Annotated in this window: 36 protein-coding genes, 3 pseudogenes and 1 riboswitch (1 of these 40 running past the window's edge); of the genes and pseudogenes, 29 read left to right on the forward strand and 10 right to left on the reverse strand. The window is 72.3% G+C overall.

What is annotated here, in order from left to right; all coding sequences use genetic code 11:
• The 11 genes and pseudogenes from ACFY2L_RS34670 to ACFY2L_RS34720 all read left to right on the forward strand — a co-directional run.
• A protein-coding gene (locus tag ACFY2L_RS34670) for an SCO3242 family prenyltransferase (protein ID WP_390824314.1) crosses the window boundary here: on the forward strand, positions 1-432 show its final stretch. 513 nt of this gene lie to the left of the window's left edge; 432 of the gene's 945 nt are visible here — the last part of the coding sequence; its start codon lies beyond the left edge, outside the window; its stop codon occupies positions 430-432.
• A gap of 31 nt (positions 433-463) precedes the next feature.
• The gene (locus ACFY2L_RS34675) at positions 464-1,309 is read left to right on the forward strand and encodes a sugar phosphate isomerase/epimerase family protein (RefSeq protein WP_390661830.1); all 846 of its coding nucleotides are present in this window, start codon (positions 464-466) and stop codon (positions 1,307-1,309) included.
• A 49-nt stretch (positions 1,310-1,358) separates the two neighbouring features.
• Positions 1,359-2,051 (forward strand): EboA domain-containing protein, encoded by a 693-nt coding sequence (locus tag ACFY2L_RS34680; RefSeq protein ID WP_390824315.1) that lies wholly within the window; start codon positions 1,359-1,361, stop codon positions 2,049-2,051.
• A 2-nt stretch (positions 2,052-2,053) separates the two neighbouring features.
• Positions 2,054-2,920, forward strand: coding sequence for a TatD family hydrolase (locus ACFY2L_RS34685; RefSeq protein WP_390661828.1), 867 nt, complete (start codon positions 2,054-2,056; stop codon positions 2,918-2,920).
• A 7-nt stretch (positions 2,921-2,927) separates the two neighbouring features.
• Positions 2,928-4,085, forward strand: coding sequence for a metabolite traffic protein EboE (gene eboE / locus ACFY2L_RS34690; RefSeq protein ID WP_390824316.1), 1,158 nt, complete (start codon positions 2,928-2,930; stop codon positions 4,083-4,085).
• Positions 4,082-5,554 (forward strand): alkaline phosphatase family protein, encoded by a 1,473-nt coding sequence (locus ACFY2L_RS34695; protein WP_390824317.1) that lies wholly within the window; start codon positions 4,082-4,084, stop codon positions 5,552-5,554. The genes eboE and ACFY2L_RS34695 overlap by 4 nt, the downstream gene beginning before the upstream one ends.
• A complete protein-coding gene (locus tag ACFY2L_RS34700; RefSeq protein ID WP_390824318.1) occupies positions 5,551-6,738 on the forward strand; it encodes a cytochrome P450 in 1,188 nt (395 codons plus the stop codon). Before ACFY2L_RS34695 ends, ACFY2L_RS34700 begins: the two co-directional genes overlap by 4 nt.
• A gap of 202 nt (positions 6,739-6,940) precedes the next feature.
• Positions 6,941-7,858 (forward strand): annotated as a pseudogene (locus tag ACFY2L_RS34705) (glutamate synthase-related protein); the annotation flags it as partial.
• Positions 7,767-8,225, forward strand: a pseudogene (locus ACFY2L_RS34710) (thiamine pyrophosphate-dependent enzyme); the annotation flags it as partial. The pseudogenes ACFY2L_RS34705 and ACFY2L_RS34710, both read left to right, overlap by 92 nt.
• 96 nt (positions 8,226-8,321) lie before the next feature.
• Positions 8,322-9,164: a SigB/SigF/SigG family RNA polymerase sigma factor gene (locus ACFY2L_RS34715; RefSeq protein WP_390661824.1), complete on the forward strand. Its 843-nt coding sequence runs from the start codon at positions 8,322-8,324 to the stop codon at positions 9,162-9,164.
• A 200-nt stretch (positions 9,165-9,364) separates the two neighbouring features.
• Complete coding sequence (locus ACFY2L_RS34720) at positions 9,365-9,535, forward strand: hydrophobic protein (RefSeq protein ID WP_390824319.1); 171 nt, start codon at positions 9,365-9,367, stop codon at positions 9,533-9,535.
• 100 nt (positions 9,536-9,635) lie between these two features.
• Here the strand turns inward: ACFY2L_RS34720 and ACFY2L_RS34725 are convergent, their stop codons facing one another.
• Positions 9,636-10,880 carry a phosphatidylserine/phosphatidylglycerophosphate/cardiolipin synthase family protein gene (locus tag ACFY2L_RS34725; protein ID WP_390824320.1) on the reverse strand — a complete coding sequence of 415 codons (1,245 nt, stop codon included), beginning with the start codon at positions 10,878-10,880 and terminating at the stop codon, positions 9,636-9,638.
• A gap of 140 nt (positions 10,881-11,020) precedes the next feature.
• Between ACFY2L_RS34725 and ACFY2L_RS34730 the strand changes: the two genes are divergently transcribed.
• The 4 genes from ACFY2L_RS34730 (at position 11,021) to ACFY2L_RS34745 (ending at position 13,262) form a co-directional block, all read left to right on the forward strand.
• Complete coding sequence (locus ACFY2L_RS34730; protein ID WP_390661821.1) at positions 11,021-11,302, forward strand: hypothetical protein; 282 nt, start codon at positions 11,021-11,023, stop codon at positions 11,300-11,302.
• A gap of 63 nt (positions 11,303-11,365) precedes the next feature.
• Positions 11,366-12,013, forward strand: coding sequence for a hypothetical protein (locus ACFY2L_RS34735; protein ID WP_390824321.1), 648 nt, complete (start codon positions 11,366-11,368; stop codon positions 12,011-12,013).
• A 113-nt stretch (positions 12,014-12,126) separates the two neighbouring features.
• A riboswitch (cobalamin riboswitch) is annotated at positions 12,127-12,201 on the forward strand.
• 61 nt (positions 12,202-12,262) lie between these two features.
• Positions 12,263-12,484, forward strand: a complete 222-nt coding sequence (locus ACFY2L_RS34740) for a CbtB-domain containing protein (protein ID WP_390661819.1) — start codon at positions 12,263-12,265, stop codon at positions 12,482-12,484.
• A 19-nt stretch (positions 12,485-12,503) separates the two neighbouring features.
• A complete protein-coding gene (locus ACFY2L_RS34745) occupies positions 12,504-13,262 on the forward strand; it encodes a CbtA family protein (protein ID WP_390824322.1) in 759 nt (252 codons plus the stop codon).
• A gap of 69 nt (positions 13,263-13,331) precedes the next feature.
• Here ACFY2L_RS34745 and ACFY2L_RS34750 read toward each other — a convergent pair whose 3' ends face one another.
• The 3 genes from ACFY2L_RS34750 to ACFY2L_RS34760 form a co-directional block, all read right to left on the reverse strand.
• Positions 13,332-13,925, reverse strand: a complete 594-nt coding sequence (locus ACFY2L_RS34750; RefSeq protein ID WP_390824323.1) for a histidine phosphatase family protein — start codon at positions 13,923-13,925, stop codon at positions 13,332-13,334.
• Between the two features lie 506 nt (positions 13,926-14,431).
• The gene (gene katG / locus ACFY2L_RS34755; protein ID WP_390824324.1) at positions 14,432-16,621 is read right to left on the reverse strand and encodes a catalase/peroxidase HPI; all 2,190 of its coding nucleotides are present in this window, start codon (positions 16,619-16,621) and stop codon (positions 14,432-14,434) included.
• 23 nt (positions 16,622-16,644) lie between these two features.
• Positions 16,645-17,088 carry a Fur family transcriptional regulator gene (locus ACFY2L_RS34760; RefSeq protein WP_390661815.1) on the reverse strand — a complete coding sequence of 148 codons (444 nt, stop codon included), beginning with the start codon at positions 17,086-17,088 and terminating at the stop codon, positions 16,645-16,647.
• A 213-nt stretch (positions 17,089-17,301) separates the two neighbouring features.
• Between ACFY2L_RS34760 and ACFY2L_RS34765 the strand changes: the two genes are divergently transcribed.
• Together ACFY2L_RS34765 and ACFY2L_RS34770 are read left to right on the forward strand one after the other, a co-directional pair.
• Entirely contained in the window at positions 17,302-17,961 is a 660-nt protein-coding gene (locus tag ACFY2L_RS34765) for a TetR/AcrR family transcriptional regulator (RefSeq protein WP_390824325.1), read from the forward strand.
• Positions 17,962-18,119: 158 nt separating this feature from the next.
• Positions 18,120-19,736, forward strand: a complete 1,617-nt coding sequence (locus ACFY2L_RS34770) for an MFS transporter (RefSeq protein WP_390824326.1) — start codon at positions 18,120-18,122, stop codon at positions 19,734-19,736.
• Between the two features lie 562 nt (positions 19,737-20,298).
• Here ACFY2L_RS34770 and ACFY2L_RS34775 read toward each other — a convergent pair.
• Positions 20,299-20,829, reverse strand: coding sequence for a MarR family winged helix-turn-helix transcriptional regulator (locus ACFY2L_RS34775; RefSeq protein WP_390661812.1), 531 nt, complete (start codon positions 20,827-20,829; stop codon positions 20,299-20,301).
• Positions 20,830-20,935: 106 nt separating this feature from the next.
• Here ACFY2L_RS34775 and ACFY2L_RS34780 point away from each other — a divergent pair, with 106 nt between their 5' ends.
• The 8 genes from ACFY2L_RS34780 (at position 20,936) to ACFY2L_RS34815 (ending at position 29,900) form a co-directional block, all read left to right on the forward strand.
• A complete protein-coding gene (locus ACFY2L_RS34780; RefSeq protein ID WP_390661811.1) occupies positions 20,936-21,454 on the forward strand; it encodes a YceI family protein in 519 nt (172 codons plus the stop codon).
• 455 nt (positions 21,455-21,909) lie between these two features.
• The gene (locus ACFY2L_RS34785; RefSeq protein WP_390661810.1) at positions 21,910-22,299 is read left to right on the forward strand and encodes a cell division protein SepF; all 390 of its coding nucleotides are present in this window, start codon (positions 21,910-21,912) and stop codon (positions 22,297-22,299) included.
• 108 nt (positions 22,300-22,407) lie between these two features.
• Positions 22,408-23,583: an ATP-binding protein gene (locus ACFY2L_RS34790; protein WP_390824327.1), complete on the forward strand. Its 1,176-nt coding sequence runs from the start codon at positions 22,408-22,410 to the stop codon at positions 23,581-23,583.
• Positions 23,580-23,915 carry a nucleotide pyrophosphohydrolase gene (locus ACFY2L_RS34795; protein ID WP_390661808.1) on the forward strand — a complete coding sequence of 112 codons (336 nt, stop codon included), beginning with the start codon at positions 23,580-23,582 and terminating at the stop codon, positions 23,913-23,915. Before ACFY2L_RS34790 ends, ACFY2L_RS34795 begins: the two co-directional genes overlap by 4 nt.
• 210 nt (positions 23,916-24,125) lie before the next feature.
• On the forward strand, positions 24,126-24,608 hold the full coding sequence (locus ACFY2L_RS34800; protein WP_390661963.1) for a DUF6099 family protein: 483 nt from the start codon (positions 24,126-24,128) through the stop codon (positions 24,606-24,608).
• Between the two features lie 48 nt (positions 24,609-24,656).
• Entirely contained in the window at positions 24,657-25,580 is a 924-nt protein-coding gene (locus ACFY2L_RS34805; protein WP_390661807.1) for an LLM class F420-dependent oxidoreductase, read from the forward strand.
• A 271-nt stretch (positions 25,581-25,851) separates the two neighbouring features.
• On the forward strand, positions 25,852-27,336 hold the full coding sequence (locus tag ACFY2L_RS34810; protein ID WP_390824328.1) for a 3' terminal RNA ribose 2'-O-methyltransferase Hen1: 1,485 nt from the start codon (positions 25,852-25,854) through the stop codon (positions 27,334-27,336).
• A complete protein-coding gene (locus ACFY2L_RS34815; protein ID WP_390824329.1) occupies positions 27,333-29,900 on the forward strand; it encodes a polynucleotide kinase-phosphatase in 2,568 nt (855 codons plus the stop codon). Before ACFY2L_RS34810 ends, ACFY2L_RS34815 begins: the two co-directional genes overlap by 4 nt.
• Before the next feature lie 441 nt (positions 29,901-30,341).
• On the opposite strand, the gene ACFY2L_RS34820 is transcribed toward ACFY2L_RS34815, so the two are convergent.
• Together ACFY2L_RS34820 and ACFY2L_RS34825 are read right to left on the reverse strand one after the other, a co-directional pair.
• The gene (locus ACFY2L_RS34820) at positions 30,342-31,241 is read right to left on the reverse strand and encodes a hypothetical protein (RefSeq protein ID WP_390661804.1); all 900 of its coding nucleotides are present in this window, start codon (positions 31,239-31,241) and stop codon (positions 30,342-30,344) included.
• Entirely contained in the window at positions 31,238-32,434 is a 1,197-nt protein-coding gene (locus tag ACFY2L_RS34825) for an SPFH domain-containing protein (RefSeq protein ID WP_390661803.1), read from the reverse strand. Before ACFY2L_RS34825 ends, ACFY2L_RS34820 begins: the two co-directional genes overlap by 4 nt.
• Before the next feature lie 140 nt (positions 32,435-32,574).
• Between ACFY2L_RS34825 and ACFY2L_RS34830 the strand changes: the two genes are divergently transcribed.
• Entirely contained in the window at positions 32,575-33,798 is a 1,224-nt protein-coding gene (locus ACFY2L_RS34830) for an arginine deiminase (RefSeq protein WP_390824330.1), read from the forward strand.
• Between the two features lie 94 nt (positions 33,799-33,892).
• Positions 33,893-34,900: an ornithine carbamoyltransferase gene (argF, locus tag ACFY2L_RS34835; protein ID WP_390824331.1), complete on the forward strand. Its 1,008-nt coding sequence runs from the start codon at positions 33,893-33,895 to the stop codon at positions 34,898-34,900.
• Positions 34,901-34,918: 18 nt separating this feature from the next.
• Here argF and ACFY2L_RS34840 read toward each other — a convergent pair whose 3' ends face one another.
• The gene (locus tag ACFY2L_RS34840; protein ID WP_390661962.1) at positions 34,919-35,383 is read right to left on the reverse strand and encodes an ATP-binding protein; all 465 of its coding nucleotides are present in this window, start codon (positions 35,381-35,383) and stop codon (positions 34,919-34,921) included.
• Between the two features lie 290 nt (positions 35,384-35,673).
• Between ACFY2L_RS34840 and ACFY2L_RS34845 the strand changes: the two genes are divergently transcribed.
• Together ACFY2L_RS34845 and ACFY2L_RS34850 are read left to right on the forward strand one after the other, a co-directional pair.
• A complete protein-coding gene (locus ACFY2L_RS34845; protein WP_390824336.1) occupies positions 35,674-36,501 on the forward strand; it encodes an enoyl-CoA hydratase family protein in 828 nt (275 codons plus the stop codon).
• Positions 36,498-38,939, forward strand: coding sequence for a bifunctional salicylyl-CoA 5-hydroxylase/oxidoreductase (locus ACFY2L_RS34850; RefSeq protein WP_390824337.1), 2,442 nt, complete (start codon positions 36,498-36,500; stop codon positions 38,937-38,939). Before ACFY2L_RS34845 ends, ACFY2L_RS34850 begins: the two co-directional genes overlap by 4 nt.
• Here the strand turns inward: ACFY2L_RS34850 and ACFY2L_RS34855 are convergent.
• Positions 38,929-40,134, reverse strand: coding sequence for a sulfate adenylyltransferase subunit 1 (locus tag ACFY2L_RS34855; protein WP_390824332.1), 1,206 nt, complete (start codon positions 40,132-40,134; stop codon positions 38,929-38,931). The genes ACFY2L_RS34850 and ACFY2L_RS34855 overlap by 11 nt on opposite strands.
• 2 nt (positions 40,135-40,136) lie before the next feature.
• A pseudogene (locus ACFY2L_RS34860) lies at positions 40,137-40,416 on the reverse strand (sulfate adenylyltransferase small subunit); the annotation flags it as partial.

The raw sequence follows: 40,416 nt of genomic DNA on the forward strand, positions 1-40,416 counted from the left end.
GAGGCGCTGCGCCGCGGTGCCGTGCCCGCCGCGCTGGTCGGCATCCACACCGGCACGCTGATGGCCCTCAGCCGCCACGAGATCTCGGGCGCCCCGCCGAACGTGCCGGCCGCGACGCTGGCCGTCTCGACGGCCATGGCACTGGCCACGGCGCTCCCGCCCAGGGCCCGCTCCACGAACGCGAAGGCGCGCGCCGGCCTCGCCGCCGCCGGCGCCCTCGCCTACCTCGCCACCTACGGAACCGCCCAGGTCCGCGCCGTACAGGAGCCCTCGGGGGAGAACGTACGGCGGGCCGTGGGCGCCGGGGTCCTCGCCCTGATGCCCCTGCAGGCGGCACTGACCGCACGGGGCGGGGCGCCCGCCCTCGCCGCGGCGCTCGGCGTCGTCCACCCTCTCGCGCGGCGGCTGGCCCGCCGCATGTCCCCCACCTGAGACCCACCATCTCCCCGTGAGGAAACGGCAGATGAGACCTCCCCCCACCCCGCTCAGATTCGGCTACGGCACCAACGGCTTCACCCAGCACCGGCTGGCCGACGCCCTCGCCGTCCTCGCCGACCTGGGCTACGACGGAGTCGCCCTCACCCTCGACCACATCCATCTCGACCCGTACGCCGACGACCTGCACCGCCGCGTGAGCGTGCTGGCCGGGCAACTCGCCCGGCACGGCCTCGACATCACGGTGGAGACCGGTGCGCCCTACTTCCTCCACCCTTCGGGCAAACACCTGCCGACGCTGATGTCGGACGACGCCGAGCCGAGGACCGACCTGCTGCGCCGCGCCCTGCGCATCGCCGCCGACCTGGGCTCGCCCACCGTCCACTGGTGCAGCGGGCCGGCACCGGACGGGCTGCCCGAACAGGACGCGTGGAAGCGGCTCGCCGCCGCGATCGAGACCCTGCTGCCGACGGCGGAGACGTACGGCGTGGCGCTGGCTCTCGAACCGGAGCCGTACATGTTCGTCGACACCGTGGAACGCTGTCTGCACCTCGCCGAACTCGTCGACGGGCACGAGCTGTTCGGGATCACCCTGGACATCGGCCACGCGCACTGCGTCGAGGAACGGCCCGTCCTCGACTGTGTGCGCCAGGCCGCGCCGAGGCTGCGCAACGTGCAGATCGAGGACATGCGGCGAGGGATCCACCACCATCTCGAATTCGGCTCCGGCGAGATCGACTTCCCGCCCGTGCTGGCCGCCCTGCGCGACCTGGGGCACCAGGGGCTGGTGTCCGTCGAGATCCAGGGCGGGTCGCTCGACGCCCCCGACATCGCCCGGCGTTCGATCGAGTTCCTGCGCGCGGCATCGGCCTGACAGCCGCCCTCTCCCCAGCGAACCCCTCCTGTCTTCTGCGAAGGTTGCCATGAGCGTCGCCGAATCCTTCCGCCCCACCCCGGCCGTCCCTCACACCGCCCTGCGCGCCGCGCTGGACACGACCGCCCGCCTCTGGCTCGACGAGGCCGCCGCGACGATCGCCGCCGAACCCGTCACGATCCGCACACTCTTCCCCGCCGCGCGAAGGCGCTGCGGACAGGCCCGTCTCACCGAGCACTGGACCGTCGACGAGGCCGCCCGAGCCGTCCTGCTCACCGCACTGCCCCGGACCGGTCCGGCGCTCGCCGACGAGGTGACCCGGCTCCACCGGCACGGCACACCGGCGGAGCGGCGCGCCGTCCTGCGCACCCTCCCGCTGCTCGACCTCGGCGACCTCGCCCTCCCCGTCGTCCGTGACGCCCTGCGCGGCAATGACACGACCCTGATCGAGGCCGCCCTCGGCCCGTACGGCGCCACGCACCTCCCGGACGCCGAGTACCGCCAGGCCGTTCTGAAGTGCGTCTTCCACGAGATCCCGCTCGACCGCGTCCACGGGCTCCCCGCCCGCGCCGACCGTGAACTGGCCCGGATGCTCGCCGATTTCGCCCACGAACGGATCGTCGCGGGACGTGATGTCCCGCAGGACGTCCGGCCCGTCGTCCGCGCCTTCCCGGACGTCGTCACCGAAGAACTCGCCATCGTCGAGAAGCAGCTCGAGCGCGACCGCAAGGAAGAGATCTGACCGTGCGCATCTTCGACCCCCACATCCACATGACCTCCCGCACCACCGACGACTACGAGGCGATGCACGCGGCCGGCGTGCGTGCCGTCGTCGAGCCCGCCTTCTGGCTGGGCCAGCCCCGGACCTCACCCGAGAGCTTCTACGACTACTTCGACGCGCTCCTGGGCTGGGAGCCGTACCGCGCCGCCCAGTTCGGCATTCAGCACTTCTGCACGATCGCGCTCAACCCCAAGGAGGCGAACGACCCGCGCTGCACCCCGGTCCTCGACGAACTCGACCGCTATCTCGTCAAGGACCGGGTCGTCGCCGTCGGCGAGATCGGCTACGACTCCATGACCCCCGAGGAGGACGAGGCGCTCGCCCGCCAGCTCCACCTCGCCGTCGAGCACGGTCTGCCCGCTCTCGTCCACACCCCGCACCGCGACAAGGCGGCCGGTACCCGGCGCACCCTGGACGTCGTACGGGAGTCGGGCATCGCCCCCGAACTGGTCGTCCTCGACCACCTCAATGAGCTCACCGTCGGCATGGTCCTGGACAGCGGCTGCTGGGCCGGCTTCTCGGTCTACCCGAGGACCAAGATGAGCGAGGACCGGATGGTCGAGATCCTCAAGAAGTCCGGCACCGAGCGCGTACTCGTCAACTCGGCTGCGGACTGGGGTCGTTCGGACCCGCTCAAGACCCGCAGGACCGCCGACGCCATGCTCGCCGCCGGGTTCGACGACGACTCGGTGGACGCGGTGATGTGGCGCAACCCCGTCGCCTTCTACGGCCAGAGCGGACGGCTGGACCTCGACCCCGCCCCCGGCGAACCCCAGCCCGGCGAGGAAGCCACCTTCCAGGGCAACTCCATCCGCCGCGGGGGAGAGTGACCGTCCCATGCGCTTCCTGCACCCGGACGGCACCACCGTCCACCTCGGCTACTGCAGCAACGTCCACCAGGCCGAGGACCTCCAGGGCGTGATCGCCCAGCTCGCCGACCACGCCGAACCCGTGCGCGAACACCTCGGCGTCGACCGGCTCGGCATCGGGTTGTGGCTGGCCCGTGGTGTCGTGACCGAACTCGTCGACGGCGAGCGGGCGTTGGGCCGACTCAGGACCGAGCTGACGGCCCGCGGTCTGGAGACCGTCACCCTCAACGCCTTCCCGTACGCCGGGTTCCACCGCGAGGTCGTCAAGAAGGACGTCTACGCACCCGACTGGGCCGACGAGGCGCGACTGGAGTACACCCTCGACTGCGCCCGCGTCCTCGCCGCCCTCCTCCCGGACGACACCGGCCTCGGGAGCGTCTCCACCCTGCCGCTGGCCTGGCGCACCCCCTGGCCACGGCAGTGCGCCGAGGACGCCCGGCGTGCCGTGGACAGGCTGGCCGCCGGCCTGGCGGCGCTCGAATCGCGGACCGGCCGCCGTGTCCGCGTCGGCTTCGAACCGGAACCCGGCTGTGTCGTGGAGACCACCGCGCAGGCGGCGCGGGAACTCGGCGGCCTGGACCCGGACCGGCTCGGAGTCTGTCTCGACGCCTGCCATCTCGCCGTCCAGTTCGAGGAACCCGCCGCGGCCCTGAGACGGCTCGCCGACGCCGGGCTGCCCGTGGTGAAACTCCAGGCGTCCTGCGCCGTGGAGGCCCGGGATCCGGCCGACCCCGCCGCCCGCGCGGCGCTGCGCCGGCTCGCCGAACCCCGGTTCCTGCACCAGACGCGGACGACGACCGCCGACGGCGTCCGTGGTGTCGACGACCTCCCGGACGCGCTGAACGGTGAACTCCCCGACGACAGCGGCCCCTGGCGCGTCCACTTCCACGCCCCGCTGCACACCGCCCCCGAACCCCCGCTGCGCACCACCGCCGACCAGCTGGCCCAGGTTCTCACCGGGCTGCTCGCGGGACCCACGGCCGACTGCCACCACATCGAGGTCGAGACCTACACATGGTCCGTCCTTCCCGAGCCCCCCGTCGACCTCGCGGCCGGTATCGCCGCCGAACTCGGCTGGGCCCGGGACCGGTTGACCGGCCTCGGCCTCAAGGAGAACCCCGTATGACCGCCGACCCGTCTCCCGCCGCCACCCCTGTGACGAGCGGCTCCGCCGCACCCCCTCCCGCCGGGAACCGTCTCGTGGTCCTCGACATCGTGGGCCTCACCCCGAAGCTGCTGGAGCACATGCCCGCCGTGGCCGCCCTCGGCGAGCGCGGCTTCAGGGCCCGCCTCGACACCGTCCTCCCGGCCGTGACCTGCACCGTCCAGTCCACCCTGCTCACCGGTGAACCCCCCTCCGGCCACGGCGCGGTGGCCAACGGCTGGTACTTCCGCGACCTCGGCGACGTCCTGCTGTGGCGGCAGCACAACGCCCTCGTCGGCGGTGAGAAGATCTGGGACACCGCGCGCAGGGCGAACCCCGACTACAAGGTCGCCAACATCTGCTGGTGGTACGCGATGGGCGCCGATGTCGACTGGACGGTCACCCCGCGCCCCGTCTACTACTCCGACGGCCGCAAGGAACCCGACTGCTACACCTGGCCGCCGTCCCTGCACGACGAACTCACCGACCGGCTCGGCCCCTTCCCCCTGTTCACCTACTGGGGCCCGAACGCCGGCCTGCCCTCCACCCAGTGGATCCTGGCCGCCGCCCGCCAGGTCTTCGACGAACACCGCCCCGACCTGACCCTCGTCTACGTCCCGCACCTCGACTACGAACCCCAGCGCTCCGGCCCCGACTCACCCGCCACTCACCGCGCGGCCCGCCAACTGGACGACGCCCTGCGCCCGTTGCTCGACCACTTCCTGCGCGAGGGCGCCACCGTCGTGGCGCTCAGCGAGTACGGCATCACCCCCGTCTCCCGCCCGGTCGACATCAACCGCGCCCTGCGCCGGGCCGGACTGCTCGAGGTGTACACGCAGGACGGCATGGAGTACCTCGACACCTGGACCTCCCGCGCCTTCGCGGTCGCGGACCACCAGATCGCCCACGTCTACGTACGGGACCCGGCCGACACCGAGCGGGTGGCGAAGCTGGTCGGTGAACTCGACGGCGTGGAACAGGTGCTGGACGCCGAGGGCAAGGCCGCTCACGGCCTGGACCACGAGCGCTCCGGCGAGCTGGTCGCGATCGCCGGCCCCGACGCCTGGTTCACGTACTACTACTGGCTGGACGACGACCGGGCCCCCGACTTCGCCCGCCAGGTCGAGATCCACCGCAAGCCCGGCTACGACCCCGCCGAACTCCTCTACGACGACACCGTCCCGGCGGTGAAGCTGCGTGCCGTCGGCCAGGTCGCCCGTAAGAAGCTCGGCCTGCGCTACCGCATCCGGACCGTTCCCCTGAACCCCTCGGGCGTCCGCGGCAGCCACGGCCGCCTTCCCGCCGACCCCGGCCACGGCCCCGTGCTCCTGTGTTCGCGGCCGGAACAGGAGAGGGAGGCGTACGCGGCGACGGAGGTCAAGTCCCTGCTGCTGGACCTGGCGGGCCTCACCGGGAGGACCCCCGGCCTCATGGAAGGAACCGCGCGTTGACCACTTGTCCGTCCCTCCCCACGATCCGGCCCCTGCTCGACCCGGCCCCCGAGTACGCCACCTGGCGGTCCGGGGAACCGATCCGCAGGGTCGCGATCCGGGGCGGCCACACCCCCTGGCTGATCACCCGCTACGAGGACGCCCGCGCCGTCCTCGCCGACCCCCGCTTCAGCGCCGACGCACGCCACCCCGACTTCCCCCACACCCGCCCGGGAGCACCGCCCCAGGCGCCCGGCCTCTTCCACCAGATGGACCCCCCGGACCACACCAGGCTGCGCCGCATGCTGATCCCCGACTTCGCCTTCCGGCGCGTCGAGCGGCTGGAAGACGCGATCCAGGGGATCTGCGACGACCTGCTGGACACCATGACGGCCGGGGGCGCGACCGGGGCGGACCTGGTCGCGTCGTACGCGCTCCCCCTCCCGACCCTCGTCATCTGCGAACTCCTCGGCGTCTCCTACGAGGACCGCGGCTTCTTCCGCGAGAAGGCCGACGCCCTCACCAGCGTCTCCGGCGATCCGGCCGAGGCGATGGCCGCCCGCGGGGCGCTCTACGGCTATCTGCGCGCCCTCATCGAACGACGCGTCGGCGACCCCGCCGACGACCTGATCTCCCGGCTCGCGACCGAGCGGGTGGCGACCGGCGAGGCCACCCTGGAGGAGGCGACGGGCATGGTCTCGCTGCTGCTCCTGGCGGGTCACGAGACGACGGCGAACATGTTCCCGCTGGCCGTGGTGGCGCTGCTGGAGAACCCGGCCCAGCTCGACGCCCTGCGCGCCGACGACTCGCTGTGGCCGTCCGCCGTCGAGGAACTCCTGCGCCATCTGACCGTCATCCATGCGGGGATACGGCGGATCGCCACGGAGGACGTCGAGCTGTCCGGGGTCCGTATCGGCGCGGGGGAGGGCGTGATCGTGGCGCTCCAGGCCGCCAACCGCGACCCGTCGGCGTACCCCGACCCCGACGCCCTCGACATCCGCCGCGAGACGGGCGGCCACCTCGCCTTCGGGCACGGCCCGCACCAGTGCCTCGGCCAGTCGCTGGCCCGCGCCGAACTCCGCCTGGGCCTGTCGACCCTCTTCCGAAGGCTGCCCGCCCTCCGCCTCACGGCCCCTCCCGACTCCCTCGCCCTCTCGACGAGCACGGTCCACGGGGTACGGACCCTGCCGGTCGCCTGGCGGTGAACCCGCGGACGACGGCCGACGCGATCGCGGAACGCGGCGGATGTCCACGGGGGGGGCCGGTGTCCCGGGGCGCGGGGCTCGCAGGGACCCGTACGCGCGCTGCTCCGGCGCCGAGCGGGAATCGGCCGACGGCCCCGGCGACCGGGAGCATCCGTGACCGGTCGGCACGCATGGTGGCCGGCAACCGGGCAATGCGCCAGGTGTGATCCGTGTGGGAATCGTCGTCCTGACCCTGGTGACCGCCCTCGGGGCCTCGGCCGCGGCGGTCGGCGTCTCGCCCTCCTGGTGGCTCGTGGCCCTGCCGCTCACGTTCGTGGGCGTGCTGGGTGTCCGGGACCTGGTGCAGCGCCGGCACTCGGTGCTGCGCAACTATCCCGTCCTCGGCCATGCCCGCTTTCTCCTGGAGCGCATACGTCCGGAACTGCAGCAGTACTTCATCGAGCGGAACTACGACGGGCGTCCCTTCGACCGGGACGTGCGCAGCATCGTCTACGAGCGTGCCAAGGGCACCGACGCGGAGGAGCCGTTCGGCACCGAACGGGACGTGTACCAGCCCGGCCACGAGTACCTGGTCCGGTCGATGGCGCCCTGCCCGGTGCCCAAGGCCCCGCCGCGCGTGCGGATCGGCGGCCCGGACTGCGGCCGGCCGTACGGCATGGCCCTGCTGAACGTCTCGGCGATGAGTTTCGGCTCGCTGTCCGCCAACGCGGTCCTCGCGCTCAACGGGGGTGCCGCGGCCGGGGGCTTCGCCCAGGACACCGGTGAGGGCGGGCTGTCCGAGTATCACCTCCGACCGGGCGGTGACCTCGTGTGGGAGATCGGCACCGGGTACTTCGGCTGCCGCACCGGGGACGGCGACTTCGACGCGGCCGAGTTCGCCGACAAGGCCGCGCACGATCACGTCAAGTGCGTGTCCCTGAAACTGTCGCAGGGCGCGAAGCCCGGCATCGGCGGGGTGCTGCCGGGGGCCAAGGTGAACGCCGAGATCGCCCGGGTCCGGGACGTGCCCGAGGGACGGACGGTCGTCACCCCGGGCTCTGGGCGCCCAGTGCCTGGACCGCGAGCGCCAGGTCGTGGCCTTCTGCGGCGACGGCGGACTGAGCATGCTCCTGGGCGACCTCATGACCCTGAAGACGTACCGCCTTCCCGTCAAGCTCGTCGTCTTCGACAACCGCCGCCTGGGCATGGTGAAACTCGAACAGGAGCAGGCCGGTCTGCCCGAGTTCGGCACCGTGCTCGACAACCCCGACTTCGCCGCCGTCGCCGAGGCCATGGGCGTCACCGGCATCCGCGTGACCGACGCGGCCGGCCTGGAGAGCGCCGTGCGCCGCGCCTTCCGCAGTCCGGGCCCGGTCCTGCTCGACGTCCTCACCAACCCCGACGAGATCGCCGTTCCGGCCAAGCCGACCGTCGAGCAGGGGTGGGGCTTCGCGGTCGCCAAGGTGAAGGAGATCGTACGCAGCCACGGAGAGCCCGGACAGGATTGACAGCCGTTCGAGGCATGCAGGTGCGGGGGCGGGGTAGACGCGAGCTTGCCGGACGACGGACCGGCAGGCACAAGGCCGATCGATGGGGAGGGACGCATGATGACGACGACCGTGCAGACCGCTGGGCAGACGGTGGACGTTCCGGAGATCGCGGACCCTTCCAAGGTCGCACCCAAGGACGCGCGTGAGTTGTCGCGGCTGTTCTTCGACCAGCTGGCGGTGGTGGAGGAGGGCACGCCCGAGTACCAGTACGCGCGCAACACGCTGATCGAGATGAACATGTCCCTGGTCCGCTACGCGGCCGGCCGGTTCCGCAGCCGGGGGCCGGAGGAGATGGAGGACATCGTCCAGGTCGGCATGATCGGACTCATCAAGGCGATCGACCGGTTCGAGCTGTCCCGCGAAGTCGAGTTCACCTCCTTCGCCGTGCCGTACATCGTGGGCGAGATCAAGCGGTTCTTCCGCGACACGTCCTGGGCCGTGCACGTCCCGCGCCGGCTCCAGGAAGCCCGCGTCCAGCTCGCCCGCGCCAACGAGGAACTGCGCAGCCGACTGGGCCGGACCCCGACGACCAAGGAGCTCTCCGAGCTCATGAGCCTTCCGGAGAACGAGGTCGTCGAGGCCCAACTGGCCTCCAACGGCTACAAGTCCACGTCCCTGGACGCGGCGATCAACGGCAGCGAGGACGGAGAGGCCGCGCTGGCGGACTTCATCGGTGACGAGGACGCCGCCCTCGGCCTGATCGAGGACTTCCACGCCCTCGCCCCGATGATCGCCGAACTCGACGAACGCGAGCGCAAGATCATCCACTGGCGGTTCGTCGAGGAACTCACCCAGGCCCAGATCGGGGAACGTCTCGGCGTCTCCCAGATGCACGTCTCCCGGCTGCTCTCCCGTCTTCTGGTCCGCCTGCGCGAAGGCATGCTCAGCACCACCTGACGGCCGCGTGCCCGGCCCTCGGTCGTACCGCCGCGAAGGGGCCTGCCCGGAATCACTCCGGGCAGGCCCCTTTCGTATTCCGATGGGCAATGCGGGGCAATGCTGGGCAGTGCCGAGGGCTTATTTCCTTCACAAACAAAGGGTCCTGAGGGAATGGCGGAGGAATTGCAGGGAACCCGGTCTTCAGGAGGTTGATAAACATGGTTCCCTTGCTTCTTGTTCTGCTTATTGCCCTGCTCCTCTTCGGTGCCGGCTTCGCCGTCAAGGTCCTCTGGTGGGTCGCCGTCGTCGTCCTGGTGCTGTGGCTGCTCGGCTTCGTCATGCGCTCCACCACGGCAGGTGGTGGCCGGGGCCGCTGGTACCGATGGTGACCTGACCTGTTGACGCGTTCTCATGCCGGGGCCCGGCCGACACCGTCGGCCGGGCCCCGCACGTATGACGGGCGCGGTGGCGGCCGGAGGGCCGGCCGGCTCACAGGAAGCGCCGGACCGGGGTGACGGCGGCTTCCTTGGCACGCTGCAGTATCGCCCGGCGTCTCCACCGGCTGAGGTCGATCTCCACGCTGCGCTTCAGGTCCGCCTCGTAGTCGCGGTCGAGCACGGCGGTGAACTCCTCGTCCAGGACGGCGAGCATCACCTCTTCGTCGTGGTCCATGGACCGCCGGTTGAAATTGGTGGATCCGATGAGGGAGGCCACCGAGTCCACGGTGATGATCTTGGCGTGCATCATGGTCGGCTGGTACTGACGGATGTGCACACCGGCCCGCAGCAGACGCGTGTAGTGGTGCTGCCCGGCGAGCTGACAGGCGCGCTGGTCGGTGTGCGGACCGGGCAGCAGGATCTCGACCCGCACGCCCCGCCGAGCGGTCTCGCACAGCAGGTCGATGAAGTAGGAGTCCGGGGCGAAGTAGGCGGTGGCCAGCCGGAAGCGTTCCTCGGCGGAGGTGAGCATGACCCGGATGAGGGTCTGCATGTCCTGCCAGCCGATGCTCGCGGAACCGCGGACCACCTGCACCACCGACGAGCCGGCCTGTGGGTGCGCCGTGAAGCGGTCGCGGTCGTCGAAGAGTTCGTCGTGGCACTCCGCCCAGTTCTGCGCGAACGCGGCCGCGATGCCGTCCACGGCCGGACCGCGCACCTGGACGTGGGTGTCCCTCCACTCGCCCGGGTCGCGGGCGTCACCGCACCATTCCTCCGCGATGCCGACGCCGCCGGTGAAGGCGGTTTGCTCGTCGACGACGAGCGCCTTGCGGTGACAGCGGTGATTCTGCTTGAACGGCGACAGCCACACGGGTTTGCGGAACCAGGCCACCTGCACACCGGCGCCGCTCATGAGGTCCAGCAGCCGCCCCTCGATCTCCTTGGCGCCGAACCCGTCGAGCAGCAGCCGCACCCGCACTCCCGCGCGGGCGCGGTCGGCCAGGGCGGCGGCGAAGTCGTGGGCGATCTGCCCCCGCCAGTACACGAACGTCATCATGTCGATGGTGTGCCGAGCCGAACGGATCGCCCCGAGCATCGCGGGGAAGATCTCGTCACCGTTGCGCAGCGGCACGAGTTCGTTGCCTTCGGTGGCGGCCACGCCGATCAGCCGCTCGAGGCGACGGCGCAGGCGCTGTTTGCGCGCTGCGGCGTCCGCCACGTCTGGCGAGCCTGCCGGGTCTGGCGAGCCTGTCGCGGTGTTGCGCGCAGGGGATGTCGGTACGCCGTCGAGTATCACGTCGGATCTCCCACTGGTCCATGAAACGGAGGTTCACGGGCTGCCGGACGAGCCCGAACAACCGGATGCCCGGCCCGTACCGTGTCACTCCGGCCGTCCGCCAGGGACCGCCCGGGCGACCGCCTCTCACCCTCGGGGCGATGATCGCCGCCACCATCACCCGGCCCGAGACGGTGACGAACCGGCCCGGGATCCGATTCGGGCTGATCGACCACGCACTCCTGCCTCTTCGGGACACGCTCGGCGCGACGGACCCGGACGCCTTCACCCAGCTCGAACGGGACCTCGCGGTGGTCATGAGCGCCGAGGCGCTGTTCACCCTCACCGATCCGTGCGGGCTCGACCCCGAGGAGGCCGTCACCAGCGCCGTACGGACCGCGTCGACCCTGACCCGGGCCGCGGCGGCGCGCACGACGGCGTAGCGACCGGGGCACCGGCGCCGCTTCGCCCCGGGGATTGTCAGACCCCACTGCCATGCTGACGGCATGACAGCAGCCGAGGACGCGACCGCTTCCGCCGCCGTGGACACGGTGGAGGACCTGTTGTGGCGGTGGGTCGACCACATCGACGGCCACGGCGGGGCGATCCCCCGGCCGGAATGGTTCGCGCGCGCCGGAGAGTTGACGGTGGCGGAGGAGATCACCTGGTTCGGCATGGCGACCGCCGGTGCCTGGTGGCACGGTGACCTGCCCTCCGGTGTGCGCAAGGCCCCCGTGTACGCCGGCTTCCACCGGCACCAGGAGGACGGCGGGCCGCCCGTCGCCCGGGTCAGCGTGGTCGTCGTGCCCCTGGCGGATCCGGCCCGGATCGTCGCGGCCGACTGGGGCGACGGATACGGCGGTTACGAACCGGCGCCGGTGGAGGGGTACGCCGTCCTGTGCAGCCCCCCGTTCGACCCGTCGTCCGTCGCCGGGCGCGACGCCGAGGCCGACCTCCGCGAGGCCCGGCGCGTCATCGCGGCCGGGGACCACGAGGGCCGCCGGGCCAACTACGCGGAGATCGTCACCGATCCGGACCGGGAGGGCAACGTCCTGTTCTTCCCGGTCGTGGGCGAGGAGCGGGACGGCTACGAGGTGAAGGAGGAGGACGGCACGGTCGTCTGTGTCGCTTTCACCGCCCATGACTTCGACTGAAGCCGGTGATCCGGGCCACTCGGCGGGGGCGAGCAGGATCACGCCAGGTGGGGCGGTATTGGCCACAGGCGCGGCACAGGGTACCGTCGCTCTGATATCGACGACGGCATCACGGAAGCCGGTGTGAATCCGGCACGGTCGCGCCACTGTGGACGGGCGCCCCAGGAGGGGGCGTTCGCGAGTCAGACCCGGGGCCGTCGTCCTGTGCACCACCGAGATGGGACGCGAACTCCCAGAGGAGGCCCTGCCATGGCGCAGCATGTCGCCCAGCCGACCACCACCGCACCTGTCGTACCCGCCAAGCTGCCGCTGAGGGCCATCGCTCCCTGGGCGGTCTTCTTCGGCGTCCTGATGCTGGTCCTGCTCTACTTCGTCGGCGCCGAGCAGGGCGCCACATCCGTCGTCTCCGGCGAGGAGGTCCACGAGTGGGTGCATGACGCCCGCCACCTGCTCGGCTTCCCCTGCCACTGACGAGGGACGCCGCACACCCATGAACTCCGCAACGGTGAGAAACCTTCTCGTGCGGGGCATGCTCGCCGGCCTCGGTGCCGGCGTGCTCGCCCTGATCGTCGCCTATTTCCTCGGTGAGCCGAACGTCGACAGCGCCATCGGCTTCGAGGAGTCCCACGCTCCAGGACACGAGCACGAGGTCGAACTCGTCTCCCGCAGCCTGCAGTCCACCGCCGGTCTGGCCACCGGCGTACTGGTCTACGGGGTGGCCTTCGGAGGCATCGCCGCCCTCGCGTACTGCTTCGCCCTCGGCCGGGTGGGCCGCTTCGGTCCACGGGCCACGGCGCTGCTGCTCTCGGGTGCCGCGCTGCTCGCCGTGTACGTCGTGCCGTTCCTGAAGTACCCCGCGAACCCGCCCGCGGTCGGTGACCACGACACCATCGCCAAGCGGACCACGCTGTTCTTCCTGATGATGGTGCTCGGCGTCCTGCTCTCGGTCGCCGCGGTGATCGTCGGCAAGCGGCTCGCACCGGCGCTGGGCAACTGGTACGCCACCGTGGCCGCCGTGCTCGGCTTCGTCGCCGTCATCGGTCTGGCGTACGCGTTCCTGCCCTCGGTCAACGAGGTCCCGGCGGACTTCCCGGCCACCCTGCTGTGGCGGTTCCGCCTCTCCACCCTCGCCATGCAGGTCACGCTGTGGACGGGCTTCGGCCTCGTCTTCGGTGAACTGGCCGAGCGGCTGCTGCACCCGAAGCCCGCGGCGGTGTCCGCGGGCGCGGCGGTGGCCGCCCCGCGGTAGAGCGGCCGGCCAGGACGACGCGAGGGCCCACGGAACATCCGGGGGCCCTCTCGTGTGCGGTCGGGCACCTCAGGATCCGGCGGGCTCGGGGTCGGGCGAGTCCAGCGGGTGGCCCAGCCGCAGATTCCAGCGGCCGTCGCGTCCGCTGACCGAAGTCACCGTCAGAGGCGCCACGTCGACCCGCCAGAAGGCGGCCGGCGGCGCCCCCAGCACCTGCGCCGCCACGGCCCGTACGACCTCCGGCTCGACCACCGCGAGCGTACGGCCGTCCGTTTCCAGGGCCGCGTCCAGCCAGCGTCCCACCCGCGCGCACAGGTCCTCCACGGACTCCCCGCCGTGCGGCGCGGAGGACGGATCGGTGAGCCACCGGCCCAGCCCCTCCGGCTCGTCCGCGCCGACCTCCGCGAGGGTCAGGCCCCGCCAGCGCCCCACGTCCAGCCCCGCCAGCTCCTGAGCCTCCGCGGCGTCGAGGCCGAGGGCGGCCGCGGTCTCCCGGCAGCGCACACTGGGCGAGACCACGACCCGTACGGCGGCGGGCAGGGATCCGGCCGCGGCACGGGCCCGCGCCCTGCCGCCCGCGTCGATCGAGCCCCCGTCGTCGAAGCGGACCTGACGCGCCGACGCGTTCATGGCGGGCGAGACGAAACTGACACGGCTGGTCACGTGGGGGCTCCTCCTGGTGCGGTCCGGTGTCGTCGAAGCGTTCCGCGCGCCGGGCTCCCGGTGCTGACGCCGGGTGCCGCAGCAGCCTAGGTACGGGCGCGGGGAGTTGGCGAACCGGTGCGTGACGGCCCCGTCCGGCGGGACGTCCCACGGTTGCCGGGAACGACCGGGCGGCCTGCCTCGGGGCCACGGCGGACGACGAACCCACGCGCGGCACGGGTGCGAAGCCAGGCGAAGGCCGAACGGCTCTTCGCGGAGATCGGGGAGCGCGGCCTCCCCGGGTCGCGGATGCGGTCGCTGACCGCCCGTTCACCTCCGGACCCGGTGATCGGCGCGGACGACATCGGGTTCGCCGACCTCGGGCCGGTGTCCGAGGGAGTACTTGGCCGACTTCGGCTGGGCCGGCCGCGTCTGGACGCGGCCCGTCCCCGGTGCGGCGGACGCGCCGAAGGGCGCCCGGGACACCCCGGACGCCCTCCGTCGTCCCGCGATCGACCCCGTGGGGATCAGACCAGGTCGAACCGGTCCAGGTTCGAGACCTTGACCCAGGCCGCGACGAAGTCGTTCACGAACTTCTCCTTCGCGTCGTCGCCGGCGTAGACCTCCGCCAGGGCGCGCAGCTCGGAGTTGGAGCCGAAGACGAGGTCGGCACGGGTGCCGGTCCACTTCAGCTCGCCCGAGGCGGTGTCGCGGCCCTCGAAGGTGTGCTGGTCCGCCGAGGTCGACTTCCAGGTCGTGCCCAGGTCGAGCAGGTTGACGAAGAAGTCGTTGGTCAGCGTGCCCGGCCTGTCGGTGAGGACGCCGTGCGAGGACTGGCCGGTGTTGGCGCCCAGGACGCGCAGACCGCCGACGAGGACCGTCATCTCGGGGGCGCTCAGGGTGAGCAGGTTGGCCTTGTCGAGCAGCAGGTACTCGGCCGGCAGGCGGGTGCCCTTGCCGACGTAGTTGCGGAAGCCGTCCCAGGCCGGCTCCAGCGCGGCGAACGACTCGGCGTCCGTGTGCTCCTCGGTCGCGTCCACGCGGCCCGGCGTGAACGGGACCTCCACGTCGAAGCCCGCGTCCTTGGCGGCCTTCTCGACCGCGGCGGCACCGCCGAGGACGATCAGGTCGGCCAGGGAGACCTTCTTGGCGCCGGAGTTGAACTCCGACTGGATGCCCTCGAGGACGCTCAGGACGTGCCGCAGCTGGTCGGGGTCGTTGACCTCCCAGCCGCGCTGCGGCTCCAGGCGGATACGGGCGCCGTTGGCGCCGCCGCGCTTGTCGCTGCCGCGGAAGGTCGAGGCCGAGGCCCACGCGGTGGAGACGAGCTGCGAGACGGTCAGACCCGACCCGAGCAGCTTGGCCTTCAGGGCCGCGACGTCGGCGGCGTCGATGGTCTCGCCCTCGGCCTCCGGCAGCGGGTCCTGCCAGAGCAGGGTCTCCTCGGGGACCTCCGGGCCGAGGTACAGCGACTTCGGGCCCATGTCACGGTGGGTCAGCTTGTACCAGGCGCGGGCGAAGGCGTCCGCGAACTGGTCGGGGTTCTCGTAGAAGCGGCGCGAGATCTGCTCGTAGACCGGGTCGAAGCGCAGCGACAGGTCGGTGGTGAGCATCGTCGGGAGGTGCTTCTTCGACGGGTCGTGCGCGTCGGGGACGATCGCCTCGGCGTTCTTGGCCACCCACTGCTTGGCGCCGGCCGGGGACTCGGTCAGCTCGTACTCGTACTCGAAGAGGTTCTTGAAGAAGCCGTTGCTCCACCGGGTGGGCGTCGCGGTCCAGGTGACCTCGAGGCCGGACGTGATGGTGTCGCCGCCCTTGCCCGTGCCGTAGGTGCTCTTCCAGCCCAGGCCCTGGTCCTCGATCGAGGCGGCCTCGGGGTCGGCGCCGACGTGGTCCGCGGGGCCCGCGCCGTGGGTCTTGCCGAAGGTGTGACCACCGGCGATCAGCGCGACGGTCTCCTCGTCGTTCATCGCCATGCGGCGGAACGTCTCACGGATGTCGCGGGCCGCGGCCAGCGGGTCCGGGTTGCCGTTGGGGCCCTCCGGGTTGACGTAGATGAGGCCCATCTGGACCGCGCCGAGCGGGTTCTCCAGCTCGCGGTCGCCGCTGTAGCGCTGGTCGTCGAGCCAGGTGGTCTCGGGACCCCAGTACACGTCCTCCTCGGCCTCCCAGACGTCCTCGCGGCCGCCGCCGAAGCCGAAGGTCTCGAAGCCCATCTGCTCCAGCGCGACGTTGCCGGTGAGGATCATGAGGTCGGCCCAGGAGATGGACTGGCCGTACTTCTTCTTGACCGGCCACAGCAGACGGCGGGCCTTGTCCAGGTTGGCGTTGTCCGGCCAGCTGTTCAGCGGGGCGAAGCGCTGCTGGCCCGCGCCGGCGCCGCCGCGGCCGTCGCTGATGCGGTAGGTGCCCGCGCTGTGCCAGGCCATGCGGATCATCAGCGGGCCGTAGTTGCCGAAGTCGGCCGGCCACCAGTCCTGCGAGGTGGTGAGGACCTCGGCGATGTCCTGTTTCACGGCCTCCAGATCGAGGGCCTTGAACGCCGCCGCGTAGTCGAAGTCCTCACCGAGGGGGTTCGCCACCGCCGGGTTCTTGGCGAGGATCTTCAGGTTGAGCCGCTCCGGCCACCACTGGCGGTTGCCGCCGCCCTGGGTCGGGTGCGCGGCCCGGTCGTGCGCTACCGGGCACTTCGCTTCGGCGGGGGTGTTCTCAGACATGGGAATCCTTCCGGACTGGGGGGTCACGGTGCTGCGGTACCGGCGGTGGAACAGGCGGGGCACAGGCCCCAGTAGATGACCTCGGCCTCGTCGATCGCGAAGCCGCGGTCGTCGGCCGCGGTGAGACAGGGGGCGTGGCCGACCGCGCAGTCGACGTCGGCGACGACACCGCACGACCGGCACACGAGATGGTGGTGGTTGTCCCCGACGCGCCCCTCGAACCGCGCCGGGCTGCCGGGCGGCTCGATGCGGCGCACGAGTCCGGCCGCGGTCAGCGCGTGCAGCGCCTCGTACACGGCCTGTACGGAGATGTGGCCGACGCGGTCGCGCACTCCGGACGCGATCGTCTCGACGTCGAGGTGATCGCCGTCGCGGACGGTCTCGAGCAGTGCGACGCGGGCGGCCGTCACCCGCAGGCCGGCACCGCGCAGCTCTTCGGCGACGGTTCGGGGCTGGGGTGCAGTCATGGGGAACAACCTACTTCGCTAAACACGAATAATTCAAGAAAACGAGCGCGCCAAGTTTGGCGTGTCACATCGTACCCGTTTCGTCCCTTTATGGTCGATACGGGAAGGGGGTGGATGCGGCCCGTGGGGCGGCTGGGCCGTCAGGGGTGTGACCGGAAACGGCGTGCCAGAATGGGCGGGCCGACGTTCGTACCGATCCACCGAGGTTCCCCCGTGACCAAGCCCGTGGCCCGCGAGCCGCAGCGCCGAAACTCGCGGTCCAACCGGGCGCGCATCCTCGCCACGGCCCGCCGGGAGCTCGGCCTGAACCCGGACATCACCCTGGAGGAGCTGGCGCGCGCCTCCGGTGTCGTGCGGCGCACCCTCTTCGGGCACTTCCCCGGGCGCGCGGCACTGCTGGAGGCGCTCGCGGAGGAGGCCTCCGAGACGCTGCGCGGGGTGCTGGAGACCGCCAGGCGGCCCGAGGAGCCGGCCGAGCGGGCGCTCGCGCACTTCGTGCGCTGCATCTGGCCCGTCGGCGACCGCTACCGGCTGCTTCTGTCGCTGGCCCGGCGCGACCTGGGCGTGGAGCGCGTCGCGGAGATCCTGGCGCCGGCCCGTGACGAGGTCACGTCCATCCTGGAGCGGGGCCGGGATGCCGGCGTCTTCCATGCGCAGTTGCCGCCCGCCGTGCTGAGCGCGGGCCTGGAGGCCATGCACTTCGCCCTGCTGGAGCAGGTCAACACCGGCGCCCTGGAGGACGACGGGACCCGGGCGGCCGTCGTCACGCTCATCGCGGCCGGGGTGCCGGTCGACCGTGCGCGGGCCGTGGTCGCGGAGGTCGCGCCGGAGGCGGCGGTCGTGACGGTGATGGGGTCCCGCGGCGAGGACTGAGGGGCGTACGGCAGGTCCGGCGCGAAGGAACGTGACGAAGGGGGCCCTCCCGGAGGGCCCCCTTCGGCGTTCTCCGGCCCACGCTATTTGCACACTGCTGAGCAATCACCTACTCTGCACACCAGTGGGCAATTATCTCGTCGCCGCTAGGAGTCCCCATGCCTTTCCTTGCCACCACACCCGTGGAGAAGATGACGGGGCCGTATCAGCGGCGCTGGTGGGCCCTTCTCGTGCTGTGCCTGAGTCTGCTGATCGTGGTCATGGCGAACACCTCGCTGATCGTGGCCGCGCCGGACATGACGACCGACCTGGGCCTGTCCAGCAGTGACCTACAGTGGGTCATCGACGGCTACACCGTCCCGTACGCCGCGCTGATGCTGGTGCTGGGCTCGATCGGCGACAAGTACAGCCGCCGGGGCGCGCTCATCGTCGGTCTGCTGGTCTTCGCGGGCGGCTCGGTCATGGGCAGCCTCGTGGACGAGACGGCCCTCGTCATCACGGCCCGGGCGATCATGGGAGTCGGCGCCGCGGTGGTCATGCCGGCGACGCTGTCGCTGCTCGTCGCGATGTTCCCCAGGCGGGAGCGGGCCCAGGCCATCACGGCCTGGACCGCCACCTCCGGTCTGGCCATCGCCGTCGGCCCGCTGGTGGCCGGCTGGCTGCTGGAGGACCACGCCTGGGACTCGACCTTCCTGATCAACGTCCCCATCGCGGTCGCCGCCGTCGTCGGCGCGCTCGCTCTGGTCCCGCCGTCCAGGGCGGAGGCCATGGGCCGCATCGACTACGTCGGCGGTCTGCTGTCGATCGTCTCCGTCGGCTCCCTCGTCTACGCCACGATCGAGGGCCCGCACTTCGGCTGGGGCACCGGCCCGATCACCGCGGCCGTGGCCGCAGGCGTGGGTCTGTCGGCCTTCGTGGCCTGGGAGCTGCGCCACCCGCACCCCATGCTGGATGTGCGCAAGTTCGCCCGGCGGCCGTTCAGCGGGTCGATGCTCGCGGTCCTGTTCTTCTTCTTCGGCACCTTCGGCTCCATCTACTACGCGACGCAGTACCTGCAGTTCGTGCTCGGCTACGACGCGCTGGAGACCGGCGTACGGCTGCTGCCGCTGGCCGGAGCCGTGTTCGCCGGCGCCGCGGTCACCGGCCGGCTGACCCCGAAGCTGGGCATGAAGCCCCTGGTGGTGGCCGGCATGGCGATCGGCAGCGCGGGTGTGTTCCTGCTGACCCGGATCGAGTCGGGCTCCGGCTACACCGACTTCCTGCCGTCGCTGCTGATGCTCGGCTTCGCGATCGGCCTGAGCGTCTCCCCGGCCACCGACACCATCATGGGTTCCTTCCCCGAGTCGGAGCTGGGCGTCGGCGGCGGCGCGAACGACACCGCGCTGGAACTGGGCGGCTCCCTCGGTATCGCCGTCCTCGGCTCGCTGCTGGGCACCGCCTACCGTGACAAGCTGTCCGACCTGGTCGGCGGTCACCTTCCGGCCGCCGCGCTGGACACGGCCAAGGACTCGGTGGGCGGCGGTATCGCGGTCGCCGAGCAGATAGCGACGAACCCGGCCGGCGGACCCCAGCAGGCCCAGGCCCTCATCGACGCCGTGCACGAGGCCTTCGCCCACAGCGTCGCCCAGACCAGCCTCATCGGCGGGATCATCATGGCCGCGGGCACGATGATCGTCCTCGCCGTACTGCCCGGCCGCCGGGCCGCCTCCGGCACGGCACGGACCCAGCAGCCGGCGGACACGGAGCGTACGAAGGAGCCGGTGGACGCCCGCTGAGGAACAGCCCCCGAGGGACTCATGCGGAGGCCGGGCATCTCGCGCCCGGCCTCCGCCGCGTCGGCTGGCGCCCGCCGCCCGCTCCCGCAAGGCCCTGCGGACAGACTCCGGGGACCACGTCCGCCAAGGCCCGGCGGGCCCCGGCCGACGGCCGCTCCCGCAAGGCTTTTCGGGCCCCGGCCGACGGCCGGTTCCGCCGAGATCCCCCGCGCCCGTCCCTCCCGCAGCCGTTTGGGCGCCGCCCGCGCCGCGACGCCGCCCGCCGCGAGCCCCGTTCCGGTCGGCGCGAGGCGCTGGTTGAGCTCGTCCGGCACGATGCCGGGCTGGACGACACAGGTACGGGCGTCGGCCTCCGCGCGGCGCAGTACGTCGACCAGTCGATCGCCACGGCCGGCGGGGTTGGCGCACCGTCCGGCCAGACCGGTCCCGCCGCCCCGCGACGGTCGGCCGGAAGGCCGAGGCGTCGGTGGAGCACGCGGCCCGGCTCCCGGCGTCGTACCCGCACCTCCCGTCGACGCGCGTGGCAGGCGCCGGGTGCCAGGGGGCGTACGGCCAAGCAGGCTCAGTCGGGCGTGCCGACGGCCTCGGAGGCCGGCCCCGGATCGGCTTCTCCCGCCAGATTCAGCAGTCCTCGCACCGCGGCGCACTGGTCCGGCCCCACGACGTGGGTCAGCGCCCCGGCGACCGTCTCGGCGAGGGAGCCGGACGCCTCCCGCAGCAGGGTGCGGGCCTTGTCGGTGAGGGCGATCTCGACGCCTCGCCGGTCGCCGCAGACCGCCTTGCGGGTGACCAGGCCGGCGTGCTGGAGGCAGGCGATCTGGTAGGTGAGCCGGGTCTTCGGGCGGCCCAGCAGCTCCGCGACCCGCGTCATCCGCAGGCCCTCCCCGGGGTGTTCCGCCAGCAGGCACAGGACCAGGAACTCGTCGTGCGAGACATCGAGCCGCTCCTTGACCACCGACCGCAGCCGCTGCTCCACCGCTCCCGTGGCGGCCAGCAGCAGCATCCAGGCGCGCAGCTCGGGCGGGAGCAGTCCCGTGCCCTTCGCGGACGGGCATTCGGGCAGGTCGGAGGCTTGCTCATCGAGGTCGGCCATGGTCCGAGTGTACCTGTTGTCCATTTTTGAACGACAGTGTTGTCCAATTTTGGATAACCCGCTAGCGTGAGTCATCCAAATTTGAACCACTCGTAAGGGGAAGACCATGACCGTCGCCGTGGAAACCGGACTGTGGCAGCTCGACGCGAGCGCCTCCGCCGTCGCCCTGAGGCACAGGACGATGTGGGGCCTGGTGACCGTCAAGGGCACCTTCGCCGCCGTGAGCGGCGCCGGCGAGGTGGCCGCCGACGGCACCGCCACCGGCACGCTCACCCTGGACGTGGCCTCCCTCGACACGAAGAACGCCAAGCGCGACGAGCACCTGCGCGGCGCCGACTTCTTCGACACCGCGCACCACCCCGAGATCACCTACGCCGTGCGGTCCGCCGAACTCCGCTCCGGCGACACGGTCGAGGTGTCCGGGCAGCTCACCGTGCGGGGCATCAGCAGGCCCCACACCTGCACCGCGAAGCTGACCGGCGCGAGCGCCGACGCCCTCACGCTGGACACCGAATTCACCGTCGACCGGGGCGAGTTCGGCCTGGGCTGGAACCAGCTGGGCATGATCCGGGGCCTGACCGCGGTCACCGCCACGCTCCGCTTCACACGCACCACGGCCGCCTGACGCGGCGCCCCGGCCCCGGCGCACCGGAGACGCACGCCGCGCGGCCCCTGGACCCGGACCCGGACCCGGATCTGGACCCCGAACCCGGACCCCGGACCCGGCCCCGGACCCCGGACCCGGACCCGGACCCCGGACCCGGGGCCGCGGCCGCTGTGTCGGAAAGGACACCTTCATACGCTGTGCCGACCCCGGTGAATCGCGGCAGCACGCCCCCCCCCGCCGCTCGCGAACCCACTCGTCGCGACGCCGGCTGCCAAGTGCATGGCACAGGAACGGAGTTGCGTCCGGTGAGCGCGTTGTTCCCGGCCGTGAACGTTCCGGTGGGCGGGAGGCGAGAAGCCTCCGTGGGGTCTCTGTGGCGGTCGCGGTCCGTGTCGCTGTTGGGCCGAACGGGTGACTTGGCGTAAGAATTGGCCGGTGCAGGCATTGAGTGCGAGTCAGTTCGGGGGGAGCCGGTGAACCGGTACGACGTCACCGATGAGCAGTGGGAAGGGCTCGCCCAGGTCGTTCCGCTGAGAGGCCGGGACGCGTGGCCGTCGGCGGTGAACCACCGCGCGCTCCCCGACGCCGAGACGGAGACGCGCCGCCGCTTCGTCGTCCTGCGGGTCAATGTCTTCGCGGACGCCCGGGAGGTCGCCGAGACCCTCATGGCCGGCATCCCGGTCCTGCTCGACCTCACCGGCGCGGAGACCGAGGTCGCCAAGCGCGTCCTCGACTTCTCCACCGGCGTAGTCTTCGGCCTCGCCAGCGGCATGCACCGCGTCGACCGCAACGTCTTCCTCCTCACCCCACCGGGCACCGAGGTGAGCGGGATCATGGAGGGAGCCGGGGTGCCGGGGGTCTGACAGGGGCCGGTCGGGGGCCTGCGGCGTCAGCGTCGGTGGTCGCCCGATCGTAGGAAGCTCCCGGGGGCGGAACGGTTCGCCGGGAACCCGCGGTCCTACGGTCCGGACATGACCGCGCCACGCGCCTCGTCCTTCGCACCGGCCCCCGCACCGGGGCCCGCTCCCCGGCACCCCGTCCGCCCCTGTCTCACCGAGCTGCGGCTCTCCGCGTTCGCCGGGCACCGGCGGGCCCGGTTCCCGCTGGGGGTGGTCACCGTGCTGGCCGGGCCGAGCGGGAGCGGGAAGAGCACCGCCGTGCGGGCCTACGAGGCGCTGGCGCGGCTCGGCGGCGGAGCCCGGCTCGCCGACGTCTTCCCCGACCCCCTCGCCTGTGTGCCCGAGCGGGCGCGGCCCGACGCCCAGCGGCGCCGCGGGTTCCGTATCGGCTGCACCGCCGACGGCCCCGAGGGCCCGGTCCGCCTCGACGTCGCCGTCCAGGCCGAACCCGAGCTGCGCGTCGTGGGGGAGCGGCTGAGCGCCGACGGGCTCGTGCTCCTGGAGACCGCCCTGCGTGATCCGGGCCGGCGCACGGTGCAGGCCGCCTGGCACACCGCCGGATCCGCGCCCGTCACCCGCGCCCCGCTGCCCGACGACCGGCTCGGCACGGCCCTGCTGCCGCTGCGCGTGGCCGGCAGGACCGACGGGCAGCGGCAGGTGCTCGCCGCCGCCGAGCAGATGGTCGTCGCGCTGCGGTCCGTCTTCGTGTGCGACCCGCAGCCGGAGTGGATGGCAGCCCCGGTGCCCACCGGCTCCGGGCGGCTGCTCGGCGGCTGCGACAACCTCGCCGACGTGGTCCTGCGCACCCGCGAGGAGTGCGCCCACCGGCACGCGCACCTGGTCACGGCCCTGGAGGCCGGGTGCGCCGGGCGGGTCGCCGACCTGCGGGCCGAGCTCCTGTCCGACGGCACGGTCCGCGCGCTGCTCGACCGCGGCGACGGCACCGCCACGGAACTCGCCCGGCTCGGCTACGGCGAACTGCGCTACCTCGCCCTCGCCCTGGTCCTGCTCACCGGCCCCGGCGTCCTCGACCTGGACACGGCCGGCGAGGTGCCCTCCGCGATGCAGACCCTCACCCTGCTCACCGACAACCTCGACCGGGGCCTGGACGTCCGGCAGCGCACCGGACTGCTGCGGCTGGCCGTGCGCATGGCCGACCGCGGGCACATCCGCTGTGTCGGCGCCGTGAGCGACCCGTCGTACGCCGTCCGGACCGAGGGAGTGACGGTGGTACACCTGGGGCCGTGACCGAACATCCCGAACCCCTCGACGTGGCGACCCTGCAGCGCAGGCTGGCCGAGTTCGCCGCCGCGCGGAACTGGCAGCCCTTCCACACCCCCAAGAACCTCGTCGCCGCGCTCAGTGTGGAGGCCTCCGAACTGGTCGAGATCTTCCAGTGGCTGACCCCGGAGGAGTCGGCGCGCGTCATGGACGACCCGGAGACCGCCCACCGGGTGACGGACGAGGTCGCCGACGTCCTCGCGTATCTGCTGCAACTGTGCGAGGTGCTCGGCATCGACCCGCTCGCCGCCCTCGACGCGAAGATCGACCGCAACGAGCGGAGGTTCCCCGCACCCTGAGCGGCTGTGGACAACTCTGGATTTCCGCGGTCCGCTTTCACTCTCCGGAGTCATCGAACGGTCCGAAACCGATTTGTTGTCCACAGATTTCCGTCTTCCTCTGGCTTTTCGTCCCACTGGACCTCACTCTGGGTAGTGGAACACTCCCTGTGCGCGAGGGGAGTTCAGGTGGACGCGCGAGGAGCGCGTCTGGACAGACGGGGGCTGCGCATGGACGCGATGCGGCTCATCCTGACGAGCAGGCGTGCGCTCGCGGGCGGCGGCGGCAGGACGGAGATCCTCACGGAGGTGTGGCAGGCACAGGCCCTGGCCCAGGCGATAGGAAGCCGCCTGGCTGTCTCGGGCCCGCCCGAACTGCGGGGCGAGGCCCTGGGGCTGACGGAGCTGGCGGGCCGGGGCTGCGGAGTGCTGGACGCCCCCGACCTCGACCCCGGTGACCTGCGGGCCGCCCAGCTCACCGCCCTGGAGGACGCCCGCGGGGCCCTGCTCGACCTGGGCGGTCTGCTCGGCGAGGTCGGCATCGCCCTGGTCGCCCTCGCCAGCGCGGCGGACGACCAGGGCACGTACTGGCAGTGCATGGAGGCCATCGACGCGGCCGACGAGTCCAGGGACCGCGTCCTGGAGATGCTGCGCAAGCTGGCGGCGAGAGAGGAGAGAGAGGAGAGGGAAGGGGCCGCCTTACCGGAGAGATGAACCCGGGCGGGTCATCGGCGCGGGCCCTCGCCAGGCAGGATGGAGGACATGGATCTTCGTATCTTCACCGAACCCCAGCAGGGTGCCACCTACGACACCCTCCTCACCGTGGCGAAGGCCACCGAAGACCTGGGCTTCGACGCCTTCTTCCGCTCCGACCACTATCTGAAGATGGGCGACGTCGACGGCCTTCCGGGCCCCACGGACGCCTGGATCACCCTCGCCGGCCTCGCCCGTGAGACCAAGCGCATACGCCTCGGCACGCTCATGACCGCCGCCACCTTCCGGCTGCCCGGCGTCCTCGCCATCCAGGTCGCGCAGGTGGACCAGATGTCCGGCGGCCGTGTGGAACTCGGCCTGGGCGCGGGCTGGTTCGAGGAGGAGCACACGGCGTACGGCATTCCCTTCCCCAAGGCGAAGTTCGGCCGCCTGGAGGAGCAGTTGGAGATCGTCACCGGCCTGTGGGCCACCCGGCCGGGCAAGACCTTCGACTTCCACGGCGAGTACTACGACCTCAGGGAATCGCCCGCGCTGCCCAAGCCGGCCCAGCCGAAGATCCCGGTGCTGATCGGCGGCCACGGTACGAGCCGCACGCCCCGGCTCGCGGCCCGGTTCGCGGATGAGTTCAACATGCCCTTCTCCTCGCCCGAGGACAGTGAGCGTCAGTTCGGACGGGTGCGGGCCGCGGCCGAGGAGATCGGCCGGGACGCCGACGCGATCACCTTCTCCAACGCCCTCGTCGTCTGCGTCGGCAAGGACGACCGGGAGGTCGCCCGCCGCGCCGCCGCCATCGGCCGCGAGGTCGAGGAACTCAAGACCAACGGCCTGGCCGGCACCCCGGCCGAGGTCGTCGAGAAGATCGGCCGCTACGCCGGGACCGGCTCCCGCCGGATCTACCTCCAGGTCCTCGACCTGCACGACCTGGACCACCTGGAGCTGATCTCCGCCCAGGTGCAGTCACAGCTGCCGTAGGGCCGGACGCCCGCCGGATCCGGTCCGGCGGGCCGTCTCCCGCAGGTCGGCACATGACACGGCCGCCCCCGACGACCCGCCGCGCCCGGTCACCGCGAGACCCGGCGCGTCCGCCGTCCCCGGCCGGCCCGCTCCGCCGCACCACCACCGAGGCCGGCGAGGACGCCGGGAAATTCCCGCGTGCACCCCGGCCGATCTCTGTACGTTGGAGGCGCGCGCGAGCGCACTACCAGCGCTTTCGCTTCTACCGAACTCTTTCGAGGCAACCACCGTGTTCCTGACGATCACCGCCACCGGCACCCCCGAACGCCCCGCCACCGATCTGGGCTACCTGCTGCACAAGCATCCCGACAAATCGCAGGCGTTCTCCACCTCCTACGGCAAGGCGCACGTCCTCTACCCCGAGGCCGACGCCCAGCGGTGCACGGCGGCGCTGCTGCTGGAGGTGGATGCCGTGGCGCTGGTCAGGCGCGGCAAGGGAAAGGGCCGCGGCGGCGCCCCCGACGCGGCGCTCGCCCAGTACGTCAACGACCGCCCTTACGCGGCCTCCTCGCTGCTCGCCGTGGCGCTGAGCGCCGTCTTCTCCAGCGCGATGCGGGGCGTGTGCACCGCCAGGCCCGAACTCCCCGCGCAGCCGAGGCCGTTGCGCGTCGAGGTGCCCGCGCTGCCCGCCCGGGGCGGCGCCGGTCTCGTCAGCCGGCTCTTCGAGCCGCTCGGCTGGACGGTGACCGCCGACCCGGTGGCCCTGGACACTCGGTTCCCCGAGTGGGGCGACTCGCGGTACGTCCGCCTGGTCCTGGAGTCGGAGACGCTGACCCTCGCCGAGGCACTGCGCCATCTGTACGTGCTGCTGCCGGTCCTGGACGACGCCAAGCACTACTGGGTCGCCTCCGACGAGGTCGACAAGCTGCTGCGCGCGGGCGAGGGCTGGCTGCCCCAGCACCCCGAGCAGAAGCTGATCACCAGCCGCTATCTCTCGCGCCGCTGGTCGCTGACCCGGCAGGCGATGGAGCGCCTGGAGCTGGTGCGGCTCGCCGAGACCGACGACAGCGAGGTCGAGGACATCGACAACGCGGTCGGGGCGGAGGCGGAGACCGAGGAGAAGCCCACCCCGCTGGCCGTGCAGCGGCGGGACGCGATCATCGCCGCGCTGACGGCGTCCGGGGCCACACGCGTGCTCGACCTCGGCTGCGGCCAGGGCGAGTTGGTACAGGCGCTGCTGAAGGACCCGCGGTTCACCGAGATCGTCGGCGTCGACGTGTCGATGCGCGCGCTCACCATCGCTGCCCGGCGCCTGAAGCTGGACCGGATGGGCGAGCGGCAGGCGTCCCGCGTCCGGCTCCTGCAGGGCTCGCTCGCGTACACCGACACCAGCCTGGGGGGCTACGACGCCGCCGTGCTCAGCGAGGTGATCGAGCACCTCGACCTGCCCCGGCTGCCGGCCCTGGAGTACGCGGTGTTCGGCTCGGCCCGCCCGCGTACGGTCCTGGTGACCACCCCGAACGTGGAGTACAACGTCCGCTGGGAGAGTCTCCCGGCCGGACACGTCCGGCACGGCGACCACCGCTTCGAGTGGACCCGCGAGGAGTTCCGCGCCTGGGCGTCCGCGGTGGCCGAACGGCATGGATACGACGTGCGGTTCGGCCCCGTCGGCCCGGACGACCCCGAGGTGGGGCCGCCCACGCAGATGGCCGTGTTCGAACTGAGCGCGCCCACCACGAAGACCACGCACGAGAAGGAGGCGAAGGCGGCATGACCGAGACCCAGACCCAGATCCAGACCCGGGCCGGGGGCCGGGTGCTGCCCGTCACCGACCTGTCCCTCGTCGTGCTGATCGGCGCGTCCGGTTCCGGCAAGTCGACGTTCGCGCGACGCCACTTCAAGCCCACCGAGGTCATCTCCTCCGACTTCTGCCGAGGCCTGGTCTCCGACGACGAGAACGACCAGAGCGCGACGGGGGACGCCTTCGACGTCCTGCACTACATCGCGGGCAAGCGGCTCGCGGCCGGCCGCCGCACCGTCGTCGACGCGACCAGCGTCCAGCAGGACTCCCGCCGCCAGCTGGTCGAGCTGGCCAGGAAGCACGACGTGCTGCCCATCGCCATCGTGCTCGACGTGCCGGAGGAGGTGTGCGCCGAGCGCAACGCGGCCCGTACCGACCGCGCCGACATGCCCCGCCGGGTCATCCAGCGCCACACCCGCGAACTCCGGCGTTCGCTGCGCCACCTGGAGCGTGAGGGCTTCCGCAAGGTGCACGTCCTGCGGGGCGTGGAGGACGTGGAGAACGCCACCGTCGTCACCGAGAAGCGGTTCAACGACCTGACCCACCTCACCGGCCCCTTCGACGTCATCGGTGACATCCACGGCTGCGCCGCCGAACTGGAGTCGCTGCTGGGCAAGCTGGGCTACGCCGACGGCGTCCACCCGGAGGGCCGGCAGGCGGTGTTCGTCGGCGACCTCGTCGACCGCGGCCCGGACAGCCCGGGCGTGCTGCGGCGCGTGATGTCGATGGTCAAGTCGGGCAACGCCCTGTGCGTGCCCGGCAACCACGAGAACAAGTACGGCCGTCACCTCAAGGGCCGCAAGGTCCAGCACACCCACGGACTCGCCGAGACGATCGAGCAGATGGAGGGCGAGAGCGAGGAGTTCAGGGCCGAGGTCCGGGCGTTCATCGACGGACTGGTCAGCCACTACGTCCTCGACGGCGGCCGGCTGGTGGTCTGCCACGCCGGTCTGCCGGAGCGGTACCACGGCCGCACCTCGGGCCGGGTCCGTTCGCACGCGCTGTACGGCGACACCACGGGCGAGACCGACGAGTTCGGCCTGCCGGTGCGCTACCCGTGGGCGGAGGACTACCGGGGCCGGGCGGCCGTCGTCTACGGCCACACGCCCGTCCCGGAGGCGACCTGGCTGAACAACACCATCTGCCTGGACACCGGTGCCGTCTTCGGCGGCAAGCTGACCGCGCTGCGCTGGCCGGAGCGCGAGCTGGTCGACGTACCGGCGGAGCGGGTCTGGTACGAGCCGGCCCGGCCGCTGAGGTCGGAGGCGCCCGGCGGGCACGACGGACGTCCGCTGGCCCTGGCGGACGTCCACGGCCGGCGGATCGTCGAGACCCGGTACGACGGCCAGGCACGGATCTCGATCCGCGAGGAGAACGCGGCCGCGGCCCTGGAGGTCATGAGCCGTTTCGCGGTCGACCCGCGCCTGCTGCCGTACCTGCCGCCGACCATGGCCCCGACCGCGACCAGCCGGGTGGAGGGCTATCTGGAGCACCCGGCGGAGGCGTTCGCGCAGTACGCCGCGGACGGTGTCGAGCGGGTCGTGTGCGAGGAGAAGCACATGGGCTCGCGGGCGGTGGCCCTGGTGTGCCGCGACGCCGACGCGGCGCGCAGGCGCTTCGGCGTGGACGGGCCGACGGGATCGCTGTACACCCGCACCGGCCGCCCGTTCTTCGACGACGCGTCGGTGACCGAGGAGATCCTCGGCCGGATACGGACGGCGGTCGACGAGGCGGGGATCTGGACGGAGCTCGACACGGACTGGCTGCTGCTGGACGCCGAGCTGATGCCGTGGTCGCTGAAGGCGTCGGGGCTGCTGCGCTCGCAGTACGCGGCGGTGGGCGCCGCCTCCGGGGCGGTCTTCCCGGGGGCGCTGGCCGCCCTGGAGGGCGCCGCGGCCAGGGGCGTCGACGTCACGGACCTCCTGACCCGGCAGCGTGAACGCGCCTCGGACGCGGCGGCGTTCACGGAGGCGTACCGGCGCTACTGCTGGTCGACGGACGGCCTGGACGGCGTGCGCCTGGCACCGTTCCAGATCCTGGCGGTCCAGGGCCGCAGTCTGGCGAGCCTGCCCCACGACGGTCAGCTGGCCCTGCTGGACCGCCTGGTGGAGCACGACAGCACCGGTCTGCTGCAGACCACCCGCCGCCTGTACGTCGACACCGGCGACCCCGAGTCGGTGCGGGCCGGCGTCGACTGGTGGCTGGAGATGACCGGCCGGGGCGGCGAGGGCATGGTCGTCAAGCCGCTCGGCGCGGTCGTGCGCGACGGGCAGGGCCGCCTGGTCCAGCCCGGCATCAAGTGCCGGGGCCGCGAGTACCTCCGGATCATCTACGGCCCGGAGTACACGCGCCCCGACCACCTCGCACGCCTGCGCGGACGCTTCCTGAACCACAAGCGGTCCCTCGCGATCCGCGAGTACGTCCTCGGTCTGGAGGCCCTGGACCGGCTGGCCGAGGGCGAGCCGCTGTGGCGGGTCCACGAGGCGGTGTTCGGAGTGCTGGCGCTGGAGTCGGAGCCGGTGGACCCGAGGCTGTGACCCCGGCCGGGCCGACGGCCCGCGCGAGCCGGAGGACCTGCCCGGCCCTCCGGCTCGCCCCGGGCGCCGCACACCGGTGCGCGCACACCGGTTCCGGCGTCACTGGTTCCCGTGCACTGGTTCGGGCGTCACTGGTTCCGGCGCACCGGTTCCGGTGTCACCGGTTCCCGTGCACCGGTTCCGGTGTCACCGGTTCTCGTGCACCCGCTCCCGCGTGACCTGTTCCGGCGTCACGGGTCCCCGGTCCCGCGTGACCTGTTCCGGCGTCATCGGTTCCCGCGCACTCGTGCCCGTGCCGCCGGTTCCCGTGCACCGGTCCCGTGCACCATGTCCCGCGCACCGGACTCCGCGCACAGGACTCCGCGCACCAGTTCCCGCGTCACCGGCCCCCGCGCCACCGGCGGCCGTGTCCCTGCCCCCAGGTGACGCCGGAACCGCCGTTCATCCCACCAGTCGCAGCCGCTCCCCGCACACCCCGACCCGCACCGTCTGCCCCCAGGTCAGCTCCACGGCGTCGCTCTCGATGCCGTCCCCGAAGGCGACGAGCCGCTCGGACTCGACGGTGAGGGTCAGCCGGCCCCCGGCGGCCAGCTCGCCCGCCACGCACGACGTCCCCGTCGCCGGTGACGGCCACGCCTCGCGTACGAACCACACCAGCCGTTCCTCCGTCGGCCCCGGCAGCCGCAGGCCGCCGCCGCGTTCCTGCCAGACCGAGCGGATCCAGCCGGTGGCCCCCGTGCCGGTGCCGACCAGTACCCCGGAGGATGCCTGGGCCTCGACGACACCCCCGTCGTCCTCGAGGCCCAGGCGGTAGCGGGCGGTCTGGTGACCGGCGGCGCCGAGGTAGATCTCGTTGAGGGCCAGCAGCCGCTGCGTGTCGTCGGCGACGGCTTCGACCATGGTCAGTTCGGACCCGCCGGTGGCGGACGCGAACACCGAGGGCAGGAGCGCCCCGGCGTCCCCCGGGCGGTGACGGACCAGGACGCCCGGGTTGCGGCCGGGGTCGGTGTCGATGCCCACCACCGGCTGTCCGGCGAGGTACTTGGCGACGTTCGCCACCAGACCGTCCTGTCCGACGACGATCACCACGTCCTCCGGCGCGAAGAGGAAGCGGTCCAGGTCGGCGCGCTCGACCCGGGTCTGACGCCAGGTCAGGGGAATCGCCGCCGTCACCTCCGCCAGGGCCCGCCTCGTACGGCGGTGGCGTTCCGCCACCTCCTCGATGTCCCTGCCCCGCGAGGAGAGGAAGAAGGCGGCCTGGCCGTGCGTGCCGTGCCGGGCCACCAACTCCTCGTACTCCGTGGTGCGATGGACCAGCACGGCCCGCGGGGCGAGGCTCACTCCCGGGCTCCCAGCTTGGCGAGCAGCCCGGTCAGCACGTCCGGCGAGACGGTCACGCTGTCGATGTGCGGCAGGTTCTCCGCGAGACGGGTTCCGGTGAGGGCGTGCAGGGTCGCCACGTCCACGTCCGCGTGGACCCGCAGCCAGGCCGCCTGGGCCTGGGCCCGTGCCTCGCCGACCTCGCGCGCCGCCTCGGCCTCCGCGCGGGCGAGCCGTACGGAACGGGCGGCCTCCGCCTCCGCGAGCCTGACCGTGCGCGCCGACTCCGCCTCGGACAGCCGCTCCGAGCGCAGCGCCTCGGCGTCGGCCAGCCGGACCTGCGTGGCCGCCTCCGCCTCGGACAGCTTCACGGCCCGGGCCGCCTCGGCCTCGGCCAGTTTCACCGAGCGCGCGGCCTCCGCCTCCGCCAGCCGGACCGTCCGGGTCGCCTCGGCCTCCGCCCGCACCTTGTCCGCGGCCGCGCTCTCCTCCGCCTCGCGGCGGGTGTTGGTGCCGCGCTGCTCGACCAGCTGCTCCTCGCGCCGGGCGAGTTCGATCTTGCTGGCCAGTTCGTTCTCGGCGATGGTCCGCTCCCGCTCGACGGCCACCGCCCGCCGCTCGTACGTCGCCCGGTCGGCCTCCTGCTGGATCTGCTCGCGGGCCGGCGTGCGCAGCGCGCGCTCCACCTCGGGCTCCGGACGCAGCGCGACCACGCGCACGGCGACCACCTCGATGCCCGTGGCGGGCAGGCGCGGCTCCGCCGCCAGCCCCGCCGCGACCCGCTCCCGCACCGCCGTCACCCCGTCGACCAGTGCCTCCGCCAGCGGTGTGCGGGCGAGGACGTCCAGGGCGTGCTGCTGGGCCGTCTCGGTCAGCAGGGTGCCGAGCTGCTCCAGGGGCGCGCCGCGCCAGACCCCGGTGTCCGGGTCGATGGAGAAGTCCAGGCGGGCGGCGGCCACGGCGGGGTCGCTGATCCGGTAGGTCACCGTCGCCTGTACGGCGACGTCCTGGAAGTCGGCCGTACGGGCGTGGAAGGTCATGGCCAGCTCGCGGTCGTCGACCGGCACTTCGGAGAGCGCCGCGGTCAGCGAGCGGAACCAGAAGCTGAGTCCGGTCCCGTCGTGCACGAGCGTCCCCGAGCGGTGGTGGCGGATGTGTGCCGTCGGGGCGCCGCGCAGATGGCGCCAGCCCAGCCGCCGGGTGATGTCGGCCATGAGTGATCCCCCTCGCCCTCGCGATTTTCGTCAGTAGGACGATAATCAAGGAGCCGGTTGTCGTCAAGGGGACGAAAACAAGGGGACGCGAAACGGTCTCGCGGAGGGTGAAGACGGGTCCCGGTGGTCAGGATGGAGGCATGGGATTCCATGTCGACTCCGAGGCCGGGCGGCTGCGCCGCGTCATCCTGCACCGGCCGGATCTCGAGCTCAAAAGGCTCACCCCCAGCAACAAGGACGCGCTCCTCTTCGACGACGTGCTGTGGGTGCGCCGGGCGCGCGCCGAGCACGACGGGTTCGCCGACGTCCTGCGCGACCGCGGCGTCGAGGTCCATCTCTTCGGCGACCTGCTCGTCGAGGCCCTGGAGATCCCGGCGGCCCGCGCGCTCGTCCTGGACCGCGTCTTCGACGAGAAGGAGTACGGGGTGCTGGCCACCGACCACCTCCGGGCCGCCTTCGAGGACCTCTCCGCGGCCGAGCTGGCCGAGAGTCTCGTCGGCGGCATGACCAAGCGGGAGTTCCTGGAGGCGCACCCCGAGCCGACCTCCGTGCGCTTCCATGTCATGGAACTCGACGACTTCCTCCTCGCCCCCCTGCCCAACCACCTCTTCACCCGTGACACCTCTGCCTGGATCTACGACGGCGTCGCCGTCAACGCCATGCGCTGGCCCGCGCGGCAGCGCGAGACCGTGCACTTCGAGGCGATCTACCGGCACCACCCCCTGTTCCGCGGGGAAGCGTTCCACGTCTGGTCCGAGGGGCAGGCCGACTACCCGTCCACCATCGAGGGCGGCGACGTCCTCGTCATCGGCAACGGCGCCGTCCTGATCGGCATGAGCGAGCGGACCACCCCGCAGGCCGTGGAACTGCTCGCGCACAAGCTCTTCGCGGCGGGGTCGGCGCGCACCATCGTGGCCCTGGACATGCCGAAGCGACGCGCCTTCATGCATCTCGACACCGTCATGACGATGGTCGACGGCGACACCTTCACCCAGTACGCCGGCCTCGGCATGCTCCGCTCGTACACCATCGAGCCGGGCGCCGCGGAGAAGGAGCTGAAGGTCACCGACCATCCGCCGGAGCACATGCACCGAGCGATCGCCGCCGCCCTCGGCCTCAGCGAGGTCCGGGTGCTCACCGCCACCCAGGACGTGCACGCGGCGGAACGCGAGCAGTGGGACGACGGCTGCAACGTCCTGGCCGTCGAACCGGGTGTCGTCATCGCCTACGAGCGCAACGCCACCACCAACACCCATCTGCGCAAGCAGGGCATCGAGGTGATCGAGATCCCGGGCAGCGAGCTGGGCCGGGGGAGGGGCGGGCCGCGCTGCATGAGCTGTCCGGTCGAGCGGGAGGCCGTCTGACTCGCACAGGTGTCTGTATAGAAATGCTGAGTGTCGTATAGACTTCCAAGGGTCCCTGTCACTGCACCTCTGCACGCATCTCTTGGAGCGCCCCATGGCGACAGTCCCGACCGCCCTCGCCGGCCGCCACTTCCTCAAGGAGCTGGACTTCACCGGGGAGGAGTTCCGCGGTCTGATCGAGCTGGCCGCCGAACTGAAGGCGGCCAAGAAGGCCGGGACGGAGACCCAGTACCTGCGGGGCAGGAACATCGCGCTGATCTTCGAGAAGACCTCGACGCGCACCCGCTGCGCGTTCGAGGTCGCCGCCGCCGACCAGGGCGCCTCCACCACCTACCTCGACCCGTCGGGCTCGCAGATCGGCCACAAGGAGTCGGTGAAGGACACCGCGCGCGTGCTGGGCCGGATGTACGACGGCATCGAGTACCGCGGCGACAGCCAGCAGAAGGTGGAGGAGCTGGCCGCCCACGCCGGTGTGCCCGTCTACAACGGTCTCACCGACGACTGGCACCCCACCCAGATGCTCGCCGACGTGCTGACGATGACCGAGCACACCGGCAAGCCCCTGACGGACGTCTCCTTCGCCTACCTCGGCGACGCCCGCTTCAACATGGGCAACTCCTACCTGGTCACCGGCGCCCTGCTCGGCATGGACGTGCGGATCGTCGCCCCGAAGACCTACTGGCCCGCCCAGGAGATCGTCGACCGCGCCCGCGAACTCGCCGGGACCAGCGGCGCCCGGATCACGCTCACCGAGTCCCTGGCCGAGGGCGTCCTCGGCGCCGACTTCGTCGCCACCGACGTCTGGGTCTCCATGGGGGAGCCCAAGGAGGTCTGGGACGAGCGGATCGCCGCCCTCGGCCCCTACGCGGTGACCATGGACGTCCTGCGCGCCACCGGCAACCCGGACGTCAAGTTCCTGCACTGCCTGCCGGCCTTCCACGACCTCGGCACCAAGGTGGGCCGCGAGATCCACGAGGCCCACGGCCTGGAGTCCCTGGAAGTGACGGACGAGGTCTTCGAGTCGGCCCACTCGGTCGTCTTCGACGAGGCGGAGAACCGACTGCACACGATCAAGGCGGTCCTGGTCGCCACCCTCGGCTGAGTCCCCGGCCGGCCCGGGTCACTCCGGACGCGGCCGCCACTGGGGCGGGACCACGGCCAGCCGGAACCACACCGCCTTGCCCTTGTCGGTGGGGCGGTGCCCGCAGGACGAGCTCAGGGCGCGGATCAGCAGCAGACCGCGCCCGTGTTCCTGCCAGGGGTCGGGCTCCCCGCCGTGCGGCCGGGTGAGGTCGCCCGGCGGCATCGGGTCGTGGTCGTGCACCTCGACCTGGCAGCCGGTCGGCCGCAGCTCCACCACCAGCTCTATCGGGGCGTCCCCGGCGGCGGTGTGCTCCACCGCGTTCGCGACCAGCTCGGCCGTCAGCAGTTCCGCCGTGTCGCTGTCCGCTCCGTGCTCCAGCTCGGTCAGCGCCGTACGGACCAGTGCACGGGCCACCGGCACGGCCGCGGCGGAGTGCGGCAGTGCGATCCGCCAGGAGGCGGCCGAGTCGGCGGGGCGATCTTGCAAGGCGAGTCCGTTCATGGCGCAGGGTCCCGTGATCGACATCAGGCGGTCCTGCTTTCAACTTCAGGAATGGTACGGGGCCCCCGGCGGGTGCGCTTGTCGGGCGCCGTACGGGGCCTGCGGCCCCGCTGCCGGGTGACTTACCCCGGACAACGGCTCGTCTCGCTCCCCGGATCCCGTTGTTACGGCGTTATCGACGACCGGTGACACTGTCAGCGGCCCTGCCCCGCGGCCGTATGTCGCGCCATCGTGACGACAGTCACGCAAGAGTGATAACTTCGAGGGTGACCGTCGAGGAGGCCGCCCTGATGAGTCCCTTCACCGGATCCGCCGCGCGCACCGCCCGCTGGGAACACCTCCGTGTCGAGCACACCGACGGGGTCGCCACCGTCACGCTCACCCGCCCCGCGAAACTCAACGCCCTCACCTTCGGCGCCTACGCCGACCTGCGCGACCTGCTCGCCGAACTGTCCCGGGAGCGGTCGGTGCGCGCCCTGGTCCTGGCCGGGGAGGGGCGCGGCTTCTGCTCCGGCGGCGACGTCGACGAGATCATCGGCGCCACCCTCGCCCTGGACACCGCCCAGCTCCTCGACTTCAACCGGATGACCGGCCAGGTCGTACGCGCCGTACGGGAGTGCCCGTTCCCGGTGATCGCGGCCGTGCACGGCGTCGCCGCGGGCGCCGGTGCGGTCCTCGCCCTCGCCGCGGACTTCCGGGTCGCCGACCCCACCGCCCGCTTCGCCTTCCTCTTCACCCGCGTCGGCCTGTCCGGCGGCGACATGGGCGCCGCCTACCTCCTGCCCCGGGTCGTCGGCCTCGGCCACGCGACCCGGCTGCTCATGCTCGGCGAACCCGTGCGCGCCCCCGAGGCCGAGCGGATCGGTCTGATCAGCGAACTCGCCGAGGACGGCAGTGCGGACGAGGCCGCCCAGAGGCTCGCCCGCCGCCTCGCCGACGGCCCGGCGCTGGCGTACGCCCAGACGAAGGCCCTGCTCACGGCCGAGCTGGACATGCCCCTGGCGGCGTCGGTGGAACTGGACGCCTCGACCCAGGCGCTGCTGATGAACGGCGAGGACTACGCCGAGTTCCACGCGGCGTTCAAGGAGAAGCGCCCTCCCAAGTGGCAGGGCCGATGAGGCCGGCCACGGGGACGCCGGACACGGCGGCGCGGGGCGGAGCAGGCGCACGGCCCCGCGGCGGGGCCCGACCGCTCCCGGAGCACCCGCAGCCGCCCCACACCCCCGCCCGCCCCCTGCGCGTCGCGATCATCGGCGGCGGCCCCGGAGGCCTCTACGCGGCGGCGTTGCTGAAACGCCTGGACCCGGCCCGCGAGATCACCCTCTGGGAACGCAACGCCCCCGACGACACCTTCGGCTTCGGAGTGGTCCTCTCCGACGAGACACTGGGCGGCATAGAACACGCCGACCCTGTCGTCCACGAGGCCCTCCAACAGCACTTCGTCCGCTGGAACGACATCGACATCGGCCACCGGGGCATCCGCCACACCGCCGGCGGCCACGGCTTCGCCGCCCTCGGCAGGAAGCGCCTCCTGCAGATCCTCCACGACCGCTGCCGCACCCTCGGCGTCGACCTGCGCTTCCGCACCGAGGCGCCCTGCCCCGCGCGGCTCTCCGGGACGTACGACCTGGTCGTCGCCGCCGACGGGGTGCACAGCACGACCCGCGACGCCTACGCCGACGCCTTCCGCCCGCGTCTGACGTCCCACCGCTGCCGCTACATCTGGCTCGCCGCCGACTTCGCCTTCGACGCCTTCCGCTTCGAGATCGCCGAGACCGAGCACGGCGTCATGCAACTGCACGGCTACCCGTACGCCCGCCCGTCTTCCGGCCACCACCCCTCGACGAGGCCCTCCGGGCCGCAGGACCCGTGCGGCGCCTCCACCGTCATCGTCGAGATGCGCGAGGAGGTGTGGAAGGCGGCCGGCTTCGACGACCCCGACCCGCGCGCATCCGTCGAGCGCTGCGCCAAGATCTTCTCGGACGCGCTCGGCGGACGCCCCCTGAGGTCGAACAACTCCGTGTGGACCACCTTCCGCACGGTCGTCAACGAGCGCTGGTCGCACGGCAACGTCGTGCTCCTGGGCGATGCCGCCCACACCGCGCACTTCTCCATCGGCTCCGGCACCAAGCTCGCGGTCGAGGACGCCCTCGCCCTGGCCGCCTGCCTGGAGGAACAGCCCGGTCTGCCGGCGGCGTTGCGCGCCTACGAGGAGGAGCGCAAACCCGTGGTCGCCTCCACCCAGCGGGCCGCCCGGGCCAGCCTGGAGTGGTTCGAGAACCTCGGTCTCTACGTCGGCCAGCGGCCCCGCCGGTTCGCCTTCAACCTGCTCACCCGCAGCCGCCGCGTCACCCACGACAACCTGCGCCTGCGCGACGCGCACTTCACCGAGGCGGTGGAACGGGAGTTCGGCTGCCCGCCCGGCACACCCCCGATGTTCACCCCGTTCCGGCTGCGCGGCCTGACCCTGCGCAACCGGGTCGTCGTCTCCCCGATGGACATGTACTCGGCCACCGACGGAGTCCCCGGCGACTTCCACCTGGTCCACCTGGGCGCCCGCGCCCTCGGCGGGGCCGCGCTGGTCATGACCGAGATGGTGTGCGTGTCCCCCGAGGGACGCATCACCCCCGGCTGCACCGGCCTCTACACCGCCCGCCAGACCGACGCCTGGCGCCGCATCACCGACTTCGTGCACACCCGGGCACCGGGCACCGCGATCGGCGTGCAGCTCGGCCACAGCGGGCGCAAGGGATCGACGAAGGTGATGTGGGAGGGCATGGACGAGCCGCTGCCCGAGGGCAACTGGCCGCTCGTCGCCGCCTCCCCGCTGCCGTACAAGCCCGGCAGCCAGACCCCGCGCCAGCTGTCGCGCGCCCAGCTCACCGATCTGCGCGAGCAGTTCGCCGCCGCGGCCTGGCGGGCCGGCCGGGCCGGCTTCGATCTGCTCGAACTGCACTGCGCCCACGGCTACCTGCTGTCCGGCTTCCTCTCCCCGCTGACCAACCGGCGGACGGACGCCTACGGCGGCTCGCTCGCGAAACGGCTCCGCTTCCCCCTGGAGGTCTTCGACGCCGTACGCGCGACGTGGCCGGCGGAACGCCCGATGACCGTGCGGATCTCCGCCACCGACTGGGCCGACGGCGGGACCTCGGCCGAGGACGCCGTCGAGATCGCCCGCGCCTTCGCCGCGCACGGCGCCGACGCGATCGACGTGTCCACCGGGCAGGTCGTCGCCGACGAGACACCGGAGTTCGGACGGTCGTACCAGACGCCGTTCGCGGACCGCATCCGCCACGAGGCCGGCGTCCCGGTGATCGCCGTCGGCGCGATCTCCTCCTGGGACGACGTCAACTCGCTGATCCTGGCGGGCCGTACGGACCTCTGCGCCCTCGGCCGGCCCCATCTCCACGATCCGAACTGGACCCTGCACGCGGCGGCCGAGCAGGGCTACGCCGGCCCGGGTGCCGGCTGGCCCGCCCCCTACCGGGCGGGCAGCCGGCCCCCGCGCACGGGGCGTACGGACGCCCCCAAACCGCGTCTGACCCTCACGAGTTGACGTCGGCCATGCCGGCGGTGAGCGTCGCCCCGTCCGCCGGGTCGATCAGGATGAACGCGCCGGTGCGGCGCGAGACCCGGTAGTCGTCCAGCGCGAGCGGCTCGGCGGTGCGCAGCGTGATCCGGCCGAGGTCGTTCACCGACAGCGCGTCCGCACCGCCGAGGTCGCGCACGATCGCCTTGACGGTCCTGGTGGTGTGCTTCAGCAGCACCCGGTCACCCACCCGCAGCGGACGGTCGGCCAGATGGCACACGGCCGCCCGCACGTCCCGGGTGAGCGTCGGGGCGTCCGCCCCCGCCGTGATCATGTCGCCGCGCGAGACGTCCCGCTGGTCCGTCAGCCGCACCCCGACCGACTGCGGCGCGTACGCCGCCTCCACGTCCTCGCCCAGGGCGTCGATGGCCGCGATCTCGGCGGTCTCGCCGGACGGGGAGATCGTCACCCGGTCGCCGACCCGCAGCGACCCCGACACCAACTGGCCCGCGTAGTGACGGACATCGCCGTGCCGGATGACGTACTGGACGGGGAAGCGGGCGGGCGCGTCGGCCGGGCCGGCACCGACGGGCACGCTCTCCAGGAACTCCAGCAGCGCCGGACCCGGGTACCAGTCCGTCCGTGCCGACCGCTCGACCACGTTGTCGCCGGCGAGCGCCGAGACCGGGACCGGGGTGAAGCCGGGCAGACCCAGCTCGGCGGCGTCGCCCGCGAACTCCTCGACGATGCGCTCGAAGACGTCCTGCTCGTAGCCCACGAGGTCCATCTTGTTGACGGCGAGGACGACGTGCGGGACCCGCAGCAGCGCCGCGATCGCCGCGTGCCGGCGGGTCTGCTCGACGACGCCGTTGCGGGCGTCGACCAGGATGATCGCCAGCTCGGCGGTGGAGGCACCCGTCACCATGTTGCGGGTGTACTGCACATGGCCGGGGGTGTCGGCGAGGATGAACCGGCGGCGGGGCGTGGCGAAGTAGCGGTACGCCACGTCGATGGTGATGCCCTGCTCGCGCTCGGCCCGCAGACCGTCGGTGAGGAGGGCCAGGTCGGGGGCGTTCCCGCCCCGGTTGCGGGAGGCGGTCGCCACGGCCTCCAGCTGGTCGGCGAGGACCGACTTGGAGTCGTGCAGCAGCCGCCCGACGAGGGTGGACTTGCCGTCGTCGACCGAACCGGCGGTGGCGAACCGCAGCGTGTCAACCGTCATGTCTAGAAGTACCCCTCGCGCTTGCGGTCTTCCATCGCGGCCTCGGAGAGCCTGTCGTCGGCACGTGTGGCGCCGCGCTCGGTGAGCCGGGAGGCGGCGATCTCGGCGATGACCTTCTCGAGGGTGTCGGCCTCGGAGTCCACCGCGCCGGTGCAGGACATGTCGCCGACCGTGCGGTAGCGGATCTGCCGCTTCTCGACGGTCTCCCCGTCCTTGGGGCCGCCCCACTCGCCGGCGGTGAGCCACATGCCGCCGCGCTGGAACACCTCGCGGTGGTGGGCG

This window comes from Streptomyces sp. NPDC001381, from assembly GCF_042895685.1.
Lineage (GTDB): Bacteria > Actinomycetota > Actinomycetes > Streptomycetales > Streptomycetaceae > Streptomyces.

What these genes read in the sequence shown, in the direction of transcription:
- ACFY2L_RS34675 (WP_390661830.1), top strand. Translation starts at nt 464, where the DNA reads ATGAGACCTCCCCCCACCCCGCTCAGATTCGGCTACGGCACCAACGGC.
- ACFY2L_RS34680 (WP_390824315.1), top strand. Translation starts at nt 1,359, where the DNA reads ATGAGCGTCGCCGAATCCTTCCGCCCCACCCCGGCCGTCCCTCACACC.
- eboE (WP_390824316.1), top strand. Translation starts at nt 2,928, where the DNA reads ATGCGCTTCCTGCACCCGGACGGCACCACCGTCCACCTCGGCTACTGC.
- ACFY2L_RS34695 (WP_390824317.1), top strand. Translation starts at nt 4,082, where the DNA reads ATGACCGCCGACCCGTCTCCCGCCGCCACCCCTGTGACGAGCGGCTCC.
- ACFY2L_RS34715 (WP_390661824.1), top strand. Translation starts at nt 8,322, where the DNA reads ATGATGACGACGACCGTGCAGACCGCTGGGCAGACGGTGGACGTTCCG.
- ACFY2L_RS34720 (WP_390824319.1), top strand. Translation starts at nt 9,365, where the DNA reads ATGGTTCCCTTGCTTCTTGTTCTGCTTATTGCCCTGCTCCTCTTCGGT.
- ACFY2L_RS34730 (WP_390661821.1), top strand. Translation starts at nt 11,021, where the DNA reads ATGATCGCCGCCACCATCACCCGGCCCGAGACGGTGACGAACCGGCCC.
- ACFY2L_RS34735 (WP_390824321.1), top strand. Translation starts at nt 11,366, where the DNA reads ATGACAGCAGCCGAGGACGCGACCGCTTCCGCCGCCGTGGACACGGTG.
- ACFY2L_RS34740 (WP_390661819.1), top strand. Translation starts at nt 12,263, where the DNA reads ATGGCGCAGCATGTCGCCCAGCCGACCACCACCGCACCTGTCGTACCC.
- ACFY2L_RS34745 (WP_390824322.1), top strand. Translation starts at nt 12,504, where the DNA reads ATGAACTCCGCAACGGTGAGAAACCTTCTCGTGCGGGGCATGCTCGCC.
- katG (WP_390824324.1), bottom strand. Translation starts at nt 16,621, where the DNA reads ATGTCTGAGAACACCCCCGCCGAAGCGAAGTGCCCGGTAGCGCACGAC.
- ACFY2L_RS34760 (WP_390661815.1), bottom strand. Translation starts at nt 17,088, where the DNA reads ATGACTGCACCCCAGCCCCGAACCGTCGCCGAAGAGCTGCGCGGTGCC.
- ACFY2L_RS34770 (WP_390824326.1), top strand. Translation starts at nt 18,120, where the DNA reads ATGCCTTTCCTTGCCACCACACCCGTGGAGAAGATGACGGGGCCGTAT.
- ACFY2L_RS34775 (WP_390661812.1), bottom strand. Translation starts at nt 20,829, where the DNA reads ATGGCCGACCTCGATGAGCAAGCCTCCGACCTGCCCGAATGCCCGTCC.
- ACFY2L_RS34780 (WP_390661811.1), top strand. Translation starts at nt 20,936, where the DNA reads ATGACCGTCGCCGTGGAAACCGGACTGTGGCAGCTCGACGCGAGCGCC.
- ACFY2L_RS34790 (WP_390824327.1), top strand. Translation starts at nt 22,408, where the DNA reads ATGACCGCGCCACGCGCCTCGTCCTTCGCACCGGCCCCCGCACCGGGG.
- ACFY2L_RS34800 (WP_390661963.1), top strand. Translation starts at nt 24,126, where the DNA reads ATGGACGCGATGCGGCTCATCCTGACGAGCAGGCGTGCGCTCGCGGGC.
- ACFY2L_RS34805 (WP_390661807.1), top strand. Translation starts at nt 24,657, where the DNA reads ATGGATCTTCGTATCTTCACCGAACCCCAGCAGGGTGCCACCTACGAC.
- ACFY2L_RS34815 (WP_390824329.1), top strand. Translation starts at nt 27,333, where the DNA reads ATGACCGAGACCCAGACCCAGATCCAGACCCGGGCCGGGGGCCGGGTG.
- ACFY2L_RS34825 (WP_390661803.1), bottom strand. Translation starts at nt 32,434, where the DNA reads ATGGCCGACATCACCCGGCGGCTGGGCTGGCGCCATCTGCGCGGCGCC.
- ACFY2L_RS34830 (WP_390824330.1), top strand. Translation starts at nt 32,575, where the DNA reads ATGGGATTCCATGTCGACTCCGAGGCCGGGCGGCTGCGCCGCGTCATC.
- argF (WP_390824331.1), top strand. Translation starts at nt 33,893, where the DNA reads ATGGCGACAGTCCCGACCGCCCTCGCCGGCCGCCACTTCCTCAAGGAG.
- ACFY2L_RS34840 (WP_390661962.1), bottom strand. Translation starts at nt 35,383, where the DNA reads ATGAACGGACTCGCCTTGCAAGATCGCCCCGCCGACTCGGCCGCCTCC.
- ACFY2L_RS34845 (WP_390824336.1), top strand. Translation starts at nt 35,674, where the DNA reads ATGAGTCCCTTCACCGGATCCGCCGCGCGCACCGCCCGCTGGGAACAC.
- ACFY2L_RS34850 (WP_390824337.1), top strand. Translation starts at nt 36,498, where the DNA reads ATGAGGCCGGCCACGGGGACGCCGGACACGGCGGCGCGGGGCGGAGCA.
- ACFY2L_RS34855 (WP_390824332.1), bottom strand. Translation starts at nt 40,134, where the DNA reads ATGACGGTTGACACGCTGCGGTTCGCCACCGCCGGTTCGGTCGACGAC.